Origin of the sequence: Enterococcus sp. FSL R5-0957 (genome assembly GCF_038008005.1) — a bacterium.
Taxonomy (GTDB): Bacteria; Bacillota; Bacilli; order Lactobacillales; family Enterococcaceae; genus Enterococcus_B; species Enterococcus_B faecium.
This window is the reverse complement of sequence record NZ_JBBOYG010000001.1, coordinates 1,870,515-1,928,185: the sequence shown is the minus strand read 5'-3', so window position 1 is coordinate 1,928,185 and position 57,671 is coordinate 1,870,515. Positions and strand designations below refer to the sequence as shown.

The following is a 57,671-nucleotide window of genomic DNA, read 5'->3' as shown; positions in this document are numbered from 1 at the left end:
CAGCGAAGGGTCGCTTTAGTTGTATCACAAAGCTTGGCAAAAGCTCCGATGGTTATATTTTTATTCATAATAACTCCTCCTCATTGTACTGCTAAATCACAACCAAATAAGTGAATTTTCACACAGAATTACGATGTTTTACCATCGGCTCATAATAATAAATATTTTTTCTTGACTATAACGTTACATCATAGTTTAACATAAAGTCAAACACCACCAGAACAATTGAATCTGGCGTTAAAAAGGAGAGAACTTTATGAAAAAGAACCAAAATATTTTAAGAAAATACCCTCTGTTAACAGCATTAATTGCATTGACTGTTGCGTTTGTCATTATCTTAATGATCCCAACAGATGAGACAATTACAAAAAACTTACAACAAGAGATACCCTTAGCACTTCTGACCGTTCTTTTACTGATTGGGATTGGCGGAATTTCTCTGATTAAATTTAAAACGAAGGGAATAGGATTCACCTTTAAGAAAAGCATTCTTTATCTCCTACCAGGTGTCTTAATCAGTATTTCAAGCATAACCGGTGCTATGTCATCTCATAGCAGTATACAACCAAATTGGTTAGCATTAGTTAGCCAAGCAATAATTTTTTATTTCTTACTTGGAATTTTCGAAGAAGGTTTATTCCGTGGAATTATCATGCAAGCATTCTTAGCAAAAATGGGAAAGACTCGTGATGGATTGATTTGGGCAGTTGCTATTAACGGTTTGATCTTCGGGTTTGTCCATATTCTCTTAGGTTGGTTCTTAAGTGGTGTCGATTTAAGTACCTTAGGATTATTGCAGGCTATCCTTAAAACCCTTAGTGCTGGAATGGCAGGATTTTTCTTTGGTGCAGTTTATCTAAAAACACGAAATATCTGGGGAATCTCACTAGTTCATGGTCTATCAGATTTATTACTAATGGTAGGTTCACTACTATTTACAGGTTCAAACGCCATTTCTTATGTCAGTTCTGATCCCAAACAAGCTATGTCTACAATTTTGATTAATTTCTTGTTTATCCTCTTGTATATACCTCTAGTAATCAGTGGGTGGAAACAATTAAAAGCAATCTCTTTACCAGAATTAGGCTTTTATAAAAAAGAATGGAGTTGATAAAAACCAACCAATATTCCTTTCAAAAAATATTTCGCAAGCTCAACTGCCCCTCTGTAATCAGTTAATTATCAGTCGCAAGCTCTTTCGATAATTAACTGATTACCTACGGGATACTTCCTTAACAGGCACCGATGGATTTGAGGATTGAAATGAAAGAAAACCCATTTTTTTACTTAATTCATAAGCAAATGAACTCAAGAAAAATGCAATCTCATTTGAGCCTTTTTTTAAATTCTTAATTGTCAAATTAAGTTAGACAAATCATCAATACTTACGTAACTCAAAAATACTTCCAAAGGTGTTCGATAATCCAGTGATTTTCTAGGAATATTATTTCGTTTAGATGTGACAGATTGAATAAAAGATTCATCTACTGAATTGAAATCCATAGATTTCAATAAACCATCTCTACGTAACAATCCGTTAGAATTCTCGTTTAGGCCTCTTTGAGACGGTGTTCCTGGATCAGCGAAATAAATGGCAATATCATTGGCATTACTGATTTGTTTCCAATTTGAAAATTCCTTTCCACAATCAAAAGTGATGGATTTGAATAGATTTTTCGGTACAGATTCAAACCAATGATTTAATTTTTTTTCAATATCAATCGCTTGTCTACCACACGGTTTCAATGTAATGATAACTTTTGATAATCGTTCAACTAAGGTAATTACAGCACTTTTATGTTTCAGACCTACGATAGTGTCACCTTCAAGGTGACCAAACTCATTTGAGAATTGGCTATAATCTTTTTCACGTTCATGAATAGAGCGGCGGAAAGCTTGTTTTCCACGCCTTTCTTGATGTCCATTCGGTTTACGCTTGCCTTTCATCGGTAAGTCAGAAGGATTAAATAGCCCCTTTTTGAACATACGATAAATGGTACGAGCAGAACAACGAATAGGAAACGCTGCACGACCAACAATCACATCGGGTGTCCATCCTTGAACAACCTTTCTTTGAATATATTCTGATTGTTCCTCGGGTAAAACAAGCGGGCGTCTACCACAGTTTGATTTGTTTTTCTTATACTGTTGATAGTATTCTAAGGCTGATTTTCCTTGCTTGAAGAATAGGTATACTTTATGGATCGTTTGTCTTGAACGATTCAAGCAATGCGCAGTTTTCGCAACAGATTGATTTATTTTGAAATAAGACTCTATCATTACAAGTTCATCCGTTGTAAGATGGGTATAGGTCATTTGTACTCACTCCTTATAATTCTTTGGTCAGAACTATTTTGAGTGTAGCACAAATGGCTTTTTTAGTTGTCTAGCTTAATTTTACAATCGGCGAATTGTATACAGAACCTCCGATTTTCAATTCATTGTTTTTAATATTATACTTAGCAACTACATCATCAAACAAATGTATTTTCTTAATATCTGATATATATTTATGAGTGTTCTCGAAATTTACTTTTCCGAAAACGAATCCCATTTTACTCATTATCCATAATTCTTTAGAAAAGGAAATTACTTCCCCCCCCCACTGTAAACCTCGCTGTTACCAGTTATTACTCTACGTTGATTTGTAGTAATAATAGAAACATTTTTATAAGTGTCAATATCTTTATTTATTTTTCGATTTGCAAAATTCCCAACAATTTCATCTATCGAATCTATATTGACATCAGTAATATTAAAGTCACTATTTAAAAAGTCTCGTAAGTCTTTTAGAATTCTATGAACATTTTCAATTTGTACTGGAATAATACTTTCATTTACGAAATCAAAAGCACAAATTAAATAATGATCTCCATTTTCTTTTTTAAGAATCATATATTGTTCAGCAATAGAATTTTGGAAATAAAATATTGATAAAATTAAATTTGAATTTTTAAAACCATTATGATCGATATCATACCTATTTGAAAACATTGTTAATTCAAATAGATTGAGCATATAATTAATTCTCCTTAGTTTCTTACATTTTTTTAGGATATAAAATAATGGTACAAATTGTTTTGAAAAAACGTAAAAATAACCCAAGATTACCATACGTATAAATTAATATAGATTTTCATTAATCCTTATTTAATGCAAGTTTTTTTATACGTTGCAATGTGCTTTTACTAAAACCAGTCATCGAGGAGACTTCTCTGTAGCTTTTCCCCGATTGTAACAAGTCAAATGCATGTAGTTTCTGTTTATTTAATGTCGACTTTGGTCTTCCTTCCCGATAATTAGGATTATTTTTCTTTGCAAAAACCTTTCCTTCTTGTGTACGCTCTAAAATCATATCTCTTTCCATTTCAGCAACACTCAGTAGCGTTCGCACAATCATTTTTCCCATTGGCGTATTTTCAATAGTACCTAAATTTAAAACCTTTATTGTTACTTCACTATCCAAAAGCGGCTCAATAATATCTAAAGCTTCTCTCGTATTTCTAGCAAATCGATCCAATTTAGTCACAATTATTGTGTCATTTTTTTTTAAAAGCGCGAATTGTAAAATTAAGTTAGAAAAATAAAAAGGCATTTATGGTACACTCAAATTGTATTTCCGACGAAAGAAAACAAAGGAGTGTAACCATAAATGACCTACAAACATCTTACCATAGACGAACTGACAATGATAGAATCATATTATCTTCAACATAATAAGCCGGTTGAAATCGCTAACCGAATGGGACGTGCTATACAAACTATTTATAATGTAGTCAATATATAATGTAGTCAATAAGTTCAAGCAAGGTAAGACTGCTCTTGATTATTGGCACCAGTATAAAGAAAATAAGAAAAAATGTGGTAGAAAAGTCATTCAATTACCTGCTCATGAAGTAGATTACATTAAAGAGAAAGTCACTCTTGGTTGGACGCCTGACGTCATTATCGGGCGAAAAGAAAGACCTGTTTCATGCGGTATGAGAACCCTTTATCGTTTATTTTCTAAAGGAATATTTGATATTGACACACTACCGATGAAAGGTAAAAGAAAACCCAATGGCCATCAGGAAAAACGGGGAAAACAACAGTATCAGCGCTCAATCCATGATCGACCTGATAATTATCCTGATTTCAATTCTGAGTTTGGTCACCTTGAAGGTGATACGATCGTTGGCATTCATCATAAAAGTGCCGTCATTACTTTAGTTGAAAGATTATCTAAAGTCATTATCACGATTAAACCCAACGGCCGTAAGGCATTAGATATTGAAACTGCCCTTAATCAATGGTTTTCTCGCTTCCCTAAAAACTTCTTTAAATCTATTACGTTTGACTGTGGAAAAGAATTTTCTAACTGGAAAGCCATTAGTAACCAACATGATATTGATATATATTTTGCGGACCCTGGAACACCTTCTCAACGCCCATTAAACGAGAATTCTAACGGGATTCTGCGTCGTAATGGACTGCCGAAATCAATGGATTTTAGAGAAGTGAATCAGACATTTATTTCCAGTGTCAGCAATCAACGTAATCATATTCCAAGAAAATCATTGAATTACAGAACACCAATCGAAATATTTTTGAGCTATGTACAAGAAGCATTTTATTCTAGCTTAATTTGACAAATCATACTCAAAAAACCGCTCAGATCATTTTCAGATCTGAACGGTTTTTTTTATCTATTCATCAAGATCAAATTTCATTTTTCAATGATTCAATCAATTCGCCCTCTGCTTCATGACTATGTTTTCGGCCATTAACAAGATAGAGTGCTGTACATATCAATGGAATGACTCCGGCAATCACATACAATCCTCTAAATGAAGTAAGAGATTTTAGCATCCCCATCAAATAAGGACCAACGCCTAAGCCTAGGTCTAAACCAATAAAGTAGGTAGATAAAGCAATACTGATTCGATGTTCGCGGACGATTTTTAAACAAACAGCCTGTCCATTTGACATAAACGTACCATAACCTAGGCCGACTAATGCTCCAGAGATAAGCAATGTCACACTATTCGTCGTTACACTCAGTAAAAATAATCCTGCTGTTAAGAATAAATAGCTAGGATACATCACGTATTGTTCTCCTTTGACATCGAAAATCCTTCCAGTCAATGGACGTGTAAATGTGATGACCAAAGCATATACGACGAAGAAAAATGACCCAGCAGCAACTAAGTGGATTACTTTTGTATAAGAAGATAAAAATGATAAAACACTTGAATAAGAAAGACCCATCAAAAAGGCAATTCCTGTAATGAAAAGTGCTTTCTTTTCAATAAAACTATTGATATTCCATGAGCGAAGAGATATTTTTTGTTCTTCAGATAATGGAATATTTTTTACAGGAAAGACAAGGCAGGCAATCGTAACAAAGAAGACCAGTACAATTGAAAACCAGATAATGAAACGAAAATCAGTCATATTCAGCAAAATCATTCCTAAAAATGGCCCAACAGCGGCAGCTAAACTAGTACTTAATCCATAATAATTGATGCCTTCCCCTTTTTTAGATGCAGGGATATATGCAGTAACGATAGCATTTGTAGCTGTAGAAACTGTACCGTAGCCGAATCCATTCAAGAATCGAACTAAATACAATGCCCCGATAGTTGGCGTATAAAGATATGCTAATGTTGAAAGGAGATAGAAGATCGCGCCGCCTCTTAAGGTAAACTTCCGACCAAATAGTTCTAACTGTTTCCCCATGAATAAGCGTGCCAGCAATGTTCCGATGATATAGATCCCAGAAGCAAAACCTGCTTGGCTCAAGCTGGCGTGTAAGGTGTCTTGCGCAATGACTGCCATGATGACCATCAACAGATAATAAATCAGGTAGACAATAAAATTGATCAATGTGATTCCGATAAAATATTTATTAAATAATTTCTTTTCCATGTATGTTATACATTCCCCTTAAGCTGAATATGCTTTTAATTTTTGTATTTGAACTTCTACATCGTGATAATTGGATGGATAGCGATCAACAAGTTGGCGAATAAATAAATCTCTTGTAGACATAAACAGATTTAAAAATTCTTCGCATTCGTTTGTTGGATTCTCATCCACTGCTTTGATCAATTCGATCGAGTTTTGATACGCATCATTTAAAAAGACTAAAGAAGCTTTCATATCAAATCTTGTTTGATATGCTGTTTCTAATCGATTAATGATTGTGTTCATCCAGTAATTCATGTTTTTTCCCTCTATTCTTAAAAAATTTTACTTCTGCAGTATAACGAATAAAAAAAAGGAAAAAAATCGCATAAGTGATGGAAAAAGGTACTTAACAAATGTTAATATCATTAGTAAAATACCTTTGGACTTTAAAAAGTTTTAAAGTACTGTATGATCTTTTTAGATGAAAGTTTGGATGGGGGAGCATCATTGGATAGTAGAGTCTTAAAGGAATATTTGGATAAAAATGATTTTCCGATTATACGCAAAGGATATCATAAATATTTGACATTCGAAGGGATGGAAGATTCCCATACGTATATCTTGAAAGAGGGAACGGTAAAAGCAAGTGTTATTTCAAATGATGGGAGAGAATTTAACCTTCGCTATATCAAAGATCTTGAAATCGTCTCTCTTTTAAAAGACGAATATTCACAATTCATCGATTCGCCGTATAATATTCGAGTTGAATCAGAATATGCAGAGTTTTATCGAATCAATCGTGTGCGCTTTTGGCAAAATATCAACCAAGACCCAAAGCTACAACACTATGTAAAAGAGTATTACCGCTATCGTCTGCTTTATTCGATGAAAAAAATGCAGCAAATGCTATTAAATGGAAAGCTGGGAGCTGTTTGTACGCAACTTTACGAATTATATGATTTATTCGGTGTGCGGACAGAAGAAGGGATGCTGATCGATTTTTCAATCACGAATGAAGAAATCGCCAAATTTTGTGGCATCTCAACTGCTAGCAGTGTGAACAGAATTTTAAAGCAGTTGAAAAAAGATGGTATTATCACAGTGAAAGATCATCATATCGTTATTTTGAATATGGACTTGTTAGAAGACAATATTATCTTTTGATGAACAAAGAGGTTGTGAAATCAGCGTTTTAACCTGAGTATTAGAGAAACAAACGGAAAAATAGTTACTCATATTTTGCCGTTTTTTGAGCTAATACTGAGGGTCAGCTGATTGAACACCGTTTACCAAGAGGTTGTGAGCCTACCGTTTAACTCTGAGTCACAAGGAACAATTTCAAAAAACAGCTTTTCATGTTTGATGAATATTGTGACTTGTGACCGAGGAGTTGGTAGGAGAACACCGTTTAAGGAAGAGGTTGTGAAAAAGCTGTTCTGCATCAAGTAATAAGAAGAGCCAAGTAAAAACAGTTTCTTATGTTTTTAACTTGGCTGGACTTATCACCGTAGATGTAAGCTTTTGAACGCCGTTTATTTGCAACAAAAGGGGCTGTGACACGATTTTTGTCACAGCCCTTTTTTTGCGAACATTCATTTAGCAATTTTTAGAAACTTCTGCCGCCACCGCCAAAAGTCCCGCCACCGCTAGAATGGGTAGTACTTCCGCCACCGCCGCTTCCAGGAGGTGGGCTTTTGGGGATTCTTCTTGTCGTGACAAAAGAATTTGTCAGACGATCGGTTTTTTCAGTTAATTTGATACTGGATTTTTCTCGGAATGGATATTTGTAGATGCCTGATTTCAATTGATAACGCGAAACAGTCACAAAATAAAAGACAAGACTAAGGATAAGAGCCAAAACAACAGCAATGATGATTTCTACTGTCGTCAAAACCTTATAGCGTGTAATTTTGCCAGTTTCTTCGTCTACACGATAATGTCCTCCTGGAACTCCGTCTTCCACATATGTTGCTGATTTAGACAGGTAAGCTTTTGCAGCATTGTAATAGGCAGCATTTGTCATCTGATCATAAACATCATCTAAGATCGAATCGATTCTGCTGTCAGTCAAATAATCGATCATATTACCAGAAGTCGAAATGTAGATTTCACGCTGTCCCATATCTAATAGCAATACTGAGCCATTTTGATCATTTCCGACTGCGTCTCTTAAGTAATTATCAGCAAAGTCTCTTGGTTCTTCTGAATTAGATGTAGTCGTTACGATCAAGACTCGTCCTTTGATTTTTTCATTCAGCTTTTCTGCCTGTTGTTCCAAAGATTGGATTTGATCTGTTGTAAATAACCCAGCCTCATCATTTACCGTAGCTGTATCTGCATGAGTAGCCACCGGCCAGCCAACACTTACTAGCAAAAGAAAGAATAAAAAAAATTTTTTCATCATATCAAGTAACCTCCGATCAGAAAGAGGATCGCTAGCCCAGCGAAAATCCCAAGAGCGGTCAGTCCCAATTTTTTCTGGCTGATCGGCAGGACACCGCTGACCTTTCCTGTTTGTCCATTCATTGCATAGTAGTAGACTTTTTTACTTGAGTCATTGCTTCGATAAGTAACAAGCCATACCGGCAGTAATACGTAATTATTTACTTCGTTTGTGATTGAAGCAGAAGTTCGCACACCGGTCAATGTTGTATATCCATTTGCGGTATCTTTTAACAGCTTCTCTGAATAGTCTTTTAATTCAGATTGAATCTGTGATTTGATTGCCTCATATTCGATATCTCTTTTTTCTGCTTGGAAACCGGCTAAATACTGGCTTTTAAAATCAATTGCTTTATCTAACGGGAAAGGTTGCACGCCTTCGACCATCTTTTGTTGCGTATTTTTTGATAAGGCATTTTTTACTAGTTCTTTAAAAGAAAGCTTGCCTGCTCTTGAAACAGCAAATTGCTTCGTTTCTGTGTATTCGATGTCACCTATCCGCCATATGCGGATAACTGTACCATTCGCCTGCATGGCACCATCTACTTCAGCATCTGTAGCCCAATAAGGGAAATATACACCTGTCAACTTATCGATTTGATCCTTATTGAAAAAAGCTTTGGGAACAAACCATTTTTTCTTGGTCCAAGCGAGAAATCTGTTGATTGCTTCTTCTTTCTCGACAGCAAAAGGAAGTACTTTATTTGGCAAGAATTCTCCGCTTAAACGTCCAGATAGTACGACGGGATTATGGCAGTAGTAACAATAAGTCGCAGCAGTTGTCGCATCAGTCACGATCTCTGCACCACAGTTGGGACAAAGAAAAAGATCCATCGCTGCGGTATTATCTGCAGATTCGTCCGCTGTATCTGAAAAACCGCCTGCCTCGTCAACCGCTTTGCGCTCGGCTTCATTCATATCGGTAAGCTGTTCTTGGGCTGTAAAAGTAAAATCTTCGGTAGGTGAAGGTTCTTCTTTGCTTTCTTCGCCAGCCATACGCGCTTCTTTTTGCTTTTGCTCATATTGGCTGACTTCTTCTTCTGTATAGATATTCAGGCAGTATTCGCAATGAAATTTTTGGTCTTTGGGATCAAAAGTCAACGGACCGCCGCAATTAGGACATTTATGTGTAAGAACATCCATCAGCTGCACACCTTTCTAAATAAATTAATCAACGGGGATTCCTTTAAACGGTTTACCACAGTTTGGACAGAATTTAGGGATGCCGTTGGAAAGATCCACGATCTCATTGCATTCACTGCATCGCATTTGTAGCTTAGGCTGAACGTTTTCTACAGGTTTGGCAGCTCCGCAGTTGGAACAGAATTTTCCGGAATTTTCTGTCCCGCAAACTGGACATGTCCAAGTATCCGCGTTTCCTTGTGCAGTTTGTTGATTTTGTTTTTCTGCTTGTTGTTTGATTTGTTCTTGGTTATTTTGAGCTGCTTGAGAAAGATAAGAACCATTTGCATTCATTCCCATACCTACACCCATAAAGCCGGTCATTGCTCCTGCTTCATTTTTTCCGGCTGCTTCCATACCACGTGCAATGGAACCTTGCACGTATCCTTCACGTACGCTAGGATCACCTAGCATCGCCCCTTCGTTACGCATATTGATCAGTTTCACAGAATCATCGGTGTAAGAAATGCTGGCTACAGCCACAGAAACAATCTCCATCCCACGTAATTCACGCCAAGAATCATCCAATGCAGTATCCATGTATTTGCTTAATTCCAAACTCTTAGATGGTACATAAGAAATCCGTTGACCATCTGCAGACATCTGATTGATTGCTGATTGCAGCGCTGTTAGGAATTCAGCTAAATACTGCTCATTGATATCATTGATTTCCACTTGTGTTTTGTTTTTAGGGATTGCGTTTGTATAAAATAAAATCGGGTCAACGACATGAATAGAATAAGTGCCATGTGCCCGTAAGAATAATTCTGCGTTATAGAAATTGTCAAAGTAGTTCAACGGCGCGCTTGTACCGAATTTGATTCCCTTTATTTCTTGGAGATTGATATAAAAAACTTGTTGTTTCTGCGGTGTGACGCCGCCAAATTTAAATCGGTCAAAAGTTTCAGCAATTGCTTCTTTCAGTGTTCCGTTGAACATGGAAGGAGCTGCGTCATTTTTAATGGTGTAATAACCTTCCTCAGCGGTATAATCGATGATTTTTCCACCATCGACCAAAAGCATCATCATGTTTGGATAGACATGGACGACTGTTCCGTCTGTTAAAACATCTTCTGTTCCTTTACGATTGGAGCCACGTTTGTCATCTTTGCGGACTTTGACACCTTTTGTCATGACCGTTGTATCACTCATATTGTCTGGTTCGATGACTTCTAGCCATTGATCTGCCAGACCGCCGCCAACCATACTTGTTGCTGCTTTGATAAGACCCATAAAAAATTCCTCCTCTGATTCAGCTAATGCCAAACAATTATTGTTTATTTATTATACCATAGGAAGATGTGAAACTTCTCGGACTAGAGACGGAATTGAAATGGAAAATTGCGTATTGTTTAAATACCTGAAAAAGCCGAGAAGGATAGTAGTTTTTTTACCTAATATCACGTATAATAAGAGATAGTGAATTTTTTAAAAAAGGGGGATCCTTATGGCATATCAAGCACTTTATCGAGTCTGGCGTTCGCAGCGTTTCGAAGACATCGTTGGACAAAAAGCTGTGACACAGACACTAAAAAATGCTATTGTTTCCCACAAAACCTCACATGCCTACTTGTTTACAGGACCCAGAGGAACCGGAAAGACGAGTGCAGCAAAGATTTTCGCAAAAGCAATCAACTGTCCGAACAGTAAAGACGGCGAGCCATGCAACGAATGCGAAATGTGTCGATCAATTACTGCTGGTACGCAAGAAGATGTGATCGAAATCGATGCTGCCAGCAACAACGGAGTCGAAGAAATCCGATTTATCCGTGATCGGGCAAATTATGCGCCTACAAAGGCAGCGTACAAAGTGTACATTATTGATGAGGTACATATGCTTTCAACAGGAGCTTTCAATGCCTTGTTGAAAACATTGGAAGAGCCAAAAGAAAGTGTCATATTCATCTTAGCAACGACCGAACCTCACAAAATACCAGCTACGATCATTTCACGGACTCAGCGATTTGATTTTAAACGGATCAATACGGCAGATATTGTCGAACATCTTGAATTTATCTTGAAAGAATCGACTATCAGCTATGAACCAGCTGCATTGAATGTGATTGCCCGTTCTGCAGAAGGCGGGATGCGGGATGCATTGAGTATTCTTGATCAGGCAATCTCGTTTAGTGAAGGAACAATTACTTTAGATGATGCCATGCAAGTGACAGGTAGCTTAACTGACGAAATGATGGACAGTTACTTGAGCGCTTGCGTGAAAAAAGAAGTACCAGAAGCATTGGAAACATTGAAACAAATTCTCGCAGCCGGCAAAGAATCACGTCGCTTTCTAGAGGATATGTTACAATACTGCCGTGACTTGCTGATGTATCAGCAAGCACCTAACCTAGTTGAGGAACAATCGAGTACGATCAGAAGTACATTTACAGAATTGGCACAAACTGTTTCAGCGGATCAGCTGTTTTCAATGATAAAGATTTTGAGCGATACTCAAAATGAAATTCGTTTTACCAATAGTGCCGCTATTTATTTGGAAGTCGCTACAGTCAAACTTGCACAGCTACCGTCTGCTTCTGTTCCTTCAGCAGATGTAGCATTTGCAGATGATCAGATAGTAAAACAGCTACAACAAGAGATTATGGAACTAAGAAACGAAATCAAGGAACTACGCAGTAATACAGGAATTGAGAATACAAAAGTACAGCCGGTACAGCAAACAAATCATAAAAAACAGACAAGTACCTATCGTGTACCGACGGAACGAGTATATAAAGTTCTGCGGGAAGCGACAAGACAGCATCTGAACCAAGTAAAAGAAGTATGGGAAGACTTGCTGATGAGTCTATCTGTCACTCAGCGAGCAATGCTTAAAGCAAGCGAACCAGTTGCAGCTGGACCAACAGGATTAGTGATTGCGTTTGATTATGAGATTGTTTGTCAAAGAGCAGCAAATGACGAAGAATTGCAGCTTTCGGTACACAACAACTTAAGCCGAATGATCAAAGATTATGCGCCTGATCCTGTTTATATTACAAGAGAAAGCTGGCCAGAACTTCGAAGAAATTATTTGACGCAGGCACAAGAAGAGGGAACAGAAAACTCTTTTGCTTCTGAAGACTCAGAAGGAGAAATCGAGTTGCTTCCTCAAGAACAAGAAGTACCAGAAGAAACACTTGTAGTAAAAGCAGAGGAACTGTTTGGCTCCGAAGCTGTTACAGTGGTAGATGATTAATAAAAAGGAGTAGATAATTATGATGCGTGGAATGGGCAATATGCAAGGCATGATGAAACAAGTACAAAAAATGCAAAAAGAAATGGCAGAAGCACAAGAGCTGCTAAATAAAACAGAGTTTACAGGTAAAGCCACCAATGAATTGGTCAAAGCGGTTTTTACAGGCGATCGTCGCATGAAAGATATCCAAATCAATGAAGAAGTCGTTGATCCTGATGATATCGAGATGCTTCAGGATCTTGTCGTAATGGCAGTCAATGATGCGATCGCACAAATTGATGTGGAAACTGAGAAAAAATTAGGGAAATACGCAAAAGGTTTGCCAGGATTTTAGTTTTAAACTGAAGGAGTAATGAATATGCAATATCCAGAACCAATTGCGAAACTGATCGACAGCTACATGAAACTTCCAGGAATCGGTCAGAAAACAGCGACAAGACTCGCCTTTTATACGATCGATATGAAAGATGAAGTAGTAAATGAATTTGCTAAATCTTTGTTAAGTGTAAAACGCGATTTGCATTTTTGTAGTATCTGCGGAAACATCACAGAAGAAGATCCCTGCGAAATATGTAGAAATCCTTCACGTGATCGAAGCGTTATCCTAGTGGTCGAAGAGCCGAAAGATGTAATGGCAATGGAAAAAATGCGAGAATATCACGGACTTTATCATGTTCTCCATGGTGTGTTATCACCGATGGAAGGGACAGGTCCAGAAGACATCAATATTTCTTCTCTGTTGCAGCGGCTGCATGATGCAGATGTAAAAGAAGTGATTATCGCAACAAATGCAACAACAGAGGGAGAAGCAACAGCTATGTATCTCTCACGTCTGATCAAACCCGCAGGTATCAAAGTGACTCGTCTAGCACATGGTCTGTCTGTAGGTTCTGATATCGAGTATGCAGATGAAGTTACTTTATTGAAAGCTGTCGAAGGAAGACGTGAGTTATAAATTTCTAATTAAGTGTTTTTTCAGATACAATATAAAAGCAGCACAAGAGATGGGGGCAACAATGTGAACGGACTATTTATTACAATCGAGGGGCCTGATGGTGCAGGAAAAACCAGCATCTTGAATGAACTTTACCCTCTTTTGAAAGAAGTAGCAAAAACAGAAATCATTCAAACAAGAGAACCAGGAGGCATTCCGATTGCTGAAGAGATCCGAGCAGTGATCCTTGATCCAAAAAATGATCGGATGGATGAACGTACGGAAGCACTGCTTTATGCAGCGGCAAGAAGACAACATCTAGTCGAAAAGGTTCTGCCTGCTCTGGCAAAAGGGAAAATCGTTTTATGCGATAGATTTGTCGACAGTTCTCTTGCTTATCAAGGTGCAGGCCGACGCATCGGCGTTACCGAGATTGCTCGGTTGAATGAGTTTGCTACAGAAGGTACTACGCCGGATTTTACCCTTTATCTTGACGTAGATTCAGACACCGGATTAAGAAGAATCAAGAAAAATAGACAAAATCAAATCGACCGTTTAGATTCGGAAGGTTTGGAATTCCACCAGCGTGTACGTCATGCCTATTTGAAGCTGGCAGAAGAGAATCCGGAAAGAATCCACAAAGTTGATGCAAGAAAAGGCTTTGAAGAAGTGCTGCAAACAAGTTATCATACAATTATTGAACAGTATCCGCAATTTTTTGAAAACTAGGAAGGTGAACGTTTATGAAAATTATTTTAGCGATTATCCAAGACAAAGACAGCAACCGTTTATCAAATGAATTGATTGATGCAAATATCCGTGCCACAAAACTATCATCGACAGGCGGCTTCCTTAAGGCTGGAAACAGCACGATTATCGTGGGTATTGAAGATGACCGTGTAGAAGAAGCATTGGAAATCATCAAAAAAACGTGTGAATCAAGAAAGCAATTTGTATCTACACCTGTTACACTGGATATTTCGATGGATGGGGGCGTCCCTTATCCAGTAGAAGTAGAAGTAGGCGGTGCCATAGTCTTCGTCTTACCTGTTGAAGGATTCCATCAATTTTAGGAGGAGCTGAGCTATGAATCAAGAAATAAACTTGGCTCAAATGCAACCGATCGTGTATCAGCAGCTTCAACGGAGTTTTGAGCATGGGCGTATCGCTCATGCTTATCTTTTTGAAGGGGAGAAAGGAACAGGAAAACATGAAGTAGGTGTATGGCTTGCACAGCACCTGTTCTGTACCCAAATGAAAGACAATCTGCCTTGTGGAAAATGCAACAATTGTCAGCGGATCGAAAAGAAAGAACATCCAGATGTTTTGGTTATTGAACCGGAAGGACAAACCATCAAAGTCGATCAGATCAGACGTTTGCAGACGGAATTCAGTCGCAGCGGTTACGAATCAAGAAAAAAAGTTTTTTTGATCAAAGAAGCTGAAAAAATGAATAGCAGTGCGGCAAACAGTTTGTTGAAATTCTTGGAAGAGCCCCCTGGAGATTTTTTGGCGGTGTTAGAAACAGATGCAGTAGGAAGAATTCTCCCTACTATTCAATCTCGTTGTCAAGTTCTGCATTTTCAAGAACTTTCGAAAGAAGCACTGATCCATCGATTGCAAGAAGAGCAGATTCCATTGGAAAAAGCAAAACTTTTGGCTTTCTTAACAAACAGTTTAGGAAAAGCAGTTGAAATCTCTCAAGATGAATGGTTTAATGATGCTAAGGACTTGATTTATCAATGGTTCGTTTACTTGCAAAAGCAAGATACTCAAGCCTTTATCTATGTCCAAAAAAAATTGGTAAAATCATTTAAAGAAAAAACACAACAGTTTACAGGATTATCTGTCTTGATGTTTTATTATCAGGAAGCACAGCGTCAAGCAGTAGCAAACGGCGAATATGGCAAAGTGAAACAGATAAACCAGATAATTGAACGGATATTGATCGCAGAGCAGAAACTGCGCAGTAATGTCAGTTTTCAGGCTGTTGCGGAACAGTTCGTTTTGCATACGATTTTTTAGCTTGCCGCAAAGGATGATGATCAAGGAGGATGGAAATGGTAGAAGTAGTAGGTGTCCGATATAGAGATGCAGGTCATATCTATTATTTTGCACCAGGAGACTCTGAATATGTTTATAATGACAAGGTATTAGTCGAATCTCAGCAATCCTTACATATTGCTACTGTTGTCCTTCCTAAAAAAGAGATTGATCCCAATGACCTTCCTGAAGCTATCCGTCCGATCTTGCATAAAGCGTCACAAGCTGAATTAGAAAAAGATAAAAAAAACAAAAAAGATGCTCATGATGCATTGAAAATCGCAAAAGAAAAAGTGCAGTTGCGTGAGTTGGAAATGAAAATGGTCAAAGCTGAATACACATTTGATCGAAATAAATTGATTTTTTCTTTCACGGCGGACGGGCGAATTGACTTTAGAGAATTGGTAAAAGATCTGGCCGCTGTATTTCGTACTCGTATTGAGCTTCGACAAATTGGTGTCCGCGATGAAGCAAAGATAATAGGCGGAATTGGTCCATGTGGGCGTCCATTATGCTGTTCTTCTTTTTTAGGCGATTTCGTGCCTGTATCAATCAAAATGGCAAAAGATCAAAGTTTATCTTTGAATCCAACAAAAATTTCCGGTTTATGCGGACGCTTGATGTGCTGTCTGCAATATGAGAGCGAAGAATACGAGACAGCGAAAAAAGAACTCCCTGACTTTGGAAAAGTAATTGCTACACCTGATGGTAAAGGGAAAGTCGTAGGGTTGAATCTGCTTAGCCGTATCGTTAGTATTCGGCTGACTGGACGGGAAAATCCTGTCGAATATGAATGGGATGAATTGAAAGAATTTGTCCAAGTAGGTGAGATGAATGGATAAGAGATCATTATACGACGGATTGAATCAATTAGAATCAGAGTTGAGAAATACATTAACAGAACTTGTTGAAATGAAGCATGCTTTGCATGAGATCGTAGAAAAAAATACAACTTTGGAGATGGAAAATCAACGTCTGCGGGAACACCTGCGGGAATTGAACCAAGTTGCACAAGCTCCAGCTGAAAATGTGAAGCAGGAACTTTCTAAGTCTCGTATGAATCTTGAAAAAATTTATGAAGAAGGATTCCATGTCTGCTACGATTTATATGGATCAAGAAGGGACAATGACGAGCCTTGTGCGTTTTGTCTAGAAGTGATCTATCGCGAAAGCGGTCGATGACCAATAACAAGAGGAGACTGGAGCGGAGAAATACTGCTCCAGTCTTTTTATTAAGGAGATTGTGACAGATGTATAATCAAAAAAGTTTCAAGGGAAATCCGGTATATGGGGATTTATATCTTGTACCGACGCCAATTGGAAATTTAGAAGATATGAGCTACAGAAGTGTTCGTATGCTGCAAGAATCCGATCTTATCGCAAGTGAGGATACGCGTAATACACAAAAGTTATTGAATCATTTTGAAATCCATACACCCCAAAAAAGTTTACATGAACATAATTATAAAGAACGTGTCCCTCAATTGATTGCTTTGTTAAAAGAAGGAAAAACGATTGCTCAAGTCAGTGACGCAGGAATGCCTTCCATCAGCGATCCTGGACATGAGCTAGTTTTAGCCTGCATAAAAGAAGGGATTTCTGTGATCTCTATCCCAGGACCTACAGCTGGGATGACGGCTTTGATTGCTTCAGGGCTAGTGCCTCAACCATTTTTATTTTATGGCTTCCTTCCACGTAAGAAAAAAGAACAGAAAGAAACATTGAAAAAGCTAAAAGAACAGACAGCTACGCTAATTTTTTATGAGTCACCTTATCGGATCATTGCTACATTGACGAATTTCTTAGAAATTTTTGGAAATCGCCAAGTCGTTTTGTGTCGAGAATTGACAAAGGTCCATGAAGAATACCTTAGAGGAAGTACGCAAGAGCTACTCGCTTATATCGAAGAACATCCAGTAAAGGGTGAATGTTGTCTGCTTGTAGAAGGGAATTTGTTTGAAACGCCAGTGACGGAAGTTGATGAAGAGTTGGGAACGTTAAAGGAACAAGTAGAAGCAAAGATCGCTTCAGGCGAAAAACCAAATGCTGCTATCAAAGCAGTAGCGCTGAAAAATGGGCTGAAAAAACAAGAAGTCTACCGTCAGTACCATGAATTAGACTGAGATAGTATAAGTTGTCTATAATGAAAGACTAATGAGGAAATCAGCTACTAACTTTTCAAATCCCTTGAATGCGAACTAATGTTCTTGTATAATAAATAAGAGGTGAGGATGATGGAGCTGCAATTTCCTTTACATAATGATACATCAAGAAAAATCATTCATATTGATATGGATGCTTTTTTCGCTTCGGTTGAAGAACGAGATCATCCTGAGTTTCGCGGACATCCATTAGTAATTGCCAGACACCCCAGTGACACTGGTGGGCGTGGAGTAGTGACTACAGCAAATTATGAAGCAAGAAAATTCGGAATTCATTCAGCAATGAGTGCACAAAAAGCGTATGAGCTTTGTCCGCAAGCCATCTTTAAGCCTGGCGACCATCATAAATACAGCGATATTTCCAAACAAGTACGGGAAGTATTCTATCGTTATACAGATATTGTGGAACCAGTTAGTATCGATGAAGCGTATCTTGATGTGATCGAAAATAAAATCAATTGCAAGTCAGCCATCAAAATCGCCCGAATGATCCAAGCAGATATTTGGGAGAGTGTCCAGCTAACATGTTCTGCGGGAGTAAGTTACAATAAGTTTTTGGCCAAATTAGCATCAGACTATCAAAAACCTAGAGGAATCACGGTAGTTGCCCCTCAAGACGCTGTGCCATTTTTAAAAGCTTTGCCAATTGAAAAATTTCATGGGGTAGGGAAGAAAACTGTACCTAGAATGCATGAGCTAGGGATTTATACAGGAAAAGACCTATATGAATGCACAGAAATGATGTTGATTCGAAATTTTGGAAAAATGGGCTATTCTCTTTATCGTAAAGTCAGAGGAATCCATGATTCTCCAGTAAACGTTACAAGAGAGCGAAAATCTGTGGGAAAAGAGCATACTTATGGGCAGCCGTTGCAAACGGAAGAAGCAGTGCTGACTCAGTTGCGCCAACTAGCTGAAAAAGTAGAAGAAGCACTGAGAAGAGTCCAAAAACATGGGAAAACAGTAGTTTTGAAGGTCAGGTACACGGACTATTCTACTGTGACCAAAAGAGTGACATTGCCAGAATATATCTATAAAAAAGAAGCACTCTTTTATCAAGCAAGCCTTATATGGGAGGAAATCTTGGGAGTAGAAAAAGGGATCCGATTGTTAGGGATTACTTTGACGAATCTGGACCCGATGACTTATGAAAACATCGTCCTTCCATTATGGGAAAATCAAGAAATATAAAAACAACTTTGAGAGTTGAAACCGGAAATCCGTTTTCTCTCCCAAAGCTGTTTTTATATCAAGTCTTGCTTTTTGATTTGTTCATAGGTTTCTGTTGCATCCGTACATTTTTCCCAAATCACAACTTGATTGGATTCTAAAGATTTTTGGACGTCAATGATCCGCTGGTTGCTACTTCCGCGAAATTGTAGTTTTAGGTCACGTTTGCTTAATTCAAAGCGTCCGTCAACAAGGATATCGATTTGCGAAAGGAGTTCTAATTTATCTTCTGAATCTTGTAGCAATTCATCAAAGGTATAGCCTGTCCATGACCAGATATCTTTTGTCGTACCGAACTCTTTTCGGATACGTCGTACGACTTGCAGACAAACATCTGTATTCAAAAAAGGTTCGCCACCAAGTAAAGTTAATCCTTGCACGTAATCGTTGCGCAAGTCAGCGATGATTTGTTCTTCTAATTCAGGTGTGAATGGTTTGCCATATCGGAAATTTTGTGCAGCTTTGTTGAAGCAGCCTTCGCAGGCAAATAAGCAGCCACTAACGTAAAGACTGTTGCGGACACCTTCACCATCGACAAAATTAAACGGTTTGTAGTCAGCAATATAGTTTTGGCTGTAGTCTTTTGCTAACCATTCTTTTGGTTTTGGATTTCTCATAAAAAAACTTCTTTCATTTAAGGTTCAAAGATATAGCTATTGAAGATAAAATCTACTCGACCACATAAATAAGAACAAACTGACCTAAATCCATTGTTCAAGAAAGCTTGTTCTTATTTTGATAGAGGGCGTTCAAAGATACAAAGCCATCGAAAGAGGGTGGTGAAAAAAGACTTGTCATAGCCTCTTATTCTGAATAAACGGTGTTCAAAAGCTTGCATCTGCGGTAATAAGCCCAACTAAACGAAAAATATGGGGAGCTATTTTTGTTTAGCTGTTCTTATTACTTGATGCAGAACAGCTTTTTCACAAACTCTCCACTAAACGGTGTTCAAAAGCTTGCATCTGCGGTAATAAGCCCAACTAAACGAAAAATATGAGGAGCTATTTTTGTTTAGCTGTTCTTATTACTTGATGCAGGACAGCTTTTTCACAACCTCATTTCATGTGTTTCACACGTGAGGAAATTTCTTTATGGCGGCCATGTACCATCGGACGAGCTTGCGGATTTCCTAAATAGCCACAAGTACGTTTGACTACATCACATGTTTTTGGATCATGATTTCCACATTCTGGACATTCGAATCCTCGTTCTGTCGGTTTGAAATCACCTTCGAAACCACATTGATAGCAATGATCGATTGGCGTATTCGTACCAAGATACCCGATTTTGTCATATGCAAAATCCCATACAGCTTCTAAAGCTTTCGGATTTTGTTGGAGCATAGGGTATTCACAGTAGTGGATGAATCCACCTGAACAATATTTTGGATAATCCTTCTCAAATTCCAATTTTTCAAATGGCGTTGGGTTTTTACGCACATCATAGTGGAAACTGTTTGTATAATATTCTTTATCTGTGATATTTTCGATGATGCCGAATTTTTCTGTATCCAAACGGCAGAAACGGTCAGTTAGACTTTCACTTGGAGTTGAATAGACACTGAAATGATAACCATATTCATCCCCCCATGCATCTGCATTAGCTTTTAATTCTTTGACGATATCAAGTGTGAAAGCTTTTGCTTCTGGGTTTGTTTCCCATTCGCCACCGAAGAAAGCTGAAGCAACTTCATATAATCCAATGTAGCCTAACGATACAGTAGCTCGACGGTTTTTGAATAATTCATTGACAGAATCGGTACGTGAAAGACGTTTCCCGAAAGCACCATACATATATAAAATTGGTGCATTTGCAGGAATGGCTTCTTTACAACGTTCTACACGATAGAGAAGAGCATCTTTCATGATTTCTAAGCGGTCAGACAGTAACTGCCAGAATTTATTCTGATCTCCTTTTGATTCGATCGCGATTCTTGGCAAATTCAATGTAACAACACCTAAATTCATTCGTCCGACATTTACTTCTTGACCATTTTCGTCTTTCCACCCTTGCAAGAATGAACGACAGCCCATAGGTACTTTGAAACTTCCAGTTAATTCAACGATTTTATCGTAATTCAGAATATCAGGATACATTCTTTTCGTTGCACATTCCAATGCTAGTTGTTTGATGTCGTAATTAGGATCTTCAGGGTTTAAGTTCACACCTTTTTTCAAAGTGAAGATCAGTTTAGGGAAGATAGCTGTCCGCTTTTCACTCCCTAATCCATTGATTCGAATCTGTAAAATTGCTTTTTGAATTTCTCTTTCAAACCAGTTTTCTCCTAGTCCAAATCCTAATGAAGTGAAAGGAGTTTGTCCATTTGAAGTAAATAAGGTATTGATTTCATATTCCAAACTTTGCATAGCATCGAAGATATCTTTTTTGGTTTTTGCTTTTGCATATTCTTTTTGGCGTTCTAGCGAATCGATCCATTCTTCCGCGTCTTTTAGATGTTTTTTATAGTTCAATTCTGCAAAAGGAGCAAGCAATTCATCTGTTCGGTCGGCAGAACAGCCACCATATTGACTTGACGCTACATTGGCAATAATCTGTGAGATTTGTGCTGTGGCGGTCTGGATAGATTTTGGCGATTCGACTTCGGCATTGCCGATTTTGAACCCATTGTTCAGCATGCCTTTGAAATCAATCAAGCAGCAATTCGTCATCGGTGTATAAGGATGATAATCCAAATCATGGTAATGGATATCACCTTTTTGATGCGCATTTGCTATATGTGGTGGCAACATTTTCAGTCCGATTGATTTTCCAACGATCCCGGCTGTCAGATCTCGCTGTGTATTGAAAACATTACTGTCTTTATTTGCGTTTTCGTTCACGACAGTTTGGTCCTTGTTGATTAGCTTTTCAATCGAAAAGTTGATATCTGTTGCTTTACTGCGAGCAAAATCTCGTTTGGTACGATAATTGATGTACTCTTCTGCTAATTCATATTCGTTTTTTTCTAGTAATATATATTCCACGATGTTTTGAATCTCATAGATTTTGACATTTTCAGCAAACCGGCTTTTGATTTCTTGGACAACCAAGTCTGCAATCATTTGAATTTTTTCGTAAGTAAGTGGTGATAATGAGCCGTGAATTTTCTTTTCTGCTTTGATCAGTGCTTCATTGATCTTTTGTTCATCGAAATCAACATGGCGGCCATCGCGTTTGATGACTTTCATCTGGGATGTCTCTGGCTGCTGAGTAACGACAGTTTTTTCTTCATAATTTACTTTCATTATCTTCAACTCCTGCTAAATTGTTCTTGTCTATCATAAAACAAAATCTGGGAAGGAGCAACTAAATATCTGCTATATATAGTATTCAATGTGCTGTATAATTGGATTTCTATACTATATGTAGTGTATATTTTATTGTGAAAAAAGGTGAAAACTTGTAGCTGGTGGATTTGTTTTTTGCATATTTAATTTTGCTGAATAAAATAATTGAATAAAATTTTTTATTCAGTCCAAGTAAAAGTGACAAAAACATAAGAGCAAATTATCCGTAGATATGCTACTATGCAAATAAATAGAAATGAAAAATGAAAGAGGAGGAGAAGAATTGGAAAAGATGATCGAAGTGAAACATCTAAGTAAAAGCTACGGCAGCAAACTTTCTCCCGTCAAAGCCTTAGATAATATCTCATTCACAGTAGAAGAAGGCGAGTTTGTTGGGATTATGGGCCCAAGTGGTGCAGGAAAGACAACGCTGATGAATATCTTGTCCACAATCAATTTGCCTACGATGGGCAGTGTCTCGATCCAAGGAAAAGAAATCACAAAAATGAAAAACAGTGAGCTCAGTGACTTTCGTCGAAAAAAACTAGGATTCATTTTTCAAGAGTTCAATTTGATCGATACCCTAAATGCAAAAGACAATATCCTATTGCCCCTAGCAGTTGAACGGATGACTAAAGAGGAAATGGAAAAGAGAGTAAGACATGTAGCTCAATTGTTGAATATAGAAGAACTGCTCAAACGGTATCCCGATGAACTTTCTGTCGGACAGAGACAACGAATTGCAGCTGCTAGAGCACTTGTTGTTCAGCCACAAGTGATTTTTGCAGATGAACCAACTGGCTCTTTGGACTCGAAGTCGGCTACAGAATTGTTGAACTACTTGAAGACCATGAATCAAAAAGAAAAAGCAACGATACTGTTAGTCACCCATGATCCATATACAGCAAGCTACTGCGATAGAATTTTATTTATTAAAGATGGTGTGATTTTTTCTGAAGTTGTCAGAAGAGGGACAAGAAGAGAGTTCTTTGAGAAAGTAATAGACATGCAGGCGACGATTGGCGGAGGAGGAAAAATGAATGCTGTATAAACTAGCCGTTAAAAGTTTTTTTCGGCAGTCACGAGGCTATCTTGTTTATTTTTTCAGTTTGACTTTATCCGTAATGATCTATTATTCCTTCAGCGCAATGACCTACGATCAATCTTTAGTCAGAAGAGCAAGTCAAGATACTTCGATAGATGGTGGATTGAGTTTTGGCGGATTTATCATTACTGTTGTTTTGCTTTTTTTCGTATTCAGTGCCAACCGATTTTTCTTGAATAGAAGGCAAAAGGAAATAGGCATCTATCAGCTTTTTGGTATGAATAAACTGCAGATATCAGGTATATATGTGTTAGAAATCATGATAATTGGATTGTTCGCCTGCATTTCTGGGATATTACTCGGTATTATTTTTTCCAAACTCTTTTCAATGATTTTGGTTCGAATGATGGATATGGATCTTACTAGTCCATTTTTTATCTCCATTCCATCAGTAGTAGATACTTTATTTGCTTTTTTCATCATCCTTTTAGCAGTATCTGTATATTCGATATGGAAAATATGGCGCTATCCAATGATTCGAAGTTTTGGAGAAAAAGAACAAGCAGGTAGTTCAACAATGCGCTTCAGGACAAGGCACCGATTACTCGCAGTCATCGGGTTACTGCTTTTAACGAGCGGATATTTTGGAGCTAGTCATTTTAGGGAAATCACTTCATGGATGATCAGTTATCATTATCTTGATACATTAGTTTTCTTTTTTCCTTTTTTAATTTTTTTCGTTTGTGTGGTCGGTACTTATTTGTTTTTCTGTTATACATTTCGGTTATTTTTGATCATATTGAGTAAATGGAAGATTTATTACTATGGTATCAATTTTTTGATAATGGGTAACACGCAAGTTCATTTGCTCAAAAGTTGGCGTACAAATTCTCTGATTACAGTCATTCTCGGAATTTCTTTAATGACAATTGGCGGCATGGCTAGTATCTCTACTATTTTATCCTACCAGGAGAAAGTTTCCTCCCCGATGGACTATCAGTTTGATGTTGAGACAGAGAAAAAAATCAAGCCGATTCTAGCAGAGGAAGGGCAGAAGATAACTAAAGAAATCACCTTGCATTATAAAGTCATTGGGAGTATCTATAGTCAAAATCTCGAAGAACCTATGTTTCAAACTGCTAATCTGATCACGGAAACACAATATCAAGCCTTCAGAAAAGTTAATCCAGATTTGCCGAACATTTCTTTGAAATCACCTGGTCATACTGTTTTGCTTGATCAAATGCAAACTCTTTTTCGGAATATTTCATTATATGGATCTAGTATTGGACTGCCAGATAATCAAGAATTGAAGATTCAACAAATGCTTCCAAGTGTATTAGGTGACGAAACAATGGTATATCTAAGTCCTGTACTGATTGTAGATGATACCGTTTTTGAAAAAGCAAAAGGTGTGGATTATCAAGTAGTCAATGTAGATGTATCAGGTGGAAATAATGAAAAAATAGATGAACGACTGAGCAATGACCTGTCGATAAAGTGGCTCAATGTTGTTTATTATTCTTATGATATCGTAAATGGAAGTCTACAAGGAGAAATTAGCACAAAGAAACTTCCGGATGACCAAATGAAGGAAGCACAATTTAGCCAAGAAAGCTCTCATTTGAATTTCTCTTCCAGCTATTCGAAATTGCGTGCAGTCAATCGGCGAATCGGTATCAATATTTTTGTCACACTACTTGTCGGGATGATCGTGATTATTGCTACTGGTAGTATTTTGACAGTCCGGCAATTAGCAGAAGCAGAGGAAGAAAAAGAAAATTATCACCTATTGACTAAGCTGGGGATTCCACAAAGAAGGATCAGACGGATGATCTTCGAGCAAAACGCACTTACCTTCTTTCCACCCATGATATTAGGGATCACTCACGCAGTATTTGCAATCAATGTCTTCACTCAGTATATAAAAACTGCCGATTACTGGTTGGCTTATCTTGTGAGTGGCTTATTGATCCTTATCTATCTTTTGCTTTATGTCATTACGAGTCAGTTATATTATCGGATTATCGAGGAATGATATACGGAATAAGACAAGATAATAAATAGAACTAAATTTTGAATACCATTTATTTGGAATAAGAGGTTGTGACACGATTTTTGTCACAACCTCTTTATTTTTTATATTTATGATTTGTCAAATTAAGCTAGAATAAAATGCTTCTTGTACATAGCTCAAAAATATTTCGATTGGTGTTCTGTAATTCAATGATTTTCTTGGAATATGATTACGTTGATTGCTGACACTGGAAATAAATGTCTGATTCACTTCTCTAAAATCCATTGATTTCGGCAGTCCATTACGACGCAGAATCCCGTTAGAATTCTCGTTTAATGGGCGTTGAGAAGGTGTTCCAGGGTCCGCAAAATATATATCAATATCATGTTGGTTACTAATGGCTTTCCAGTTAGAAAATTCTTTTCCACAGTCAAACGTAATAGATTTAAAGAAGTTTTTAGGGAAGCGAGAAAACCATTGATTAAGGGCAGTTTCAATATCTAATGCCTTACGGCCGTTGGGTTTAATCGTGATAATGACTTTAGATAATCTTTCAACTAAATTGAAATCAGGATAATTATCAGGTCGATCATGGATTGAGCGCTGATACTGTTGTTTTCCCCGTTTTTCCTGATGGCCATTGGGTTTTCTTTTACCTTTCATCGGTAGTGTGTCAATATCAAATATTCCTTTAGAAAATAAACGATAAAGTGTTCTCATACCGCATGAAACAGGTCTTTCTTTTCGCCCGATAATGACGTCAGGCGTCCAACCAAGAGTGACTTTCTCTTTAATGTAATCTACTTCATGAGCAGGTAATTGAATGACTTTTCTACCACATTTTTTCTTTATACTGGTGCCAATAATCAAGAGCAGTCTTACCTTGCTTGAACTTATTGACTACATTATAAATAGTTTGTATAGCACGTCCCATTCGGTTAGCGATTTCAACCGGCTTATTATGTTGAAGATAATATGATTCTATCATTGTCAGTTCGTCTATGGTAAGATGTTTGTAGGTCATTTATGGTTACACTCCTTTGTTTTCTTTCGTCGGAAATACAATTTGAGTGTACCATAAATGCCTTTTTATTTTTCTAACTTAATTTTACAATTCGCGATTTTTTAAAAGTACGAGAAATTATAAAGAAAAAAGCAGTGATTTGATGTGCTATTTTTATAAAAGCTATGTGACAAAACTGTTAGTAAAAAAACGGTTTCTGTAAGCTAGACACATGTTTCTTTTTGTCAAAATTAGTTACACTTTGTGTGAGGTTATATGAGGAGGGAATCCAATGAACAAATGGCGTTCTAATCCAAAATTGAATTATTGGGGAAAATTCATCATTCGAACAATTTTTTATAGTGCAGTACTGCTGTTCCTGATTTATCTGTATCACTATAAAAATATTCAAGGAGGAACTTTTATCTATAACGAATTTTAGGAGGAAGAGTATGGAAATCAAAACGATTATTGAAGCAATCGATGATTGGGGAATAAATGAACCTGATCGAGTTGCTTATCAGGCAGATGAGACGCATACTTTTGGTGAATTGAAACAAGCATCAGACGCACTTGCTTATTATTTAGAAAAAAAGGTAGAAGGCGATGGACCAATTGTCGTTTTTGGCAATTTGGAGTTTGAAATGATTGTCTCATTTCTAGGGGTTGTCAAATCTGGCCATGCCTATTTGCCGATTGAAGAGCATACACCCAAGGAGCGTATCCTGTCGATCTTTCGGGTGGCTAAACCATCTATGGTCATCAGTATCGGGGACTGGATAGAAGATATTCCTTCGGTTCCTGTCATAACAAAAAAAGAATTTCAAGAAATCAAGAAGATACCAGTAGGATTTTATCCCAGAAATAGCGTAAAAGGTACAGAAAATTTTTATATTATTTTTACTTCTGGTACTACTGGAGAACCAAAAGGCGTACAAATCAGTCATGATAATCTAGTCAGCTTTGTTCAATGGACGATGGAAGACTTTGGGATCAAGCCTGGTATGCATTTCTTAGCCCAAGCGCCATTTTCTTTTGATTTATCGGTATTTTCTATTTATCCTGCATTAGTTTCTGGCGGAATGCTGAAGCCGTTAAATAAAGCAGTTGTTCAAGACTTTCGTCAATTATTCGCGACATTGCCAGCCTTGAAGTTGAATGTGTGGGTTTCTACTCCATCATTTATGGATATTTGCTTGATGGAACCTACATTCAATGGAGAAAATGTGCCGGAATTGGACATGTTTTTATTTTGCGGAGAAGAATTGACGAAAAAAACTGCAGAAAGTCTACTTGATCGATTCCCAAATGCACGGATATATAATACTTACGGTCCAACAGAAGCAACTGTAGCTATTTCAAGTATTCAGATTGACCAGCATGTACTAGATAGTTATGACCGACTACCGATTGGCTACGTAAAAAAAGACACGAAAGTTTCTATTGTCCAAGAAGGCAAACCTGTTTCAAAAGGAGAAACGGGTGAAATCATTATTGCAGGACCAAGCGTATCAAAAGGTTACCTGAACAATCCCGAAAAGACAGCTGTTGCGTTCTTTTGTCAAAATGACTTAGCAAGTTACCATACAGGGGATGCAGGTAGACTAGATGAAGATGGGCTTTTATTTTATGAAGGACGTATGGATCAGCAGGTCAAATTACATGGATACCGGATTGAACTCGGGGATATCGAACATTATCTGCTCCAAGACAACCGAATCAAACAAGCTGTCGTCGTACCAAAATACCAAGGAACAAAAGTACAGCAGCTGGTTGCTTTTGTCGTATTAGAAAACAAAACGAAACAGCCGGATTTTCAGTTGACTAAATCTATCAAAGAACAATTACTAGAAGTTGTGATGGATTATATGATTCCTCAGAAGTTCCATTATGTCGATCTGCTGCCTCAGACAGTTAATGGAAAAATCGATCGAAAAAAATTAACAGCTGAGGTGAATCCTGAATGATGTTACCTCATATGATCCCTTATGCAGAGCCGTTTTATTTTTTTCTTTTAGCCATTGCGCTTGTACCGATCGTTCTATCTTTATTGATATGGGAAAAAAGATTACCAGTTTATCAATCAGCAGTGACACTTTTCTTTTTATTTGTCAGCTTTGGAGGTAATTATTGGCAACAGGGAGCGGCGCTGATTGGGTATGTTTTGTGGCAGACGATACTTGTATGGGGCTATTTTGTTTATCGGCAAAGGAAAAATCAGACAGGATGTTTTTTTGCCGCCGTTATTTTAGCGATAATTCCACTGTTTTTAACGAAAGTGACTCCTTTTTTTGAACATGGAAAAGCATCGTTACTTGGTTTTTTAGGAATCTCTTATTTAACCTTTAAATCTGTACAAATGATCATGGAAATAAGAGATGGCATGATCAAAACATATAAGCCATTTCGTTATATCCAGTTTCTGCTGTTCTTTCCAACAATCTCTTCTGGACCAATCGATCGCTATAGGAGATTTGAAAAAGATCAGCTCCATCCGCCTGTTCGTGATAAATATGTTGATCTTTTGGGAAAAGGCGTCCAAAATATTTTTGTCGGTTTTTTATATAAATTCATTATCGGTTATTATTTTGGTCAAGTACTGCTTCCTGTAGTGGGACGCATTGCCTTACAGCATGGTGGTATTTCATGGGCATTAGTAGGTTATATGTACGTGTACAGTATGTATTTGTTTTTTGATTTTGCTGGCTATAGCTTATTTGCAGTCGGTACAAGCTACATGATGGGGTATCAGACACCAATCAATTTCAATAAACCTTTTTTATCATGGAATATCAAAGAATTCTGGAATCGTTGGCATATGACGCTGTCCTTTTGGTTCCGTGATTATGTATATATGCGATTGATGTTCTTCATGATGAAGAAAAAATTTTTTAAAAGCAAGATCGTAATGTCAAATATCGGTTATTTTGCTTTGTTTCTTCTAATGGGTATATGGCATGGATTGACGTGGTACTACATCGTATATGGACTGTATCATGCTTGTCTGATCTGTCTGACAGATGCATGGATCCGATTTAAGAAGAAGCATAAAGAGCAGTTGCCTTCTAACAAATTTACGCATGGCTTAGCCGTATTTTTGACATTTCAAGCAGTATGTTTTGGCTTCCTGATTTTTTCAGGATTTTTAGATAAACTTTTTTTTAGCTAACGAATAGTGACATATTAATTTATATAACAAAGGAGAAAAGGAAAATGGAAGAACAAATTTTATCAATCTTAGAAGAAATAACAGGAACAGATGAAGTAAGAAAAAATCGTGATATTGATCTATTTGATGAAGGGTTGCTTGATTCTTTAGCATCTGTTCAATTATTAGTCGAGCTAGACGGAGAGCTGGATATCCAAGTCCCTGTATCTGAATTCGAGCGAGAGGATTGGAGCACACCGAATAAAATCATTCAACAAGCAACTGCATTGAAGGGTTGAGTATGAAAAAGAAACTTTTTGCTATTTTCGGCCCGGTTGTTTTAGCTGTTGGCTTACTGTTTGTGTTTTTTACCTCCTCCTATCAAGTAGATATCTCTAATCCAGAAACGATTAGACGTGCCTCTTCTTCCATATCAGTGAACGTGTTGAAAGGAGATGCGATAAAAAATTATGCATTATCTGAAAAACAATATATTCCTTTTTTTGGCTCAAGTGAATTAAGCAGAATCAGTCCATTTCATCCGTCTGTTCTGGCAGAAAAATACCAGCGAAACTATCGTCCATTTTTGCTGGGAGCACCCGGGACACAATCGTTAAGCCAATATATGATGATGCGTTCTGCAGGAGATGCTATGAAAAACAAGAAAGTCGTCTTTATTATTTCTCCTCAGTGGTTCGTTAAAAATGGTGTAAAAACTGATTACTTTAATACGTATTATTCTGAACTTCAAACATACGACTGGTTGTTTTCAATGAAGAAAGTAACGCCTGCTGATCGCTATTTAGCTAGAAGATTATTAACTTTCTCAAAAGTAAAAGAGAATGATACGTTGACGGCGATTCTGCAAACGATCAAAAAAGGGAAGCTACCTTTACCTGAATCTTTGAATCAGCTGCGCAGCCAATGGAACATGCTGAAGAGAGAGGATGAAGTATTCAGCAATATTGGGTTGAAAGATCGACAGCAAAAAATCGATCATGAGTCAAAACGATTACCAAAACAATACCAAGAAACAGAATTATCCATTTTAGCAAATCAAATTGGAGAACGAGAAACGACGAATAATCCATTCGGGTTGAAAAACGATTTTTATACGCATCGTATCCGAGCCCACGAGCCAGAGCTCAAACAGTCACAAAAAAATTGGGATTATCGTTTTTCGCCAGAATTTTCTGATTTTCAGCTGGTCTTGGATCAATTAGCAAAAAACCATAACGAAGTATTGTTCATCATCCCACCGGTTAACGAGAAATGGAGCGATTATACCGGACTATCTCAAGAAATGTTACAAGGATTTGCCAAAAAGATCAAATTTCAATTAAATAGCCAAGGATTCAATCGAATAGCTGATTTTGTCAATCAAGCGGGTACCAACTATTTTATGGAAGACACGATCCATCTAGGCTGGAAAGGCTGGTTGGCTGCAAATCAACAGATCAGACCGTTTTTAGAAGAAAATCATATTACTGCTAGTAAGTATCATCTTGACGATGCTTTTTTTAGCAAATCTTGGCAACATCAAATACCAGATAAACTACAATTAAAATAAAGAAAACAGGCGAGTGTTGCTCGCTTGTTTTCTTTATTTTTGAATATTCTGAATAAAAGATAAAAATACCAAGTTTGCCTGAACAAAAATCATAAGCAATGGTATAATCACAATATGAATATAGAAATGGGGGAAAACATTTGAATACAAAAGAAGAACAGCTACTTATTGATTTAACTTCTGCAAAAGGAGTACCTGGAAATGAAGAAGAGGTAAGAGAAGTATTCAGAGAATATGCCAAACCATTCGCTGATGATATTTTTTATGACGGTTTAGGCAGTGTGATTGCCAAACATGGTGCTGGCGGAGGCCCCAAGGTCTTTATTTCTGGACATATGGACGAAGTTGGTTTTATGGTAACAAAAATAACCGAAAAAGGATTCTTGGAATTCCAAACTCTTGGAGGTTGGTGGGGGCAAGTCATGCTTGCTCAGCAAGTTGAAATCAAAACACGTGAAGGGAAAATCGTCCACGGTGTGATTGGTTCCAAACCACCACATGTTTTAACACCTCAAGTAAGAAATAAACCTTATGAAATAAAGGATATGTTCATTGATATTGGCGCATCAAGCCAAGAAGAAGCCAAAGAGTGGGGCATACGTCCTGGAGATATGGTCACTCCATATATTGAATACAAACGAATGAATGGCAGTAAATATTTACTGGCAAAAGCATGGGATAATCGTATCGGGACAGCTGTTTCTCTGCGAGTATTAGAGAATCTATCTAAAGAAGCACACCCAAATGTTTTATTCGCAGGAAGCGATGTGCAAGAAGAAGTAGGCTTGCGAGGTGCTCGAACAAGTACACACCTTGTAAATCCCGATATTGCTTTTGCTTTAGATACTGGTACAGCAGGAGACACTCCAGGAATGACACCAAAAGAAGCAGATTCGATTTTAGGAAAAGGCCCACAGATTTTGATTTTTGATGCATCTATGATCCCGCATAAAAAATTATTGAATTTTGTTATTGATGTAGCAGAGGAAATGGATATTCCATTCCAATATACAGTGATTTCTGGCGGAGGAACTGATGCAGGACAAATGCATTTGACAAGAGATGGTGTTCCGTCTGTAGCCATTACCGTTCCTGTTCGTTATCTGCATTCCCATACATCAGTGATTCATGAAGATGATTATTTGAATACAGTGAAACTAGTCACAGAATTAGTGAAACGGCTTGATAGTGAAACAGTTGAAAAAATTCGGAGTTATGAATAATGAATAATAGAATACCTATTTCTGAATATCGGAAAAAAGCACGAGTTTCTTTGGAAAATCAATGGGGAATCAATACTTGGCTTGTTTTCTTATCTATAATATTTACGAGCGTCATCCAGAACTTTTTTGACGGTTTCAGTCCTTTTCCGGAAGAAAGCATGCAGCAGCACTTATTGAGTTTTCTAGTCGATAATTTACTTTTATTCGCATTCAACTATGCATTGTTTTACATTGCGCTAGTAGTTGTACGGGGTGGCAGACCAAAAAGTAACCTTTTATTTTCAGTTTTCCAAAGAAAGTATTTTGGTTCGATACTTGGCATCAATTTGATCAATTCAGTCATCAACTGGCTACTCAACAGTTTAATCTTTCTGCCCATGTTTTTAATCAGCGGAGTGAGTACTTATATGCAGCTGCTTTTCAGTTCAAATGCGGTACCTACGGGTGTCATGCCAGAAGATTTTCTTGATATCAGCTTTGTTTTATCGATGATAGGGATGATTTTTGTTTCAGCACTCATCATGAGTATTGTTGGCGGTTTATTCCAATTTGCTGCATGGACAAAGTTCGACTATCCTGATTTGTCGGTTATTCAATGTTTGAAATATGGCTGGTTTTTATTGAAAGATAGAATTGGTACGTATATTTTGTTGCAGCTGTCTTTTATCGGCTGGTATTTGCTAGGAGCAATCGCTTTGTTCATCGGTCTTTTGTGGGTCATTGTTTATGTGAATGTGTCAGTTGCAGAATTTTATGAACAAGCACGGATTGAAAAAGGAGGTCCAGACGCCTATTTTACTTAGGATGTAAGCAGTTTATTCATCAAAAAAATAACTTTTGTGGCAGGATAAATCTTTGAGGGGGAATGTACGATGAAATTAACTGTTTTAGGATGCTTAGGAGCGTATCCTTATAAAAATCAAGGGACAACAGGTTATTTGCTTCAATCTGACGGGTTCAATTTGTTGATCGATGCAGGTAGTGCTACACTGATCAAATTACAAGAACACCTTGATCCACTTGATCTAGATGCTGTGATCCTTAGCCATTATCATCATGATCATATTGCTGACCTTGGCGTATTACAGTATTACTGGCAACTTCATCCTAAGAGAAATCCGGAGACATTGCTTTCAATTTATGGACACACAAAAGATTCCATTCACTTTGAAGAATTGACGATGGAAAATGTCTCAAAAGGATATCCTTATTTTGAAGCTGAAGAATTAAAAATTGGTCCTTTTCTGATTACTTTTATGGAAACAATCCATCCAGTAGTATGTTACGCCATGCGTATCGTAGAAGAAACAACGGGGAAAGTATTCGTATTTACAGGTGATTCAGGTTATTTGGAAAGTTTCGCTGATTTTGCGAAAGATGCTGATTTGTTTCTAGCAGATACCTATCTTTTTGAAGGAAATGAACATCATCATGCCCATTTCACTTCAAAAGAAGCTGGAGAACTTGCGAAATCAGCTAACGTAAAGAAACTTGTACTTACACACCTACCTCAGTTTGGTGATTTAGAACAATTGAAAAATGAAGCGCAAAAGGCAGCAGGCAAAGGGATTGATGTAGAACTTGCTGCAGTTGATAAAGTGTTTAACATTTAGGAGGAAGAACATGATTTTTGTACCAAATGAAAACCACGACCCAAGAATCAATTTAGCAATTGAACAATATTTGCTGCAAGAAATGCCTTTAGATGAACCTATTTTGCTCTTTTATATCAATGAACCTTCAATCATCATCGGCAGAAACCAAAATACGCTTGAAGAAATCAATCGAGATTATGTGGAAGAAAATGGCATTCATGTTGTCCGTCGCTTAAGTGGAGGCGGAGCTGTCTACCATGATTTTGGAAACCTGAACTTTAGTTTTATCATGCCTGATGATGGGGATTCATTCCGTGACTTTGCGAAAGTAACACAGCCAATCATCCAAGCACTTCATGAATCGGGTGTTGCTGGGGCGGAATTGAAAGGCCGAAATGATCTAGTCATTGATGACATGAAATTTTCTGGCAACGCGATGTATGCTACCAACGGTCGGATGTTTGCTCATGGAACAATTATGTTCGACTCTGATATCAATGAAGTAGTCAATGCATTAAAAGTAAAAAAAGACAAAATCGAATCAAAAGGAATCAAATCGATCCGTTCTCGTGTAACGAATATCAAACCATTTCTTCCAGAAGAAAAGCAAAAAATGACAACAGAAGAATTTCGTCAAGAAATCTTGTTGAAAATTTTCGGCGTAGAGTCAGTAGAAGAAGTAAAAACGTACGAATTGACTGATGAAGATTGGAAAAAAATCAATCGAATCTCTGAGGAATATTATCGAAATTGGGATTGGAATTACGGGAAGTCTCCAGATTTCAATTTCTCTCGCCAAAAACGTTTTTCTATCGGTTCGATTGAAGTCCATTTGAATGTCTCAGAAGGAATGATCAAAGAAGCAAAAATCTTTGGCGATTTCTTCGGACTAGGAGATATCTCTGACGTGGAAAAAAAATTGGTTGGACAGAAATATGATAAAGCATCTCTATCAAAAATAGTCAGCCAAATTGATGTGAAGAAATATTTTGGTGCGATAGAACCAGAAGAATTACTTACCTTACTTTATTGAAAATAAAAAATAGCGGAATCCACATATATGGATTCCGCTATTTTTTATACAGGATTCGGGTAATTTCGAGAGAGTTGAACAGTGATCCGATCAATGAAAGTATCTTTTTCCTGCGTTAGTGTTCCTGTGTAACGATCCGCTACGTCTTTCATCATCATTAAGTCAAAACGTTCCTGATCATCTAATTCTTCTGTGATGCCTCGACTAAATAGGTTTGTATCGTAATGTGCACTATGTTCGCAACAAATGACGAAATGTTCCTCTTGTTCGTGTATCGACAAATAAATTTTTCGATACAGTGGATTTTCGATGGCATGAGTTTCTCTAAAGGAATGCTCTAAAGCGTGGATCAAAAGTTGAGCCAGATCGTCATCGTTGATAGGAAGTTCTTCGGGAAGATCTGCTTGGAAGGTTATCTGAATATTCCGTTTGGCAGCTAACTTCTGGTAACGCGCTAAGATAAGATTTGTCACCTGGTGGTTGCAAAAAGAACACAGCATTTCGAAATTTTTTGCTTCTTCTAATATCTTTTCCACATAGTTTTTAGCTTTTGTTTGGTCCGTATGCATTAAATCTTGCAGATTCTCCATCTCTTGGACAAATTCCAGGCGAAGTGTATTTACTTCTTGGATATGCTGTCGAAGCTGCTCATAATGTTGCTCCAACAAATCATTTTTGATTTTTAAGAAATCTACTTGTCTCCGATCTTTGTCGGTATTTAAGATGTGATCGATTAGATTGTAAGCTGATAATAACGATTAGAATGATAATATATAAAATCGTAGACCAATTGATCGTTGTTTGATAGATACCTAATGCCGTTTGGATGTAAATCAAGCAATGGATAATGGCTACCAAGACGATCCAAGGTGTACAAGCTACATAAAAACGGTTATTCTTATATGCTTCGCCAATGCATGCAAGTGAAGTGACTAAAGTGCTTATAACACTAGCAATATTAGCAATCGGCATTAATTCAGGAAGTTCTGCAGGAGTAAAAGTTGCATAAAGCAGAACGCCGATAAAAATCAAAAGTTGGAACGTACAAAAAATTCCGTACCATTTTTTATAGTAAAACATTCGGCTCCAATAGTAGCAGATGATGAAAGCTGACGTTAAGATAATAAATAAATGAGATAAAAAAGAATGAACGAATGGTTCAAAAAGAATACCACTTAAAATATCTTCTGATACAGCTTCAAATCCTAATGCCAAAGCAAAGCAACTTAAGAGAATAAGTGAGTATTCAAGACGTTTTTGTTTATACATCAAGTAGATCGTATAGAAAAAGGTCCCTATAGCGATAAAAACAGCGATTATCATCGTCAATACTTGCGGCACTGATTGTGAATAAATAAAACTAATCAATGGTCCAGTTGTTCCTAGATAAACTTTCGGTGGCAGTCCAGCATAGTTCTGATAAGGAGATGAGACTGTAAGGGTCAATTTTTTTCCGATATAATTTGCTGGTAAATCTATCACAGCCAATGAGAGTCCGGGATTGCTTTCTTCCTGATAATCTTTCCGTTGGTATAAAATCTTTTCGCCTAGATATACAGTAATCCATTGATGGTTTCCTTTGATTAGTAAATTTGCTTCGTCCAACGGTTTTTCAAGTGTCGTTTCCATAATGAATGTTTCGTCTTTATCCACGGTAGGAATCGTACGAGTGTACTTGCTGTCAAACTTAAAATCAGGATCATCTTTTGTATAGAAAACCCACGAATCTTTTATTTCTTTCATTTGATTGCTGTCCGCAGGAGAAAAAATAAAATAAAAGAAATAAGTAATTCCTGTTAAAAATAACAATGATAATATAATAATTATGCTCCACTTTATACGTAAATAAAAAGATTATTTTTTATTATATATGTTATTAAAAAAAGCCATAAAGGTATTCCTTTCTAAAACTTGTAATGTTAGGGTAAACGTTTTTTAAAATAACGTCAATTATTTATAATAAAAAATGAGATAAAGATGAGGAAATAGAATTAGAAACATGTAATTATTAAAGGGAAATATTTTTACAGCTATAATTTGAAAAAAATTTATCGTTATTATATGATTAAGAAGGATTAAATAAAGAAAGAAGTTGAAAACGATGCCTGATTACAAAAAAATAACTTTTATAAGTTCTATAACGTTGATTATATTTTTAATTCTTATTCTTCTCGTCGTCTTGGTTCCCCGAATTATTGGTTTGACTCCTTATATTATTGAGGACAAAGAAATGAGTCCATATTATGCACAAGGAAATCTGATATATGTACGACCGAAAAATACAAATGAGATTTTAGTCGGAGATATTATTACATATTATGAAAATTCAGGAAAAAAATCTCGACGCGTCGCGTAATAGCCGTTGAAAACAACCACGAAGATTTTTATACAAAAGCTGATACAAAGACTTATATTGAGCCTGGAGTAGTAAAAAAGAGAAATATTATCGGTAGTCCCATCTTTCAGATTCCATATATTGGACTAGTCCTTTCAAAAACGGCATTTGCATGGATTCAGGGGTTATTCTTTACGATTGCTTTTTGCCTAACAGGAATCACAGCATGGAATACTTTTGTAGAGTTGAAAAAGAAGCGGAGACGAACACAGAAATTTTTGTAAGAATGTTAAAAACATAAATGTATTCCAGAGATCCAACGACTCTTCTGAACATGAAACACGAGAAAACAATCATGCAGCTTGTAGATTTAGTCAGTTGTTCGTATAATGTGTGAAGAGGAGGAGTAGTATGCGCAATGAAATGATGCATCGTCCTGTAGTCAAAGAAGAACTATTGGATTTTATGCGTACCCAGCAAAAAAAATTACCGGGTGAGCTAGGCAAACTGGAAGAAGAAGCTCATGTAGCAGAAGTACCAGTTATTCCCCATGAAACAGTTGTATTTTTGAAATTTTTACTTGGACAGCTTCAGCCTGAACGAATCTTGGAGATCGGAGCAGCTATCGGTTTTTCATCAAGTGTCATGGCCACGACAATCGGAGAAAACGCTCATGTTACGACAATTGATCGTTTCGATGTTATGATCGAGAAAGCTAAAAAAAACTATGAACGTCTAGGACTGACAGATAAAGTGACTTTGCTTGAAGGTCAAGCAGCAGATATCTTGCCGGAGTTGTCTGGTCCGTATGACTTTATTTTTATGGATAGTGCAAAATCAAAATATATTGAATTTTTACCTGAATGCTTACGTTTGTTAAGAAAAGGTGGCGTTTTGATGGTAGATGACATCTTCCAAGGAGGAACGATCTTGCTCCCAGATGAAGAGATTCCCCGTGGCAAACGAGCTATCCATCGTAAATTAAATGAATTTCTTCGTGTTGTGATGGATCATCCCGATTTGACATCGACAATCTTGCCATTAGGTGATGGTGTGATCTTAATGACAAAGGAATCAGAAACAATCGAGTTGTGATACATGATTATGGCAGCCTGTAGATAATCGATTGAATCGAGGGCTCAATTCGAACTTGATGTAAAAGTTTCTATATTTGTAAGTCAATTAAAGGATACAGGAAATCTAAATAAACAGGAGTAGCATGAAGTCAATGTAGCTCCTGTTTTCAATTGATAACCTTAGAACAGCTGAAGGAGAATGTCTCGTTTTAAAAGATTGATTTAGTAGTTGGGCCAAAATAATTCATTATTTGCTAATTAAATAACTATTTCGTATTGACAGAAGCAATTTAATTATCTATAATTATTGATGTTCCGCTGATTCTTGTCATAGTAGCTCAGCTGGATAGAGCATCCGCCTTCTAAGCGGACGGTCGGGGGTTCGAATCCCTCCTGTGACGCTAAAAAACCGTTAGAAACTGAGGCTTCTAACGGTTTTTCTTTGTTTTTTGTGCCAATATTGTTTGTTTTCAAAGGCAAATAAAATAAAAAAACATCCTTATCGAGTACAATTATAAGGAGCAAAAAAATAAAATTCATCAGAAAAGAGGAAGAAGATATGACGATACTATCGAAAATTTTAGTGACTCTAGTTGCAATTGAATTTTTTTATATCATGTATATCGAAACGGTGAGAACTGATTCTGACACGACAAGTAGGGTTTTTAAAATGAGTAAAGAAGAGTTAAGCAGAAAATCTGTTCAAACATTGTTTAAGAACCAAGGAGTGTACAATGGACTATTAGGAGTGGGACTACTTTATGGAGCTTATCTTTCTTCCGCATCTAAAGAAATCACAAGTATGCTATTAATATCTATTTTTTTTGTTGCATTATATGGCAGTTTGACTAGCGATCGTTGGATTTTACTCAAACAAGGTGGGCTAGCTCTGTTGGCATTGCTTTCTATTTTCTTATAAATATAGAAAAAATAATAATTTATCTAACAGGAAACTTTGTGAAAAATATTACTTTATCTCATGAAATATGATATTCTAATGAATGGTATTTTAGAAAATTTCATGAAAAAGGAGTTAGATAGGTGTTCAAAAATTATGTTTCCTCACTAAAAAAAGAATTTTCAGGTTATGATCTTTCAAGATTTCAGAAAGATCTTTTGGCTGGGATCACAGTAGCTGCTGTAGCATTGCCTTTAGCCTTGGCTTTTGGGGTGTCAAGCGGAGCTGATGCGGCCGCAGGTTTGATTACGGCTATCATTGCCGGTATCGTTATTGGCGGTTTATCAGGCGGTTTTTATCAAATATCAGGTCCGACAGGTGCGATGGCAGCTATCTTGATGTCTATTGCGGCAACAAAGGGAATGCAAGGTGTATTGCTTGCTACTTTTTTAGCGGGTCTATTTTTACTTGCAGCAGGACTTTTCCGATTAGGAACACTGACTTCTTTTATCCCAGCACCCGTAATTACGGGGTTTACTTCAGGTATTGCTATCATTATTGCATTAGGTCAGATCGATAATTTATTTGGTGTTCACTCGGAAGGTACAAACGTTATTGAAAAACTAAGTAGTTATCAAACGATAGGATTTCCGATAAACACAGCCTCTTTGATCATGGGAGGGCTAGTCATTTTAGGGATGTTTACCTATCCAAAAAAATGGGCGAAACGAATGCCTAGTTCGCTGCTGGCTATCATTTTGGCAACAGCAGTTATGCTATTGTTCCATTTACCAGTAGCAACTGTGGGTAAGATTCCACAAACATTGATCAGTAGTAATCGTTTGAATATGGGAGATTTTAGCTTTTCTGCCTTGCAACAAGTGGCAGTTCCAGCTATTAGCATTGCTTTATTAGGAATGATTGAAAGCTTGCTATGTGGTGCTTCGGCTGGCCGAATGGCAAATAAGCCCTTAGATAGCAATCAAGAATTAATGGCGCAAGGAATTGGAAATCTGTTGCTTCCTTTCTTTGGCGGGATTCCTGCTACTGCGGCCATCGCCCGTACAAGCGTGGCCATCAAATCTGGTGCACAAACTAGATTAGCTGGTATGATACATGCAGTTGTCTTACTGCTCTCCATGCTTGTTTTTGCGCCAGTGATGTCACAGATTCCAATGCCTGCACTTGCAGGTGTTTTGATCGTGACGGCTTGGCGTATGAATGAATGGGAAACGATCAAGGAGCTATTTACTAATAAATATTGGTCAGCAGTTCTATTGTTTATCCTTACGATGATTTGTACAGTTATCTTTGATTTAAGTATTGCTATCGTGATCGGGGTGATCGGCGGCTGTGTATTTTTTGTTGTCAAAAGCGCTGCTATCACGATTTCATTAGAAACGATCGATTGGCAAAGAATGAGGCTGCCAGAAACGGAAAAGCTGAATAACTGGACAGTAGTGTATATTAGTGGTCCACTGTTTTTTATGTCTTCAGAAAAACTCAAAAATAAATTGGAAGAACTAAATCATCACGATGGTGTCATTTTCTCCATGCGAGGCGTACCAAGTATTGATTTGACGGCACGTGCAGTTTTTGATGAATTTCAAGAAAAAGCAGAGCAAAGAGGACAAACGATTATCTATACTTCCTTGCAGCCAGAAGTAGAAAAACAACTTTCTCACTTGTGGGAACATACATTCACGCATCAACATCAAACAGTTGCTCATGCGTTGACAGCTTTACATGCGAAATATACTGCAATTAGCCATTAAAACAATGAAAAAGAACAGACAAGACTGTAAACTGAAGATTTTATGGTCTTGTCTGTTCTTTTTAATCTTGCTGTAAAAGTGAAGCTAGTACTTGCCAGTCTTGATGGATAACAGGTACAAGGGAGCGATTGTAGAAAATAGCTGCTGGATGAAAAAGTGGAAGAATTCGATAGTTTTTTTCTGACCATTCGTAGGCATCCTTTTGTTCTGTTAATTGTAAGACAGGCCCTGTATAGAGTTGACCATGATTTTTGGTAACCGTATATTCTTTGCCAAGTAAACGCTGCAGTCCGATATTTCCTAATGTTGCAATCAATTGAGGTTGAACCTGCTTGATCTCATAGTCAAGAATCGGCGCGTGGGCTAAAACTTCTGCTTTGGTTGGCGTTCGATTAGGATAAACAATTTCTTGCTGTTTTGTTCGTTTATTTATTCGTTGAACGACACGATAAGGTCGGCTTCGAACCGCACTAGTAATATAAACATTTTCACGTGTTAAACCAGCTTTAGAAAGGTAATTCAGCAATTCTTTACCGGCTTGTCCGCTAAACGGGATATGATTTTCGACTTCGGTTTTACCAGGTGCCTCGCCAACTAACATTAGTTTAGGGTGAAGAGGACCTTGACCAGCAATGAATCCTTCTAAAGGATAGCTGCGAGAGACATGTTGCACAGCAGCTGCTAATTCTTTTGGATAATCCATAGAAATTCCTCCGCTTCTGTTTTGTTTCTTTCTTCTATAATGACGGATATTTTTATTAAATCAAGAGAAAAATATCAATATTAATGTTTATCGAAATCAAATTTTTTACAGGAAAAAGAGAGCATTTGATTATCAAGTTGTTCTCGCGCTTCGGTAAAAATGGAAATAATACCTATGGACTTTATTTTTACAAATAATTTTTGAGTGAAGTAGTTTAAAATTTGCAAAGTCATTTTTTAAAAACGTTTTCAAAGTGTTGTGATTAATTATACAATTAATATGTATTAAAGTTCAAAATATACGGCAAATGGAAGGAGAATAAATGGATAATACGATTAAGGAAGGTAACTGTTAACCGCGATATTTACATAATAATGTAAAAAGAATAAGTTTATCAATTAGATAGGAGAGGCTAACTTTGGATAAAAAATATTTTAAAAGAATAATTTTTTCATTGTTTTGTCTAGGTCTTGTCATTTTTAGTTCGGGTACTGTCTATGCTGCAAGTTCGGGAAAAAATGACATTAATGTGGGAGTTACGCTTTTATCAGAAGAGGTTCCTGAAAATTTAATAAGTTTAGTCAAAGGAAGGTTGACCTATTTTGACAGTATCTTGTTGAATGACGAAGGGGTGTCATCAGGAGATAAATCTATCGGGATGCCATTTTCAGTTTATGATGATGACGCAAAGGACACTTATTATTATTTTCCTTTATATCATCAAAATGAACTTATTAAAACTATTTTCTGTTACTATGACTCTGATATTGGGCAGTGGCAAACGAATATGTCTGGACACTTAATTGATGTACTAACGGAATTCTTTGAAAAAAAAGAAGATAGTGAAAAAGTTGGTTTTCTACAGAAAAATGCTGATATATATTTGGTCGATGAAAATCTAACAGCTTCTCTTTTTAACGATTCTCCACTCTCAGAAGGATTTATAAACCCTGATGAGCTAGAATGGGATGAATTTGACTACCGTGACTTGACAGAAGAATATACAAATACTCTTCTTATTAGTATATCTTCCGAAAATAAAGCTTTAGATAGACTATTTAGATCGCAAGGTCAAAAATATCTAAATTTAGATTTTCTTGAGAATCAAGGCAGCACTTCATGGTGTGCGGCTTATGCTACTACGTCAATCATTCGTTATCACACCAAGAACCAGACTCCTACTGCACAGCAAATGATAAGATCGTTACATCCGAATTCGTCTAATTTACCGAAGGAATCGGCTTCAAATGCTCAGTGTATCCAATATGCAAATGGCTATGGATTCCACAATATTTCAAATAGATGGGGAGTCGCCACAGTAACTGAAACAGCAACAGAAATTAATGCAAATCGTCCATATTGGGTATCTGCTCTGGGACAAAGCGGAAACTATGACAAAAAAAGACATGCATTTGTCGTTAGAGGCTATGCGAACTTTGACTTTTACAGAACTATTTCCGTTTGGAATCCATGGAGTACTGCAAGTTATGGATACGATCTTTTGGATCCTTCCAGTAACTTGATTACCACCCATGGATCAGTATGGAAACAAGATTCAGGTCTCTTTTCTTGGCATTATCGATAAAGGGATTTGAGAGATCAGAGTAAAGAATAAAGTTATTCTCAGGTTATGTTTATCACTCTATTTATTGTGATTCTTTCCTCTACATCTTAATTGTACTGGAAAAAGAATTGAAATTTGAGGAGTTAAGAGACATAGTTTTCTATTGCGTTTTTTGATATTTAAGATTGTATGTATTTGCAAAGGTGATCATAAATGAAAAACAAAAAAATTTATTTGCTATATATCTTGCTATTGATCCTAGGAATATCTTACACTACTTGGTCTTACCAAAATAAAAGATCTAACTATTTAACGCTATCAGACGTAGAGCTGAAAAATTTAACCTTTTTTAATGGTACATGGATCTACCCTGAGGAGAATGTAAAATATATTATCACTATTAATAACGACTCAATATCAATTGAGGATGATGACTCTGTTTTTATTGGTTATATTTCAAACTTCCAAATTGATGAAGAATTTTTTATCAATTCTGTAAATGAAGAGCACACAGTTTCGTATGGACTAAAGAAAACTGATGAAAAACATTTATTTATGATATGAGGAAATCCAACAGAAGCGAGAAAAGGAAATTCTGGAACGATGGGGATTGAGCTAGTTAAATATGAATAAAACAAGTGATTTTAAATGGAATGTGAGAACAATCAAATTAGGAGAATGTATTCTTTTTTTATATGAATGGGTTTATCGAGTAAATACTGTTTATCAGCTAACATCATAAACAATGCATATATTATTAAATTGTTAAAACGAGGTGCTATGAAAAAATTTAAATAGGTATTATAGTCTCGAAAATTATGGATAAGGAGATAAAAATGAAAAATATCAAAATTGTGTTGAGTGTATTTACTGTTACATGAATATTATTTGGTTATTCAAAAACTATATATGCTGAGAGAGTGTAAAATATTTTGTGTAAATAGAAAAAAGGAAATCCCTTCTGTAGAATAGAGTTACCACAACACATTCACAGAAGAGAGGACTTCCCTATGAACGATTTTACTACAGAAATTCTAAAGACTCTAGCGAACAAAGGCGATTTGAATGAATTATTCCGTGTCCATTTGGAGAAAGCAGTCAATACGCTTCTCAAAACGGAGTTAACGGCTTTCCTAGATTACGAAAAGTATGATCGCATTGGGGTTTTAACACGGGTAATTCTCGTAACGGCTCCTATGACCGTACGGTCAAGACCGAGTATGGGGAACTTCATCTCCAGATTCCGCGCGACCGCAATGGCGAGTTCAAGCAACAGACTGTTCCTGCTTATAGACGGACGAATGACACGTTAGAGGAGACCGTCATTCACCTCTTCCGAAAAGGTATTACCATGTCGGAAATCGCAGACTTGATTGAGAAAATGTATGGGCATCACTACACGCCCCAAACCATGTCCAATATAACAAAATCATTTACAGAAGAGGTAACGGCGTTTAAAGGGCGAGAGCTTCATGACCGTTATGCTGCTATTTATATGGACGCAACGTATATTCCGTTAAAGCGGAAAACCGTCGCCAAGGAAGCTATTCATATCGCAGTTTGCATTCGCCCGGACGGATCAAAGGAAGTATTGAGCTATGCGATTGCACCGACTGAATCCATCACGATTTGGGAGGAAATTTTATTGGACCTTCAAGAGCGCGGTTTGAAAAATGTCCTCCTGTTCATCACGGATGGCTTAAAGGGGATGGTAGGAGCGATTAGTCGGTTCTATCCCAAAGCTCGTTTTCAACATTGTTGTGTACACGTTTCCCGTAATATCAGTCACAAAGTGCGTGTCAATAATCGTAAGGAAGTCTGTGATGATTTTAAAATGGTGTATCAAGCCTCATCTAAAGAGGTGGCGTTGGAAGCACGTGGTGCTTTTGCGAAAAAATGGAAAACCAGCTATCCAAAAGTGGTTGAATCGATTCTTTCGAACGATCACTTGCTCACTTTCTATGATTTCCCCTTGGCCATACGCAAGAGTATTTATTCTACGAACTTGATTGAATCCTTTAATAAGCAAATCAAGAAATACAGCCACCGCAAGGAACAGTTCCAAAACGAAGAGTCGATGGAACGTTTCTTAGTCTCGTCTTTTGATACTTACAACCAAAAATTCCTAGGTCGCAGTCATAAAGGCTTTCAACAGGCCGAAGGCGAACTTGAACAAATGCTAAGCCAACTGATTGAGAATTAGAAACAATCTGCAGTAGGGAAGAATCATTTACACAAAATTATTGACGCTCCCTATGCTGAATCTTATGAGAATGAATTAAATAAAAAAATATCATTTGAAAGTAATATCGCCTATATACCTAGTGGGAATACGCCTATTGAAAGGGGAGAGGATTTTGCGGAATACATGCAAGGAGTCACTGGCAATTCTGATATAACATTTGAGGGTTTTCTTACAGATGATGAAACAAAACCTATTTCAAAAACTCCAACTATAATCTTTAATGCAGATAATAGAGTTAAAGCTGACCCAACTCTATCGCCATATAAGCAATGTGGTTACCTTGAAACTTACTTTTTTGATGGCATCTCAATCTATACTAAACAAGGTACAGGAGCATTAATAGACGGTGATAGATTTGTTACGGCAGGAAGTATGTTATATTCTCAGGACCACTTTACTGGCTGGGCGAGTTCAAGCTTGATATGGATTGCAAGTCAAGATGGAAGAGGTACGCTTACAAATAATCCAACATCTGGGCAAAATGGAGGGCATAGATTTAGTACAATGAGTGGGTGGGTTAATCGAGCAGATTCACGTTATGACATGGGATATATAACTATGAATAGTTCACTAGAGGAAATATCTGGGCGATTGAATTACTCTGTGCCGAGAGAAGGCGCTGTTTTATCAAATATTGTAAGCTATACTGGAAATCTTTTTGAACAGACAATGTGGGGAAATGAAACACTCGTCATCAATACACCTGAATTACTATTTCACGATATTACAATTTCAGAAGGATCCATAGGCGCTCCAATAATCCAAAACTCATCACTTGTCGGAGTAACTACAACGCTTGAAAAGCAAGGATCAATGAATCAAGCATTAGCTATACGCCAGGAACTCTATGGTTTCTTTTCTTCTATTTCTTCTAAGATAAATTAAATCCCCATTTATAATATGAGGGGTATCTCAGGTAGATTAGGTGAAAGAAAAATTAATATCCATGCTTATTAATTCACAGTTTGTGTGAAGAGTTAAAAATGAAGATAACATACCCGTGGTGCTAGTTAATTTTTTCCTAGAGGAAAATGTCTAAACATGTTGGTAAATCAACAAAAAAACGCATATAGTAGTCTCAAAACTCCCAAGAAATGAGGACTACATATGCGTTCATCAAAATATACTGAACATTATACAGATACTTTTATAACATTCAAGGAAATTATGAGAACTGTTTCTAACATATACCACAATTGTGTACCAGATAAGATTAAAAACCGAAGAAATACTGATCAACTGAAGCAACGCGATACAGTGATTATTGCTTGTGTTATATGGGGCATAATTAATGGCTATACTAGCCAAAGAGCCACGTATAGAGCGGTTTGTTCCGTCTTATTTCCTAATGGTGACTTTCCTAGTAGGAGTCGATTCACTCGCTTAAGTTCAAACTTAGCTTACACTATCAAGATTATTCGATACTTTTTCATCAAGAAGCTCACCAAAGGTGAACTAGTCGGAATTATAGATAGTTTTCCTAGTCCATTATGTAAACCAGTTAGAAATAGACAAGCAAAACTATTGAATCAAATAGCCAAAGTTGGCTATAACTCAACAAAAAAATCTTATTTTTATGGTCTTAAAATTCATATGATCGTTACTAAGACTGGCTTTCCGATTACTTACTCAATCACGAATCCAGGTGTCCATGACGTGAAAGTGTTAGAGACTTTATCGGAAGAAGCGAATCTTCCCAATATCCTAGGGGACAAAGGATATATTAGCCATAAAATCCATGAAAAGCTTGCCCTTAAGGGCATTACTATATCCGTTCCGCCACGTAAAAACATGGATAAATCAGAAAAACTAGACCACAGCTTACTTGGAAAACAAAGAAAAACAGTTGAGACTGTTTTTTCTTCCTTAGAAAAATTAGGTTGTCAAAATTTCAACTCACGTTCTGTTAAAGGGCTAGAGAGTAGATTTGAAAGCATATTACTGGCTTACAGTGTTCTCTATTAAGTCGAGCACAACGGCGTTTTGAAGGAACTTTGAGATATTCTTTAGGATATTAAAATTAACTAGCACCACGGGTGATAACATATAGAGTATTATCGGGAAATGAGATAATACTCTTGTTATTCTATGAGCTGTGGCTTCACCTGTTTTACATACAAATTTCAAGGGAAAAAATATTTTTCAGAACAGGAATCTGCTAAATATGTATTAATATCCTGCTTGCTCTTCTAATATCTGTTAAGAAGAGGAATATATTGAAATGATTTATTGGCTATTACTAATATCATAAAAGTAAATACAACAAAAAAGAAAAGGCTAATAAGTAAAAAGAATTCAGCCTTTCCTCATTTAGTCATTGACTTTATGGATACATTTTGATAAAGTTAATCTGTTGTAATTGTGGACTCCACAGCTACAACCGCTCAGAACAAGTAATAAGCACAGCATATGCTGTCACTTCGGATGGCGAGTCTAAGTATATCAGAAGGAGGTGCTTTATAGCATGTACGCAATTATTAAAACTGGTGGTAAACAAGTAAAAGTTGAAGTGGGACAAGCAATCTATGTTGAAAAACTTGACGTTGAAGCAGGAGAAAAAGTTGTTTTTGACGAAGTTATCTTAGTAGGCGGCGAATCTACAAAGGTAGGCGCTCCAACTGTTGCAGGTGCAACTGTTGAAGGTACTGTTGAAAAACACGGCAAACAAAAGAAAGTCGTTACTTTCAAATACAAACCTAAAAAACATTCACACCGTAAACAAGGTCATCGTCAACCATATACAAAAGTGGTTATCGACGCGATCAACGCTTAATAGCGTTTGAGAAAGAAGGCCTATATATGATCAAAGGAACATTTAAGCGAAATGACGCAGGTCAGATCGTTTCATTCACTTTGACCGGGCATGCTGATGCTGGTCCTTATGGAAGTGATATCGTTTGTGCAGGTGTTTCTGCGTTAGCGATCAGCACTGTCAACGGGATTGCCTCATTAGCCGGTTTTGAGCCGATTGTTGAAATGAATGAAGAAGAAGGCGGTTATCTTTATACCGAAGTCACTTCAGGAATGACACAAGAACAAAACAATATTGCTGAGATTCTATTAGAAAATCTTTTATTAGGATTACAATCGATAGAAGCTGAAAACTCAGAATATATCCAAATTAAAACAATTAATGATAAATAGGAGGTGCAGACCATGTTGTTATCTATGAATCTACAATTATTTGCCCACAAAAAAGGTGGCGGTTCTACATCTAACGGCCGTGACTCAGAATCAAAACGTCTAGGTGCTAAACGTGCTGATGGACAAACAGTTACAGGTGGATCAATTCTTTACCGTCAACGCGGTACAAAAATCTATCCAGGTGTAAACGTGGGTATCGGTGGAGACGACACTTTATTTGCAAAAGTTGATGGCGTAGTACGTTTCGAACGTAAAGGCCGTAACAAAAAACAAGTGTCTGTTTATCCAGTAGCTCAAGAAGCTTAATTGATAAATGCTCTATCCCTTGATATTAAAGGGTTAGGGCTTTTTTTATTTGGATAAACAAACACTTGAATGCCATATTGAATGCCATTTATAATTTTGACTTGTTAGAAGTTTGCAAAGGAAGCCAATTTTTTAGCAGTTTCATTTTTTTGCTTTTCGCTTAAGTGAGTGTAAATAGAATTAGTAATTTCTAAGTTTGCATGACCTAGCCTTATTTGTGTTTCTTTCATAGGCACACCAGCTTCATAGAGCATTGAGGCGTGTGTATGTCGCCAACCATGAGTACCTATCCTTGGTAGATTGGTAAAATCCGCTATCCGATTTGATCGCATATATAAGGCTTGTCTATTTGAATAGTTGCCTTCATAATCCGCAAAAACAATGCCTTTATTTTTTATATTATTTTGAAAATAAAATTCTTTTTGCCGTAGTTGCCAGTGTTTTAAAACCTTACAAGTCTTATTGTCAAGTGAGATCGTTCGCTTTGACGTTTTTGTTTTTGGACTAGAAACTGTATAGCCGTTTTTAACTTTAGAAAGATTTTTATTTACAGTTAACTTTTTTTTGAAGAAGTCTATATCGTCAAACGTTAGAGCTAACGCCTCACCGGCACGCAAGCCAGTGAATGCTAGAATTCGATACATACATAAATCCCATTCAGCAAAATACTTATAAAGTAAATTTTCGTCCTTTACACTTTGAGCCTTTTTTTCTAGGTATAGAAGTACTTGGCGGACTTGGTTAGTAGTGTAGAATTTTATTTCTTTTTCTTTTCTTGTCCGTTTAATTTTTGGTCTAACGACACGATCAAATGGATTTTTCTCTATTAGCTCTAAAGTAATAGCGTAATCCATAACTTTTGAAGCATATTGTAAAACGACTTTATAAACTTGAAGTTTGTCAGACCACTGATTTACGGCGTTTTGGCACGTTTTAGGGGTTATAAGGTCTATTTTGCTTGTACCTAATATAGGAAGTACATGAAGCTTCATATAGCGTTCTGTAGCTAAACTGGTTGTTTCTTTTACCGTTTTTTTGTAACTAGAAAACCATAAGTCATATATTTCTTGGTATGTTTCTGTGACTATTTTTTTAGTTTCTTTATTTTCAAACTCTAATTTTAAACGAGATAAAGCAAGTTGAGCTTCTTTTTTTGTCTTGAAGTTCCTTCTGGTTGTTTTTACTGGTTTTCCAGTAACTTCATTGATACCTAGATACGCTTGGAATTTCCAAGCTTTTGTTTTGTCTTTTTTTTCATATTGTTCAAATGTTGCCATGTTTTCCCTCCGTGCTACATGTGGGGCGTAGGTATGTAGAGGGGTTAGTTTAAAACATAATTTCCATTGTCGTTTTTTTCAAAAACGAAAGCGGTGCGGCTGTCGGATTCCGACTTATTTTTTAAGCCAACTATAATCTGATCATTAGTTAACCCGATTCTTTTTAAGATAATGAAATTAAAAATTTGTTCAATGAAATAATAAATCTCTGTTTCATCTAGTGATTGAAAGAATTCTTTATTTCTTTGATCGGTAAGACCTGTAATAAAAGCCAGATCAATTTTACTTAATTCTTCTTGAGAAGGCATACTTACTTCTATATATATTAATTTATTATTCTTCAAATTCTCTGGGTATTTGACAATAAACCAAGGATCGTTTGCATTAGTCATCCCTCCATTCTGAATCATTTCCTTCATTTTACTCATGGGAATATACTCCCCCAAAATATAATGAGTTTGTGTCGATTCTTCAAATGTTTCAGACAAAATAGACATATCATAGGAATCTTCCTTGATAATTATCAGATCATTAGGAGTTATATCTAGGGAAAGACAGATTTTTTCTAATGTATCGAATTGAATCCCTTTGCTTGAATTGTTAGAGATTAAACTAAGCGTATTTTTTGATATTTTAGTTTGTTCATGTAGCCAAGTCATTGTTTTTCCTTTTTTTTTAAGGATATTTTTCAAATTAATTTTATACATAATTCTCCTCCTTTCATAGTGACAGTATAACGATATATGATTTATTTTTCAATTAAAAATACTATATATTTGTATTTTTTTACATATATCATTGCAAATGATGTTAAATGATGTTACTATATGAATGTAAAATAAATACTATAAAAATGTAAAGAGGGCGAAAATATGAGTTTTCAAGTAATGCTATCAGATGAGCAATCAGCTTCTTTAAAGCAATACGTTTTTGAATTGACCAAAGAATCTATTGCGGAAGCTAAAAAAGTAGCAAGTTTGGATAAACCGTTTTTAAAACAAAATGAAATGGCGAAGTACTTAGGTATTTCAGTAAACAGCCTTAAGAAATTAGAGAGTTACGGGCTTAAAACAGTAGCGATCGATGGTTTAAGATTGTACTCAAAAGAAGAAGCAGTCAAATTTTTATTAGATCACCAAAAATAATCACAAATACGTGTGGGGCGTAGAAAAATTTTGGAGGGAGTAACATGTTTAAATTGGTAACGTCAGTTTTCTAGTTTAACAGAAGTAAAGGAATAATCATGATTGAAGGAAAAAGAAAAAGCCTTATCCACAACAGTCTTGGCGGACAGTGGAAAGGCAACGAGATTGGTATAAAACCCATATCTTTTTCCTTAATTATATCATTAGCTGCAAAAATATTAAAGTTAAATTCATGTTTATACCCGACAATTCATCGGATATAAAACCAAATGGAGGGAATACAAAAAATGTACGATTTATCAGAAGTTAATGCAAAACTAGAAGAAATTAAGGATCTATCTTTCTTTACACGAGAAAGCTTAGAACGTTTGAGAGGCTTAAAACTTAACTATGACAATTTGAAAGAAAACTCTACTTCCCTCTTAGCTCACGAAACAGCTCGCTTGTTACCGCCATTGTTGGCTTTAAATTATGCGATAGCGGAAAAAATTGACGAACTTCAAACAAAACTACCATAACGGTACTTATCAGGAGGGTTACAAAATGATTTATATAGGAAAAGTTAGACCGAGTATTATGGAGCCGCCAGTAGAGCAAAGTATTATTCAATTCTTTTCAGAATATAACCCGATTGAGGTTGTTGTTCCTGATGATCCAGAAAAACAGAAGGAGTTAAAAACGATTAGACTAGACGGTTTTATTGTGGGAGAAATGAAAGCATTAATACGAAAAAACGAAAATTTAATCAGTCGCGATTGTCTAATTTTAGATTTAGATGACGTAGTTATATCGGAAAGCGAACTAGTCGAAAAGATTAGTAAGAAATTCAAAAAGTTTGATTATGTGCTTTACCCCACTGTAAGCCACGGTTTCAAAGGCGTACGTTATCGCTTGGTTATCCCTTTAGATAAACCAGTGAGGGAACAAGAATATAAATTGTTAGTGTCTTTCTTTTCTGAAAAAGTTTTGAGCGATATTATCCGTATGCCAGATTTATCTAATCTAACATGGTCGCAAATACAGTTACTACCAGTGACGACTCAGCACGTCACAAGAGAACAGATAATCATTTCTAAGGGAGAAAAATCATTGCCGGTAGAAGAAGCATTATTAGGAGCTAAACGGTGGGGAAAAGAATACTCTTTACTAACTAGTTGCGTTCGTTCCACACCGTTATACAAAGATGTAACCCGTTTTAAGAAAGGCTGTTTACGCTACCGAAATACCACTACAGAATTGCTTGAGAGCCTTGTAATAGGCTGTGAGGAAGGAAATAGAAACAATCGAATAGCGCAGCTTACTGGGGGGCTTTTAGCTCGCGCGGTTGACGTCACACTAGCTTTTGAATTGGTTAAGGTGGCAAACAGCTATTTTCAAGAACCGTTATCGGAAAAAGAAGTAGAACAAACATTTCTTTCGATTGCAAAAAAGGAGTTGGGCGTTGATTGAGTGAATTAATCGAATTACAAAACATACAAAAAGAAAATTTAGAACGAGCGAAAAAAAATCTCCCCAAATGGGTTTACTATAATGAAAAGGGAGCTTTAAAAGTTAATACTCAACAATTAGCCTATGAAGTTATAAAAGAAATACCAATGATAATAGCGCCCGACGTGTCGTTTGGAGCTAGGTTCGACAAAAACATTGGTGCATGGCGATTAGACAGCCTTAGAGATTTTTTAGACGTATATATCACGGATAAACTTGAACCCATAGGCATGTGGAACATTAGAACTTTAAATGAAACGAAAACATTTATTTTTATAAGAATACGAGATATCACGTTAACAGAAAATCCTTTTGATCTTAGTAATCCGTGTTTAGCAAACTTCAAAAACGGGACTTATAATATCAAAACTGGTGAAATGAAAGATCACGATATAAAAGATTATATTTTACAAAGCCAAGAATATGCAATTGATCCACAAAATAATCAGAAACCAGAAAAAACTCTCTCATGGTTGAATGATCTAACAGGAGATGAAAAGAGCGTTACGTATCTAATGGAAATGATTGGCTACTGCTTTTATCGTTCATATGTATTAGTATTTTACAAGGGAACGGGCAAAATGGGAAGTCAACTTTCTTGAATCTATTAACTAAGATACTAGGGAAGAACAATGTGAGCAATGTAACTTTACAAGATTTAGGAAATAGCCAGAATCGTTTTTCTAGTAGTAACTTATATCAAAAATTAGCGAATGTCTTTGCGGATATTAATTCTGAATTTATAAAATCCACTGGTTTATTAAAGGCTTTGACTGGTGGCGATAGATTGGCAGCCGAACGAAAAGGAAAAGACGCTTTTATGTTTGTTAATTTTGCTAAGCTGATATTTAGTGCGAATGAACTACCAGCTTTTAGTGACTTCACAACAGGCTTCGAGCGTAGATTATATGTAGTGCCTTTTGATTGTGTGATAGATGAAGCATTCAAAGAAAAACACGATTTAAAGGCGATAGAAAGCGAAATACCGGCTTTTACAGTAGAGTGCATGAAAATGTTCAATCGAGCGTTAGAACGCAAGGAAATGACCGTATCGGACAAGATGAAACAAACTAAAGACAAATGGTTAAAAGAATCGAACCATGTGGCACGATTTCTTGAAGAAATGTGTGACATAGATATGGAATCAAACGAGGGCGATTCTTCCAAAATGATTTATGAAGAATATCAAAATTTCTGTTTTAGAGAAAGCATAAGAGAATTATCACAGCCAAGATTTACTAAACAACTTGAAACGTTAGGAATATATAAGAAGAACCCAAGAATAAACGGGCAAAGAATGAAGAGATATATCCACCTATTTTTAAAACCTAATATTTTTTAACGCTAACAACTAAAAAAAACCGAACCACCCGAACCACGTGTTAGAAACGTTGATACAACAAGCTTTTAATCATTTTCAAAAAGCTAAAAACTCGAACCAAACTCGAACCAAAAAGCGAACCACTAAAAAAAGAAAAAAAACGGTTCGGATACTGGTTCGGGAACGGTTCGGGTATGTTCGATAAAACAAGGCTCGCAAACGTTGATATAAAGGTATTTGTAAAGGCGGTTCTGGGTGGTTCGGGTATTTTTTTAATTGTTGTACTAAAAAAATACACACAGTTTTTTGTTACGGAAAACAACAACATAATAACTATACAAGCAGTGAAAAAAGTGAAAAAATATGTTATAATAGGAGTGTAAAGAATGAATAAATTGATTATTGTAAAGAATGGCAAAAAAACAGAAGTGACACCAGTAGAATATGGCGAGATCATTATTAAGTTTTCTGACGGCGTTCCAGTCTACATTACGAAAAAAAGCGGAGAACAAATTTAATAAAGCTGACTAGACAAAGCTAGAGGCTACTTCATACATGTATATGTGTGCGGTAGTCTCTTTTTTAGTAAATGGATATTTGTGACCATGTAGATATTGACGACGACCTAACGAATCGTTACCTCAGGTAAAAAACAAGGAGAGAGAACAATATGCGATTAATAGAAACTAGAAACGATTATAACAGAAGAAGAGTAACGGATATTCAGACAATGAACAAACGAGAATTAGAGTTGAAAGTGACAAGGACAAACAAAGAAATGTTAATGAAGGCATTAGTTAGAAAGTATGGAAAACGAAAAGCATTAGAATGTTTCGATGAATACTTTACCAAGATAAATAAATTTGATACAGATCGTGATAGAAAAGACTTCATAAAACTAGTGTTAGGAGAATAAAAAAATGAATACAATTATCAATATTTCTAACTTACCAACAGATGAAAGCAAAGCGAAAAAGTTTAAAGATATTATCGATACAATGAAAGCTGAAGCTTATCAAGCTTTTAAACGAATTGATAAAGATGAAATCGAGAAGAAAAAGCTAGAGCTAAAAAATAAGATAAATGAATTGGTCGTTATAAAAGCGGTGGAGCCTTTGAGAACTTCAGAGATTGACGAGCAGTTAATTCAATTGAACAAACAAATGGAAGGTTTAACGGTTGATACTGGAGCCAATGAAACGACTATAAGGGAGTATGTACTTAATAATCATTTAAAAGAGTTAAGAGAAGCGTATATAGAAGCGCAGGAGGAACACAAAAAAAATCATAAAGCATGGTTAGAGTTTGATGAGCAATTGAAAAAAGAATTGGAGGAAGTGAAAAAACAAAAAGTCCATTTTCTCTATGATCCAGACTTTAATTTGAATGAACGGTGGTTAAATGATTACTTACGTTTTACGGATAAAGACATGTACGACATTGGTTTGGAAAAAGTTTAACCCCCCCCTATGTCGCTAGAACGAAGAAAATCGATGCCCTCCCTTCTCGGTAAAAAATTCCCTTTAGAAAATTTGTAAAGTGCCGCCACCATATCAGTTATAGAAGTGGCAGCTAAGGCACACGGTTCTTTTATTCTTTCACTCCTTTCCCTTTTGTTTCACTCCTTAGAACGGCATTGCAAATGGCAGTGTCGTTTCTTTTTTTCATTGGTTGATATATAGGCATGATTTATTTCGCAGTGTGTACGTTTTGTTATAGTCCTTATTTCTATCTAAACAAGTGGGGTCGTGGTTTACGCCCTTAGCTTTTTTATTTATAACAAGTGAGGTAGCAAAACGCTAGGTCGCCTTGGTTTAATATATATGGTTTATTATTATGTATATGCCCCACATGTAACTAGTTTTTTTGAATGCCATTTTGAATGCTATTCATATGAAATTTAATAAAAATATGTGATAGATTTTTTTAAAAGCAACAAAAAAAAACGTTGCTATTTAGCTACTTTGAAAAGCTTTGATATTTATAACTTTCTTTATCCAGTAGCTCAAGAAGCTTAATTGAATCTTGTGATTAAATTGGAATCAGAATGTTTTGATAACTATCGTTTTCAATTGATGGAAGCTATATTGTTTGCTATCAGTGAAATAATTATATGGTAAACAGTGTTCTTTTTCTTGTTTCCATTATAAAAATCGTATCGGGATTTTTCGTTCTTTTAAATTGAACATTTCTATCTATCCGCGTGTTATCAACAAAACAAAATCAGGTAAATAGTTGACGAAACAGAAATAAATACATAGTATTATGTTTTGAAGCCTAAGTACAACAGTCTATAGAAAAGGAGCGATACCATTGGCAAAACGCATTGACCGAATTTATATGTATGTCAAAGAAAAAACCGCTCATTTAACAAAGGCAGAATATGATCAAGGAGTAACAACACAGGAAATTGCTGAAGTGTTAGGAATCCAACGAACGAATAGCAGTAAGGATCTGAATCAGCTAGTGCGCGAAGGAAAATTGATAAAGACAGACGGACGACCAGTACGTTACATATATCAAACACTTGTTACGCACGTAAAGCCAGTTACAAAACATGTAGTCAGTTACAAAGAAACGCCGGTCTCTGAAGAAAAAAATACACTCCAAATAGATACTAAGGATATCTTTGCAAAAATCATTGGAGCTAACGGCAGCATGAAAAATTCAGTGGAACAGGCAAAAGCTGCGATCTTGTATCCGCCAAGAGGATTAAATTGTTTGATTACAGGACCTACTGGATCAGGAAAGACTTATTTTGCACACGCGATGTATCATTTTGCAAAAGCACATCATGTAATAGATGAGGAAACGGAACTGATTGTTTTCAATTGTGCTGATTATGCCAATAACCCTGAGCTTTTGATGAGTCATTTATTTGGGTACGCAAAAGGTGCTTTTACAGGCGCAGATGAAGAAAAAATGGGGATTATCGATCAAGCGGATGGCGGTATGCTGTTTTTGGATGAGATTCACCGGTTGCCGCCTGAAGGTCAAGAAATGATCTTTTACTTTATGGATCATGGAACTTACAGTCGTCTTGGGGAAACAACGAAATCCCATGAAGCAAATGTACGGATCGTAGGTGCGACCACAGAAGACCCAGGTTCTTCTCTATTAGAAACTTTTGTTCGGCGTATCCCGATCAATATCAAACTTCCGGCTTTTGAAAAACGTCCTGCAAATGAGAAAGTCGATTTAGTAAAAATCATGATTGCCCACGAAGCAAACCGCACGCAGCGAAAGATTTCTTTGACAGAAGATGTAGCAAAAGCATTGATCGGCAGTGTGACCTATGGAAATATAGGACAATTGAAGTCAAATATCCAGTTAGTATGTGCACGAGGATTTCTAAATCATATGCAATCACCCGAAATCTCGATCACAATCGATGATTT

At 36.6% G+C, this 57,671-nt stretch carries 55 protein-coding genes, 1 tRNA gene, 6 pseudogenes and 1 other annotated feature (2 of these 63 cut by a window edge); of the genes and pseudogenes, 46 read left to right on the top strand and 16 right to left on the bottom strand.

Features of this window, described 5'->3' with window-relative positions:
- Nucleotides 1-68: the beginning of a MerR family transcriptional regulator gene (locus MKX69_RS09390; protein WP_085406810.1), read on the bottom strand. The gene continues 844 nt to the left of window position 1, outside the view; the window shows 68 of its 912 coding nt (coding positions 1-68); it begins with the start codon at nucleotides 66-68; its stop codon lies off the left edge, out of view.
- A gap of 188 nt (nucleotides 69-256) precedes the next feature.
- On the opposite strand from MKX69_RS09390, the gene MKX69_RS09385 reads away from it, so the two are divergent.
- Nucleotides 257-1,111, top strand: a complete 855-nt coding sequence (locus tag MKX69_RS09385) for a CPBP family intramembrane glutamic endopeptidase (RefSeq protein WP_341009936.1) — start codon at nucleotides 257-259, stop codon at nucleotides 1,109-1,111.
- A 245-nt stretch (nucleotides 1,112-1,356) separates the two neighbouring features.
- On the opposite strand, the gene MKX69_RS09380 is transcribed toward MKX69_RS09385, so the two are convergent.
- The 3 genes and pseudogenes from MKX69_RS09380 to MKX69_RS09370 all read right to left on the bottom strand — a co-directional run.
- On the bottom strand, nucleotides 1,357-2,316 hold the full coding sequence (locus tag MKX69_RS09380) for an IS30 family transposase (protein WP_002330482.1): 960 nt from the start codon (nucleotides 2,314-2,316) through the stop codon (nucleotides 1,357-1,359).
- A gap of 273 nt (nucleotides 2,317-2,589) precedes the next feature.
- Nucleotides 2,590-3,018: a hypothetical protein gene (locus tag MKX69_RS09375; RefSeq protein ID WP_341009934.1), complete on the bottom strand. Its 429-nt coding sequence runs from the start codon at nucleotides 3,016-3,018 to the stop codon at nucleotides 2,590-2,592.
- 121 nt (nucleotides 3,019-3,139) lie between these two features.
- Nucleotides 3,140-3,553, bottom strand: a pseudogene (locus MKX69_RS09370) (recombinase family protein); the annotation flags it as partial.
- Nucleotides 3,554-3,652: 99 nt separating this feature from the next.
- Here MKX69_RS09370 and MKX69_RS09365 point away from each other — a divergent pair.
- A pseudogene (locus tag MKX69_RS09365) lies at nucleotides 3,653-4,628 on the top strand (IS30-like element IS6770 family transposase).
- A 70-nt stretch (nucleotides 4,629-4,698) separates the two neighbouring features.
- Here the strand turns inward: MKX69_RS09365 and MKX69_RS09360 are convergent.
- The gene (locus tag MKX69_RS09360; protein ID WP_002294047.1) at nucleotides 4,699-5,907 is read right to left on the bottom strand and encodes an MFS transporter; all 1,209 of its coding nucleotides are present in this window, start codon (nucleotides 5,905-5,907) and stop codon (nucleotides 4,699-4,701) included.
- A gap of 18 nt (nucleotides 5,908-5,925) precedes the next feature.
- Complete coding sequence (locus MKX69_RS09355; RefSeq protein WP_002289230.1) at nucleotides 5,926-6,204, bottom strand: hypothetical protein; 279 nt, start codon at nucleotides 6,202-6,204, stop codon at nucleotides 5,926-5,928.
- Between the two features lie 192 nt (nucleotides 6,205-6,396).
- On the opposite strand from MKX69_RS09355, the gene MKX69_RS09350 reads away from it, so the two are divergent.
- The gene (locus tag MKX69_RS09350) at nucleotides 6,397-7,053 is read left to right on the top strand and encodes a Crp/Fnr family transcriptional regulator (protein WP_002289231.1); all 657 of its coding nucleotides are present in this window, start codon (nucleotides 6,397-6,399) and stop codon (nucleotides 7,051-7,053) included.
- Nucleotides 7,054-7,495: 442 nt separating this feature from the next.
- Here the strand turns inward: MKX69_RS09350 and MKX69_RS09345 are convergent, their stop codons facing one another.
- From MKX69_RS09345 to MKX69_RS09335, 3 genes are read right to left on the bottom strand one after another with little or no spacing between them, the layout of a single operon-like run.
- Entirely contained in the window at nucleotides 7,496-8,293 is a 798-nt protein-coding gene (locus MKX69_RS09345; RefSeq protein ID WP_002289232.1) for a TPM domain-containing protein, read from the bottom strand.
- Nucleotides 8,290-9,474, bottom strand: coding sequence for a TFIIB-type zinc ribbon-containing protein (locus MKX69_RS09340; protein WP_341009931.1), 1,185 nt, complete (start codon nucleotides 9,472-9,474; stop codon nucleotides 8,290-8,292). Before MKX69_RS09340 ends, MKX69_RS09345 begins: the two co-directional genes overlap by 4 nt.
- A gap of 24 nt (nucleotides 9,475-9,498) precedes the next feature.
- A complete protein-coding gene (locus MKX69_RS09335) occupies nucleotides 9,499-10,746 on the bottom strand; it encodes an SPFH domain-containing protein (RefSeq protein ID WP_002294044.1) in 1,248 nt (415 codons plus the stop codon).
- A 214-nt stretch (nucleotides 10,747-10,960) separates the two neighbouring features.
- On the opposite strand from MKX69_RS09335, the gene dnaX reads away from it, so the two are divergent.
- The 10 genes from dnaX to dinB all read left to right on the top strand — a co-directional run bounded on the left by dnaX (nucleotide 10,961) and on the right by dinB (nucleotide 19,036).
- Nucleotides 10,961-12,706, top strand: a complete 1,746-nt coding sequence (dnaX, locus tag MKX69_RS09330; protein WP_341009928.1) for a DNA polymerase III subunit gamma/tau — start codon at nucleotides 10,961-10,963, stop codon at nucleotides 12,704-12,706.
- A 19-nt stretch (nucleotides 12,707-12,725) separates the two neighbouring features.
- Nucleotides 12,726-13,040, top strand: coding sequence for a YbaB/EbfC family nucleoid-associated protein (locus MKX69_RS09325; RefSeq protein WP_002292337.1), 315 nt, complete (start codon nucleotides 12,726-12,728; stop codon nucleotides 13,038-13,040).
- A 24-nt stretch (nucleotides 13,041-13,064) separates the two neighbouring features.
- The gene (gene recR, locus MKX69_RS09320; protein WP_002296223.1) at nucleotides 13,065-13,661 is read left to right on the top strand and encodes a recombination mediator RecR; all 597 of its coding nucleotides are present in this window, start codon (nucleotides 13,065-13,067) and stop codon (nucleotides 13,659-13,661) included.
- A 63-nt stretch (nucleotides 13,662-13,724) separates the two neighbouring features.
- The gene (gene tmk / locus MKX69_RS09315) at nucleotides 13,725-14,369 is read left to right on the top strand and encodes a dTMP kinase (protein ID WP_002318294.1); all 645 of its coding nucleotides are present in this window, start codon (nucleotides 13,725-13,727) and stop codon (nucleotides 14,367-14,369) included.
- A 14-nt stretch (nucleotides 14,370-14,383) separates the two neighbouring features.
- Complete coding sequence (locus tag MKX69_RS09310) at nucleotides 14,384-14,713, top strand: cyclic-di-AMP receptor (protein WP_341009924.1); 330 nt, start codon at nucleotides 14,384-14,386, stop codon at nucleotides 14,711-14,713.
- Between the two features lie 13 nt (nucleotides 14,714-14,726).
- Nucleotides 14,727-15,665, top strand: coding sequence for a DNA polymerase III subunit delta' (gene holB / locus MKX69_RS09305; RefSeq protein WP_049142403.1), 939 nt, complete (start codon nucleotides 14,727-14,729; stop codon nucleotides 15,663-15,665).
- A 35-nt stretch (nucleotides 15,666-15,700) separates the two neighbouring features.
- Nucleotides 15,701-16,525 carry a PSP1 domain-containing protein gene (locus tag MKX69_RS09300; RefSeq protein ID WP_341009921.1) on the top strand — a complete coding sequence of 275 codons (825 nt, stop codon included), beginning with the start codon at nucleotides 15,701-15,703 and terminating at the stop codon, nucleotides 16,523-16,525.
- The gene (locus MKX69_RS09295) at nucleotides 16,518-16,865 is read left to right on the top strand and encodes a DNA replication initiation control protein YabA (protein ID WP_002288076.1); all 348 of its coding nucleotides are present in this window, start codon (nucleotides 16,518-16,520) and stop codon (nucleotides 16,863-16,865) included. Before MKX69_RS09300 ends, MKX69_RS09295 begins: the two co-directional genes overlap by 8 nt.
- 68 nt (nucleotides 16,866-16,933) lie before the next feature.
- Entirely contained in the window at nucleotides 16,934-17,806 is an 873-nt protein-coding gene (gene rsmI, locus MKX69_RS09290; RefSeq protein WP_010727899.1) for a 16S rRNA (cytidine(1402)-2'-O)-methyltransferase, read from the top strand.
- Nucleotides 17,807-17,914: 108 nt separating this feature from the next.
- A complete protein-coding gene (dinB, locus tag MKX69_RS09285) occupies nucleotides 17,915-19,036 on the top strand; it encodes a DNA polymerase IV (RefSeq protein ID WP_341009917.1) in 1,122 nt (373 codons plus the stop codon).
- 53 nt (nucleotides 19,037-19,089) lie between these two features.
- Here the strand turns inward: dinB and nrdG are convergent, their stop codons facing one another.
- Together nrdG and nrdD are read right to left on the bottom strand one after the other, a co-directional pair.
- A complete protein-coding gene (gene nrdG / locus MKX69_RS09280) occupies nucleotides 19,090-19,692 on the bottom strand; it encodes an anaerobic ribonucleoside-triphosphate reductase activating protein (protein ID WP_002288081.1) in 603 nt (200 codons plus the stop codon).
- Nucleotides 19,693-20,130: 438 nt separating this feature from the next.
- The gene (nrdD, locus tag MKX69_RS09275; protein ID WP_341009914.1) at nucleotides 20,131-22,320 is read right to left on the bottom strand and encodes an anaerobic ribonucleoside-triphosphate reductase; all 2,190 of its coding nucleotides are present in this window, start codon (nucleotides 22,318-22,320) and stop codon (nucleotides 20,131-20,133) included.
- A 325-nt stretch (nucleotides 22,321-22,645) separates the two neighbouring features.
- On the opposite strand from nrdD, the gene MKX69_RS09270 reads away from it, so the two are divergent.
- Together MKX69_RS09270 and MKX69_RS09265 are read left to right on the top strand one after the other, a co-directional pair.
- On the top strand, nucleotides 22,646-23,413 hold the full coding sequence (locus MKX69_RS09270; protein ID WP_002304285.1) for an ABC transporter ATP-binding protein: 768 nt from the start codon (nucleotides 22,646-22,648) through the stop codon (nucleotides 23,411-23,413).
- Nucleotides 23,403-25,445, top strand: coding sequence for an ABC transporter permease (locus MKX69_RS09265; RefSeq protein ID WP_341009912.1), 2,043 nt, complete (start codon nucleotides 23,403-23,405; stop codon nucleotides 25,443-25,445). The genes MKX69_RS09270 and MKX69_RS09265 overlap by 11 nt, the downstream gene beginning before the upstream one ends.
- 117 nt (nucleotides 25,446-25,562) lie before the next feature.
- Here MKX69_RS09265 and MKX69_RS09260 read toward each other — a convergent pair.
- A pseudogene (locus MKX69_RS09260) lies at nucleotides 25,563-26,448 on the bottom strand (IS30 family transposase).
- A 271-nt stretch (nucleotides 26,449-26,719) separates the two neighbouring features.
- On the opposite strand from MKX69_RS09260, the gene MKX69_RS09255 reads away from it, so the two are divergent.
- The 9 genes from MKX69_RS09255 (at nucleotide 26,720) to MKX69_RS09215 (ending at nucleotide 34,996) form a co-directional block, all read left to right on the top strand.
- The gene (locus MKX69_RS09255) at nucleotides 26,720-26,869 is read left to right on the top strand and encodes a teichoic acid D-Ala incorporation-associated protein DltX (RefSeq protein ID WP_002288113.1); all 150 of its coding nucleotides are present in this window, start codon (nucleotides 26,720-26,722) and stop codon (nucleotides 26,867-26,869) included.
- Between the two features lie 10 nt (nucleotides 26,870-26,879).
- The gene (gene dltA / locus MKX69_RS09250) at nucleotides 26,880-28,394 is read left to right on the top strand and encodes a D-alanine--poly(phosphoribitol) ligase subunit DltA (RefSeq protein WP_341009909.1); all 1,515 of its coding nucleotides are present in this window, start codon (nucleotides 26,880-26,882) and stop codon (nucleotides 28,392-28,394) included.
- Entirely contained in the window at nucleotides 28,391-29,596 is a 1,206-nt protein-coding gene (gene dltB, locus MKX69_RS09245; RefSeq protein ID WP_341009907.1) for a D-alanyl-lipoteichoic acid biosynthesis protein DltB, read from the top strand. Before dltA ends, dltB begins: the two co-directional genes overlap by 4 nt.
- A gap of 44 nt (nucleotides 29,597-29,640) precedes the next feature.
- Entirely contained in the window at nucleotides 29,641-29,874 is a 234-nt protein-coding gene (gene dltC, locus MKX69_RS09240; protein ID WP_002288092.1) for a D-alanine--poly(phosphoribitol) ligase subunit DltC, read from the top strand.
- Between the two features lie 2 nt (nucleotides 29,875-29,876).
- Nucleotides 29,877-31,145 carry a D-alanyl-lipoteichoic acid biosynthesis protein DltD gene (dltD, locus tag MKX69_RS09235; RefSeq protein WP_341009905.1) on the top strand — a complete coding sequence of 423 codons (1,269 nt, stop codon included), beginning with the start codon at nucleotides 29,877-29,879 and terminating at the stop codon, nucleotides 31,143-31,145.
- A 140-nt stretch (nucleotides 31,146-31,285) separates the two neighbouring features.
- The gene (locus MKX69_RS09230) at nucleotides 31,286-32,368 is read left to right on the top strand and encodes a M42 family metallopeptidase (protein WP_341009904.1); all 1,083 of its coding nucleotides are present in this window, start codon (nucleotides 31,286-31,288) and stop codon (nucleotides 32,366-32,368) included.
- On the top strand, nucleotides 32,368-33,171 hold the full coding sequence (locus MKX69_RS09225; RefSeq protein WP_002288098.1) for a DUF975 family protein: 804 nt from the start codon (nucleotides 32,368-32,370) through the stop codon (nucleotides 33,169-33,171). The genes MKX69_RS09230 and MKX69_RS09225 overlap by 1 nt, the downstream gene beginning before the upstream one ends.
- A gap of 69 nt (nucleotides 33,172-33,240) precedes the next feature.
- Complete coding sequence (locus MKX69_RS09220) at nucleotides 33,241-33,981, top strand: MBL fold metallo-hydrolase (RefSeq protein WP_341009903.1); 741 nt, start codon at nucleotides 33,241-33,243, stop codon at nucleotides 33,979-33,981.
- Nucleotides 33,982-33,991: 10 nt separating this feature from the next.
- The gene (locus MKX69_RS09215; RefSeq protein ID WP_341009901.1) at nucleotides 33,992-34,996 is read left to right on the top strand and encodes a lipoate--protein ligase; all 1,005 of its coding nucleotides are present in this window, start codon (nucleotides 33,992-33,994) and stop codon (nucleotides 34,994-34,996) included.
- 44 nt (nucleotides 34,997-35,040) lie between these two features.
- Here MKX69_RS09215 and MKX69_RS09210 read toward each other — a convergent pair.
- Nucleotides 35,041-36,835 (bottom strand): annotated as a pseudogene (locus MKX69_RS09210) (hypothetical protein).
- A 262-nt stretch (nucleotides 36,836-37,097) separates the two neighbouring features.
- Between MKX69_RS09210 and MKX69_RS09205 the strand changes: the two are divergent.
- The 5 genes and pseudogenes from MKX69_RS09205 (at nucleotide 37,098) to MKX69_RS09185 (ending at nucleotide 41,080) form a co-directional block, all read left to right on the top strand.
- Nucleotides 37,098-37,615, top strand: a pseudogene (locus MKX69_RS09205) (signal peptidase I).
- Nucleotides 37,616-37,742: 127 nt separating this feature from the next.
- Nucleotides 37,743-38,426 (top strand): O-methyltransferase, encoded by a 684-nt coding sequence (locus MKX69_RS09200; protein WP_002288107.1) that lies wholly within the window; start codon nucleotides 37,743-37,745, stop codon nucleotides 38,424-38,426.
- Between the two features lie 308 nt (nucleotides 38,427-38,734).
- A tRNA-Arg gene (locus MKX69_RS09195) sits at nucleotides 38,735-38,808 on the top strand.
- 158 nt (nucleotides 38,809-38,966) lie between these two features.
- Entirely contained in the window at nucleotides 38,967-39,326 is a 360-nt protein-coding gene (locus MKX69_RS09190; RefSeq protein WP_002323271.1) for a DUF1304 domain-containing protein, read from the top strand.
- Nucleotides 39,327-39,448: 122 nt separating this feature from the next.
- A complete protein-coding gene (locus tag MKX69_RS09185) occupies nucleotides 39,449-41,080 on the top strand; it encodes a SulP family inorganic anion transporter (RefSeq protein WP_341009900.1) in 1,632 nt (543 codons plus the stop codon).
- A 61-nt stretch (nucleotides 41,081-41,141) separates the two neighbouring features.
- Here the strand turns inward: MKX69_RS09185 and MKX69_RS09180 are convergent, their stop codons facing one another.
- On the bottom strand, nucleotides 41,142-41,783 hold the full coding sequence (locus MKX69_RS09180) for a uracil-DNA glycosylase (RefSeq protein WP_341009898.1): 642 nt from the start codon (nucleotides 41,781-41,783) through the stop codon (nucleotides 41,142-41,144).
- A 418-nt stretch (nucleotides 41,784-42,201) separates the two neighbouring features.
- Between MKX69_RS09180 and MKX69_RS09175 the strand changes: the two genes are divergently transcribed.
- From MKX69_RS09175 to rpmA, 8 genes and pseudogenes are all read left to right on the top strand, one after another.
- Nucleotides 42,202-43,368, top strand: coding sequence for a C47 family peptidase (locus tag MKX69_RS09175; protein ID WP_341009896.1), 1,167 nt, complete (start codon nucleotides 42,202-42,204; stop codon nucleotides 43,366-43,368).
- Between the two features lie 192 nt (nucleotides 43,369-43,560).
- Nucleotides 43,561-43,911: a hypothetical protein gene (locus MKX69_RS09170; RefSeq protein ID WP_341009894.1), complete on the top strand. Its 351-nt coding sequence runs from the start codon at nucleotides 43,561-43,563 to the stop codon at nucleotides 43,909-43,911.
- A gap of 446 nt (nucleotides 43,912-44,357) precedes the next feature.
- A pseudogene (locus MKX69_RS09165) lies at nucleotides 44,358-45,550 on the top strand (IS256-like element ISLgar5 family transposase).
- A 165-nt stretch (nucleotides 45,551-45,715) separates the two neighbouring features.
- Nucleotides 45,716-46,477, top strand: coding sequence for a trypsin-like serine peptidase (locus MKX69_RS09160; protein ID WP_341009892.1), 762 nt, complete (start codon nucleotides 45,716-45,718; stop codon nucleotides 46,475-46,477).
- Nucleotides 46,478-46,699: 222 nt separating this feature from the next.
- Nucleotides 46,700-47,610 (top strand): IS982-like element ISEfm1 family transposase gene (locus tag MKX69_RS09155; protein WP_002295743.1). Its coding sequence is split into 2 segments (ribosomal slippage): nucleotides 46,700-47,548 and nucleotides 47,551-47,610, totalling 909 coding nucleotides; the frame shifts between segments, so codons are not numbered across the junction.
- A gap of 350 nt (nucleotides 47,611-47,960) precedes the next feature.
- Nucleotides 47,961-48,037, top strand: a sequence feature (ribosomal protein L21 leader region).
- Between the two features lie 19 nt (nucleotides 48,038-48,056).
- Nucleotides 48,057-48,365, top strand: coding sequence for a 50S ribosomal protein L21 (gene rplU, locus MKX69_RS09150; RefSeq protein ID WP_002289450.1), 309 nt, complete (start codon nucleotides 48,057-48,059; stop codon nucleotides 48,363-48,365).
- Nucleotides 48,366-48,391: 26 nt separating this feature from the next.
- Entirely contained in the window at nucleotides 48,392-48,736 is a 345-nt protein-coding gene (locus tag MKX69_RS09145; protein WP_002289451.1) for a ribosomal-processing cysteine protease Prp, read from the top strand.
- 12 nt (nucleotides 48,737-48,748) lie between these two features.
- Nucleotides 48,749-49,042, top strand: coding sequence for a 50S ribosomal protein L27 (gene rpmA, locus MKX69_RS09140; RefSeq protein WP_002289452.1), 294 nt, complete (start codon nucleotides 48,749-48,751; stop codon nucleotides 49,040-49,042).
- 104 nt (nucleotides 49,043-49,146) lie between these two features.
- On the opposite strand, the gene MKX69_RS09135 is transcribed toward rpmA, so the two are convergent.
- The gene (locus MKX69_RS09135) at nucleotides 49,147-50,319 is read right to left on the bottom strand and encodes a tyrosine-type recombinase/integrase (RefSeq protein WP_341009888.1); all 1,173 of its coding nucleotides are present in this window, start codon (nucleotides 50,317-50,319) and stop codon (nucleotides 49,147-49,149) included.
- Nucleotides 50,320-50,363: 44 nt separating this feature from the next.
- The gene (locus MKX69_RS09130) at nucleotides 50,364-51,026 is read right to left on the bottom strand and encodes a helix-turn-helix domain-containing protein (RefSeq protein ID WP_341009886.1); all 663 of its coding nucleotides are present in this window, start codon (nucleotides 51,024-51,026) and stop codon (nucleotides 50,364-50,366) included.
- Between the two features lie 165 nt (nucleotides 51,027-51,191).
- On the opposite strand from MKX69_RS09130, the gene MKX69_RS09125 reads away from it, so the two are divergent.
- The 9 genes from MKX69_RS09125 to MKX69_RS09085 form a co-directional block, all read left to right on the top strand.
- Nucleotides 51,192-51,464, top strand: coding sequence for a DNA-binding protein (locus MKX69_RS09125; protein WP_270097013.1), 273 nt, complete (start codon nucleotides 51,192-51,194; stop codon nucleotides 51,462-51,464).
- A gap of 287 nt (nucleotides 51,465-51,751) precedes the next feature.
- Complete coding sequence (locus MKX69_RS09120) at nucleotides 51,752-51,982, top strand: hypothetical protein (protein ID WP_270748135.1); 231 nt, start codon at nucleotides 51,752-51,754, stop codon at nucleotides 51,980-51,982.
- Nucleotides 51,983-52,007: 25 nt separating this feature from the next.
- Complete coding sequence (locus MKX69_RS09115; protein ID WP_341009881.1) at nucleotides 52,008-52,913, top strand: primase alpha helix C-terminal domain-containing protein; 906 nt, start codon at nucleotides 52,008-52,010, stop codon at nucleotides 52,911-52,913.
- Complete coding sequence (locus MKX69_RS09110) at nucleotides 52,910-53,554, top strand: hypothetical protein (RefSeq protein WP_341009879.1); 645 nt, start codon at nucleotides 52,910-52,912, stop codon at nucleotides 53,552-53,554. Before MKX69_RS09115 ends, MKX69_RS09110 begins: the two co-directional genes overlap by 4 nt.
- Nucleotides 53,551-54,294 carry a DNA primase family protein gene (locus MKX69_RS09105; RefSeq protein ID WP_341009877.1) on the top strand — a complete coding sequence of 248 codons (744 nt, stop codon included), beginning with the start codon at nucleotides 53,551-53,553 and terminating at the stop codon, nucleotides 54,292-54,294. Before MKX69_RS09110 ends, MKX69_RS09105 begins: the two co-directional genes overlap by 4 nt.
- 365 nt (nucleotides 54,295-54,659) lie before the next feature.
- A complete protein-coding gene (locus tag MKX69_RS09100; RefSeq protein WP_257464193.1) occupies nucleotides 54,660-54,791 on the top strand; it encodes a hypothetical protein in 132 nt (43 codons plus the stop codon).
- Nucleotides 54,792-54,943: 152 nt separating this feature from the next.
- Nucleotides 54,944-55,189, top strand: coding sequence for a hypothetical protein (locus MKX69_RS09095; RefSeq protein ID WP_341009871.1), 246 nt, complete (start codon nucleotides 54,944-54,946; stop codon nucleotides 55,187-55,189).
- A 4-nt stretch (nucleotides 55,190-55,193) separates the two neighbouring features.
- The gene (locus tag MKX69_RS09090) at nucleotides 55,194-55,733 is read left to right on the top strand and encodes a hypothetical protein (protein ID WP_341009869.1); all 540 of its coding nucleotides are present in this window, start codon (nucleotides 55,194-55,196) and stop codon (nucleotides 55,731-55,733) included.
- Nucleotides 55,734-56,613: 880 nt separating this feature from the next.
- A protein-coding gene (locus MKX69_RS09085; protein ID WP_341010538.1) for a sigma 54-interacting transcriptional regulator crosses the window boundary here: on the top strand, nucleotides 56,614-57,671 show its 5' portion. Its footprint extends 1,750 nt past the window's final position; the window shows 1,058 of its 2,808 coding nt (coding positions 1-1,058); its start codon is at nucleotides 56,614-56,616; the stop codon falls past the right edge of the window.

Excerpts from the sequence above, each read along its gene's own strand:
- MKX69_RS09385 (WP_341009936.1), top strand. The coding sequence starts at position 257 with ATGAAAAAGAACCAAAATATTTTAAGAAAATACCCTCTGTTAACAGCA.
- MKX69_RS09380 (WP_002330482.1), bottom strand. The coding sequence starts at position 2,316 with ATGACCTATACCCATCTTACAACGGATGAACTTGTAATGATAGAGTCT.
- MKX69_RS09375 (WP_341009934.1), bottom strand. The coding sequence starts at position 3,018 with ATGCTCAATCTATTTGAATTAACAATGTTTTCAAATAGGTATGATATC.
- MKX69_RS09360 (WP_002294047.1), bottom strand. The coding sequence starts at position 5,907 with ATGGAAAAGAAATTATTTAATAAATATTTTATCGGAATCACATTGATC.
- MKX69_RS09355 (WP_002289230.1), bottom strand. The coding sequence starts at position 6,204 with ATGAATTACTGGATGAACACAATCATTAATCGATTAGAAACAGCATAT.
- MKX69_RS09345 (WP_002289232.1), bottom strand. The coding sequence starts at position 8,293 with ATGATGAAAAAATTTTTTTTATTCTTTCTTTTGCTAGTAAGTGTTGGC.
- MKX69_RS09340 (WP_341009931.1), bottom strand. The coding sequence starts at position 9,474 with ATGGATGTTCTTACACATAAATGTCCTAATTGCGGCGGTCCGTTGACT.
- MKX69_RS09335 (WP_002294044.1), bottom strand. The coding sequence starts at position 10,746 with ATGGGTCTTATCAAAGCAGCAACAAGTATGGTTGGCGGCGGTCTGGCA.
- dnaX (WP_341009928.1), top strand. The coding sequence starts at position 10,961 with ATGGCATATCAAGCACTTTATCGAGTCTGGCGTTCGCAGCGTTTCGAA.
- MKX69_RS09325 (WP_002292337.1), top strand. The coding sequence starts at position 12,726 with ATGATGCGTGGAATGGGCAATATGCAAGGCATGATGAAACAAGTACAA.
- recR (WP_002296223.1), top strand. The coding sequence starts at position 13,065 with ATGCAATATCCAGAACCAATTGCGAAACTGATCGACAGCTACATGAAA.
- MKX69_RS09310 (WP_341009924.1), top strand. The coding sequence starts at position 14,384 with ATGAAAATTATTTTAGCGATTATCCAAGACAAAGACAGCAACCGTTTA.
- holB (WP_049142403.1), top strand. The coding sequence starts at position 14,727 with ATGAATCAAGAAATAAACTTGGCTCAAATGCAACCGATCGTGTATCAG.
- MKX69_RS09300 (WP_341009921.1), top strand. The coding sequence starts at position 15,701 with ATGGTAGAAGTAGTAGGTGTCCGATATAGAGATGCAGGTCATATCTAT.
- MKX69_RS09295 (WP_002288076.1), top strand. The coding sequence starts at position 16,518 with ATGGATAAGAGATCATTATACGACGGATTGAATCAATTAGAATCAGAG.
- rsmI (WP_010727899.1), top strand. The coding sequence starts at position 16,934 with ATGTATAATCAAAAAAGTTTCAAGGGAAATCCGGTATATGGGGATTTA.
- dinB (WP_341009917.1), top strand. The coding sequence starts at position 17,915 with ATGATGGAGCTGCAATTTCCTTTACATAATGATACATCAAGAAAAATC.
- nrdG (WP_002288081.1), bottom strand. The coding sequence starts at position 19,692 with ATGAGAAATCCAAAACCAAAAGAATGGTTAGCAAAAGACTACAGCCAA.
- nrdD (WP_341009914.1), bottom strand. The coding sequence starts at position 22,320 with ATGAAAGTAAATTATGAAGAAAAAACTGTCGTTACTCAGCAGCCAGAG.
- MKX69_RS09265 (WP_341009912.1), top strand. The coding sequence starts at position 23,403 with ATGCTGTATAAACTAGCCGTTAAAAGTTTTTTTCGGCAGTCACGAGGC.
- MKX69_RS09255 (WP_002288113.1), top strand. The coding sequence starts at position 26,720 with ATGAACAAATGGCGTTCTAATCCAAAATTGAATTATTGGGGAAAATTC.
- dltA (WP_341009909.1), top strand. The coding sequence starts at position 26,880 with ATGGAAATCAAAACGATTATTGAAGCAATCGATGATTGGGGAATAAAT.
- dltB (WP_341009907.1), top strand. The coding sequence starts at position 28,391 with ATGATGTTACCTCATATGATCCCTTATGCAGAGCCGTTTTATTTTTTT.
- dltC (WP_002288092.1), top strand. The coding sequence starts at position 29,641 with ATGGAAGAACAAATTTTATCAATCTTAGAAGAAATAACAGGAACAGAT.
- dltD (WP_341009905.1), top strand. The coding sequence starts at position 29,877 with ATGAAAAAGAAACTTTTTGCTATTTTCGGCCCGGTTGTTTTAGCTGTT.
- MKX69_RS09225 (WP_002288098.1), top strand. The coding sequence starts at position 32,368 with ATGAATAATAGAATACCTATTTCTGAATATCGGAAAAAAGCACGAGTT.
- MKX69_RS09220 (WP_341009903.1), top strand. The coding sequence starts at position 33,241 with ATGAAATTAACTGTTTTAGGATGCTTAGGAGCGTATCCTTATAAAAAT.
- MKX69_RS09215 (WP_341009901.1), top strand. The coding sequence starts at position 33,992 with ATGATTTTTGTACCAAATGAAAACCACGACCCAAGAATCAATTTAGCA.
- MKX69_RS09200 (WP_002288107.1), top strand. The coding sequence starts at position 37,743 with ATGCGCAATGAAATGATGCATCGTCCTGTAGTCAAAGAAGAACTATTG.
- MKX69_RS09190 (WP_002323271.1), top strand. The coding sequence starts at position 38,967 with ATGACGATACTATCGAAAATTTTAGTGACTCTAGTTGCAATTGAATTT.
- MKX69_RS09180 (WP_341009898.1), bottom strand. The coding sequence starts at position 41,783 with ATGGATTATCCAAAAGAATTAGCAGCTGCTGTGCAACATGTCTCTCGC.
- MKX69_RS09170 (WP_341009894.1), top strand. The coding sequence starts at position 43,561 with ATGAAAAACAAAAAAATTTATTTGCTATATATCTTGCTATTGATCCTA.
- MKX69_RS09160 (WP_341009892.1), top strand. The coding sequence starts at position 45,716 with ATGCAAGGAGTCACTGGCAATTCTGATATAACATTTGAGGGTTTTCTT.
- rplU (WP_002289450.1), top strand. The coding sequence starts at position 48,057 with ATGTACGCAATTATTAAAACTGGTGGTAAACAAGTAAAAGTTGAAGTG.
- MKX69_RS09145 (WP_002289451.1), top strand. The coding sequence starts at position 48,392 with ATGATCAAAGGAACATTTAAGCGAAATGACGCAGGTCAGATCGTTTCA.
- rpmA (WP_002289452.1), top strand. The coding sequence starts at position 48,749 with ATGTTGTTATCTATGAATCTACAATTATTTGCCCACAAAAAAGGTGGC.
- MKX69_RS09135 (WP_341009888.1), bottom strand. The coding sequence starts at position 50,319 with ATGGCAACATTTGAACAATATGAAAAAAAAGACAAAACAAAAGCTTGG.
- MKX69_RS09130 (WP_341009886.1), bottom strand. The coding sequence starts at position 51,026 with ATGTATAAAATTAATTTGAAAAATATCCTTAAAAAAAAAGGAAAAACA.
- MKX69_RS09125 (WP_270097013.1), top strand. The coding sequence starts at position 51,192 with ATGAGTTTTCAAGTAATGCTATCAGATGAGCAATCAGCTTCTTTAAAG.
- MKX69_RS09120 (WP_270748135.1), top strand. The coding sequence starts at position 51,752 with ATGTACGATTTATCAGAAGTTAATGCAAAACTAGAAGAAATTAAGGAT.
- MKX69_RS09115 (WP_341009881.1), top strand. The coding sequence starts at position 52,008 with ATGATTTATATAGGAAAAGTTAGACCGAGTATTATGGAGCCGCCAGTA.
- MKX69_RS09100 (WP_257464193.1), top strand. The coding sequence starts at position 54,660 with ATGAATAAATTGATTATTGTAAAGAATGGCAAAAAAACAGAAGTGACA.
- MKX69_RS09095 (WP_341009871.1), top strand. The coding sequence starts at position 54,944 with ATGCGATTAATAGAAACTAGAAACGATTATAACAGAAGAAGAGTAACG.
- MKX69_RS09090 (WP_341009869.1), top strand. The coding sequence starts at position 55,194 with ATGAATACAATTATCAATATTTCTAACTTACCAACAGATGAAAGCAAA.